This window comes from Caballeronia sp. ATUFL_F2_KS9A (assembly GCF_023630765.1).
Taxonomy (GTDB): domain Bacteria; phylum Pseudomonadota; class Gammaproteobacteria; order Burkholderiales; family Burkholderiaceae; genus Caballeronia; species Caballeronia zhejiangensis.
On the sequence record NZ_JALQEK010000047.1, the window covers coordinates 1 to 54,441 of the forward strand.

Annotated in this window: 47 protein-coding genes and 4 pseudogenes; 25 read left to right on the forward strand and 26 right to left on the reverse strand. The window is 63.1% G+C overall.

The window, feature by feature from the left end; genetic code table 11:
• Positions 1-297 (reverse strand): annotated as a pseudogene (locus NCS67_RS27460) (hypothetical protein); the annotation flags it as partial.
• A gap of 7 nt (positions 298-304) precedes the next feature.
• Here NCS67_RS27460 and NCS67_RS27465 point away from each other — a divergent pair.
• Entirely contained in the window at positions 305-1,201 is an 897-nt protein-coding gene (locus NCS67_RS27465; protein ID WP_008345920.1) for a LysR family transcriptional regulator, read from the forward strand.
• Between the two features lie 112 nt (positions 1,202-1,313).
• Complete coding sequence (locus NCS67_RS27470; RefSeq protein WP_250437462.1) at positions 1,314-2,063, forward strand: carbonic anhydrase family protein; 750 nt, start codon at positions 1,314-1,316, stop codon at positions 2,061-2,063.
• On the opposite strand, the gene NCS67_RS27475 is transcribed toward NCS67_RS27470, so the two are convergent.
• On the reverse strand, positions 2,060-3,643 hold the full coding sequence (locus tag NCS67_RS27475; RefSeq protein WP_175981901.1) for an alanine/glycine:cation symporter family protein: 1,584 nt from the start codon (positions 3,641-3,643) through the stop codon (positions 2,060-2,062). The two genes, NCS67_RS27470 and NCS67_RS27475, sit on opposite strands and share 4 nt — an antisense overlap.
• Positions 3,644-3,908: 265 nt before the next feature.
• Between NCS67_RS27475 and NCS67_RS27480 the strand changes: the two genes are divergently transcribed.
• Positions 3,909-4,397 (forward strand): DUF2165 family protein, encoded by a 489-nt coding sequence (locus NCS67_RS27480; RefSeq protein ID WP_033536907.1) that lies wholly within the window; start codon positions 3,909-3,911, stop codon positions 4,395-4,397.
• Between the two features lie 7 nt (positions 4,398-4,404).
• On the opposite strand, the gene NCS67_RS27485 is transcribed toward NCS67_RS27480, so the two are convergent.
• From NCS67_RS27485 to NCS67_RS27505, 5 genes are all read right to left on the reverse strand, one after another.
• On the reverse strand, positions 4,405-5,352 hold the full coding sequence (locus NCS67_RS27485) for a TauD/TfdA dioxygenase family protein (RefSeq protein ID WP_175981903.1): 948 nt from the start codon (positions 5,350-5,352) through the stop codon (positions 4,405-4,407).
• A gap of 38 nt (positions 5,353-5,390) precedes the next feature.
• Positions 5,391-6,407: an ABC transporter substrate-binding protein gene (locus NCS67_RS27490; protein WP_250437463.1), complete on the reverse strand. Its 1,017-nt coding sequence runs from the start codon at positions 6,405-6,407 to the stop codon at positions 5,391-5,393.
• A gap of 169 nt (positions 6,408-6,576) precedes the next feature.
• Positions 6,577-8,772 (reverse strand): TonB-dependent siderophore receptor, encoded by a 2,196-nt coding sequence (locus NCS67_RS27495; protein ID WP_239295451.1) that lies wholly within the window; start codon positions 8,770-8,772, stop codon positions 6,577-6,579.
• A gap of 228 nt (positions 8,773-9,000) precedes the next feature.
• Entirely contained in the window at positions 9,001-9,384 is a 384-nt protein-coding gene (locus NCS67_RS27500) for a DUF1801 domain-containing protein (RefSeq protein ID WP_239295450.1), read from the reverse strand.
• Positions 9,385-9,415: 31 nt separating this feature from the next.
• Positions 9,416-9,955, reverse strand: a complete 540-nt coding sequence (locus NCS67_RS27505) for a DUF4142 domain-containing protein (protein ID WP_250437464.1) — start codon at positions 9,953-9,955, stop codon at positions 9,416-9,418.
• Positions 9,956-10,253: 298 nt separating this feature from the next.
• Between NCS67_RS27505 and NCS67_RS27510 the strand changes: the two genes are divergently transcribed.
• Positions 10,254-11,909, forward strand: a complete 1,656-nt coding sequence (locus NCS67_RS27510; protein WP_250437465.1) for an ATP-binding protein — start codon at positions 10,254-10,256, stop codon at positions 11,907-11,909.
• A 3-nt stretch (positions 11,910-11,912) separates the two neighbouring features.
• On the opposite strand, the gene NCS67_RS27515 is transcribed toward NCS67_RS27510, so the two are convergent.
• Positions 11,913-12,821: a LysR family transcriptional regulator gene (locus NCS67_RS27515; RefSeq protein ID WP_250437488.1), complete on the reverse strand. Its 909-nt coding sequence runs from the start codon at positions 12,819-12,821 to the stop codon at positions 11,913-11,915.
• Between the two features lie 114 nt (positions 12,822-12,935).
• On the opposite strand from NCS67_RS27515, the gene metE reads away from it, so the two are divergent.
• The 3 genes from metE to NCS67_RS27530 all read left to right on the forward strand — a co-directional run bounded on the left by metE (position 12,936) and on the right by NCS67_RS27530 (position 16,360).
• Positions 12,936-15,227, forward strand: a complete 2,292-nt coding sequence (gene metE, locus NCS67_RS27520) for a 5-methyltetrahydropteroyltriglutamate--homocysteine S-methyltransferase (protein ID WP_250437466.1) — start codon at positions 12,936-12,938, stop codon at positions 15,225-15,227.
• 131 nt (positions 15,228-15,358) lie between these two features.
• Positions 15,359-15,943, forward strand: a complete 585-nt coding sequence (locus tag NCS67_RS27525; RefSeq protein WP_008345933.1) for a glutathione binding-like protein — start codon at positions 15,359-15,361, stop codon at positions 15,941-15,943.
• 81 nt (positions 15,944-16,024) lie between these two features.
• Entirely contained in the window at positions 16,025-16,360 is a 336-nt protein-coding gene (locus NCS67_RS27530) for a hypothetical protein (protein WP_051078958.1), read from the forward strand.
• A gap of 4 nt (positions 16,361-16,364) precedes the next feature.
• On the opposite strand, the gene NCS67_RS27535 is transcribed toward NCS67_RS27530, so the two are convergent.
• The gene (locus tag NCS67_RS27535; RefSeq protein ID WP_008345934.1) at positions 16,365-16,742 is read right to left on the reverse strand and encodes a DUF3022 domain-containing protein; all 378 of its coding nucleotides are present in this window, start codon (positions 16,740-16,742) and stop codon (positions 16,365-16,367) included.
• A 139-nt stretch (positions 16,743-16,881) separates the two neighbouring features.
• Between NCS67_RS27535 and NCS67_RS27540 the strand changes: the two genes are divergently transcribed.
• Positions 16,882-17,061 carry a hypothetical protein gene (locus tag NCS67_RS27540; protein WP_250437467.1) on the forward strand — a complete coding sequence of 60 codons (180 nt, stop codon included), beginning with the start codon at positions 16,882-16,884 and terminating at the stop codon, positions 17,059-17,061.
• A gap of 39 nt (positions 17,062-17,100) precedes the next feature.
• Positions 17,101-17,322: a hypothetical protein gene (locus NCS67_RS27545; protein WP_008345935.1), complete on the forward strand. Its 222-nt coding sequence runs from the start codon at positions 17,101-17,103 to the stop codon at positions 17,320-17,322.
• 217 nt (positions 17,323-17,539) lie between these two features.
• Here NCS67_RS27545 and NCS67_RS27550 read toward each other — a convergent pair whose 3' ends face one another.
• The gene (locus NCS67_RS27550; RefSeq protein ID WP_250437469.1) at positions 17,540-18,811 is read right to left on the reverse strand and encodes an MFS transporter; all 1,272 of its coding nucleotides are present in this window, start codon (positions 18,809-18,811) and stop codon (positions 17,540-17,542) included.
• Positions 18,812-19,158: 347 nt separating this feature from the next.
• Here NCS67_RS27550 and NCS67_RS27555 point away from each other — a divergent pair, with 347 nt between their 5' ends.
• Together NCS67_RS27555 and NCS67_RS27560 are read left to right on the forward strand one after the other, a co-directional pair.
• Positions 19,159-21,153: a protein-L-isoaspartate(D-aspartate) O-methyltransferase gene (locus tag NCS67_RS27555; RefSeq protein WP_250437470.1), complete on the forward strand. Its 1,995-nt coding sequence runs from the start codon at positions 19,159-19,161 to the stop codon at positions 21,151-21,153.
• 132 nt (positions 21,154-21,285) lie between these two features.
• Positions 21,286-21,708 (forward strand): RcnB family protein, encoded by a 423-nt coding sequence (locus NCS67_RS27560; protein ID WP_008345939.1) that lies wholly within the window; start codon positions 21,286-21,288, stop codon positions 21,706-21,708.
• 480 nt (positions 21,709-22,188) lie between these two features.
• Here NCS67_RS27560 and NCS67_RS27565 read toward each other — a convergent pair whose 3' ends face one another.
• Positions 22,189-22,893, reverse strand: coding sequence for an MgtC/SapB family protein (locus NCS67_RS27565; protein WP_008345940.1), 705 nt, complete (start codon positions 22,891-22,893; stop codon positions 22,189-22,191).
• 178 nt (positions 22,894-23,071) lie between these two features.
• Here NCS67_RS27565 and NCS67_RS27570 point away from each other — a divergent pair.
• The 3 genes and pseudogenes from NCS67_RS27570 (at position 23,072) to NCS67_RS27580 (ending at position 25,999) form a co-directional block, all read left to right on the forward strand.
• Positions 23,072-24,866 (forward strand): annotated as a pseudogene (locus NCS67_RS27570) (thiamine pyrophosphate-requiring protein).
• A gap of 9 nt (positions 24,867-24,875) precedes the next feature.
• Positions 24,876-25,010 (forward strand): annotated as a pseudogene (locus tag NCS67_RS27575) (GMC oxidoreductase); the annotation flags it as partial.
• Complete coding sequence (locus NCS67_RS27580; protein WP_250437471.1) at positions 25,007-25,999, forward strand: SDR family oxidoreductase; 993 nt, start codon at positions 25,007-25,009, stop codon at positions 25,997-25,999. The pseudogene NCS67_RS27575 and the gene NCS67_RS27580, both read left to right, overlap by 4 nt.
• Before the next feature lie 21 nt (positions 26,000-26,020).
• Here the strand turns inward: NCS67_RS27580 and NCS67_RS27585 are convergent, their stop codons facing one another.
• The 3 genes from NCS67_RS27585 to NCS67_RS27595 are packed head-to-tail and all read right to left on the reverse strand — an operon-like array spanning position 26,021 to position 29,510.
• Positions 26,021-27,412, reverse strand: coding sequence for a hypothetical protein (locus NCS67_RS27585; protein ID WP_250437473.1), 1,392 nt, complete (start codon positions 27,410-27,412; stop codon positions 26,021-26,023).
• Positions 27,409-28,335: an alpha/beta fold hydrolase gene (locus NCS67_RS27590; RefSeq protein WP_250437474.1), complete on the reverse strand. Its 927-nt coding sequence runs from the start codon at positions 28,333-28,335 to the stop codon at positions 27,409-27,411. The genes NCS67_RS27585 and NCS67_RS27590 overlap by 4 nt, the downstream gene beginning before the upstream one ends.
• Positions 28,302-29,510, reverse strand: a complete 1,209-nt coding sequence (locus NCS67_RS27595; RefSeq protein WP_034470047.1) for a zinc-dependent alcohol dehydrogenase — start codon at positions 29,508-29,510, stop codon at positions 28,302-28,304. Before NCS67_RS27595 ends, NCS67_RS27590 begins: the two co-directional genes overlap by 34 nt.
• Positions 29,511-29,665: 155 nt before the next feature.
• Between NCS67_RS27595 and NCS67_RS27600 the strand changes: the two genes are divergently transcribed.
• Positions 29,666-30,250, forward strand: coding sequence for a ParB-like protein (locus NCS67_RS27600; protein ID WP_250437476.1), 585 nt, complete (start codon positions 29,666-29,668; stop codon positions 30,248-30,250).
• A gap of 3 nt (positions 30,251-30,253) precedes the next feature.
• On the opposite strand, the gene NCS67_RS27605 is transcribed toward NCS67_RS27600, so the two are convergent.
• Positions 30,254-31,507, reverse strand: a complete 1,254-nt coding sequence (locus tag NCS67_RS27605; RefSeq protein ID WP_250437477.1) for a hypothetical protein — start codon at positions 31,505-31,507, stop codon at positions 30,254-30,256.
• 608 nt (positions 31,508-32,115) lie between these two features.
• On the opposite strand from NCS67_RS27605, the gene coxB reads away from it, so the two are divergent.
• From coxB to NCS67_RS27640, 7 genes are all read left to right on the forward strand, one after another.
• Positions 32,116-33,093, forward strand: a complete 978-nt coding sequence (coxB, locus tag NCS67_RS27610; protein WP_250437479.1) for a cytochrome c oxidase subunit II — start codon at positions 32,116-32,118, stop codon at positions 33,091-33,093.
• Positions 33,090-35,075 carry a cytochrome c oxidase subunit I gene (gene ctaD, locus NCS67_RS27615; RefSeq protein WP_250437480.1) on the forward strand — a complete coding sequence of 662 codons (1,986 nt, stop codon included), beginning with the start codon at positions 33,090-33,092 and terminating at the stop codon, positions 35,073-35,075. Before coxB ends, ctaD begins: the two co-directional genes overlap by 4 nt.
• Positions 35,072-35,686, forward strand: a complete 615-nt coding sequence (locus NCS67_RS27620; protein ID WP_008345952.1) for a cytochrome c oxidase subunit 3 — start codon at positions 35,072-35,074, stop codon at positions 35,684-35,686. The genes ctaD and NCS67_RS27620 overlap by 4 nt, the downstream gene beginning before the upstream one ends.
• A 1-nt stretch (position 35,687) precedes the next feature.
• The gene (locus NCS67_RS27625) at positions 35,688-36,125 is read left to right on the forward strand and encodes a hypothetical protein (protein WP_008345953.1); all 438 of its coding nucleotides are present in this window, start codon (positions 35,688-35,690) and stop codon (positions 36,123-36,125) included.
• Positions 36,110-37,432 (forward strand): c-type cytochrome, encoded by a 1,323-nt coding sequence (locus tag NCS67_RS27630; protein WP_502801878.1) that lies wholly within the window; start codon positions 36,110-36,112, stop codon positions 37,430-37,432. The genes NCS67_RS27625 and NCS67_RS27630 overlap by 16 nt, the downstream gene beginning before the upstream one ends.
• 104 nt (positions 37,433-37,536) lie before the next feature.
• Positions 37,537-37,761 (forward strand): hypothetical protein, encoded by a 225-nt coding sequence (locus NCS67_RS27635; protein ID WP_008345955.1) that lies wholly within the window; start codon positions 37,537-37,539, stop codon positions 37,759-37,761.
• Positions 37,762-38,001: 240 nt separating this feature from the next.
• Positions 38,002-38,877, forward strand: a complete 876-nt coding sequence (locus NCS67_RS27640) for a glucose 1-dehydrogenase (RefSeq protein WP_175981939.1) — start codon at positions 38,002-38,004, stop codon at positions 38,875-38,877.
• A 385-nt stretch (positions 38,878-39,262) separates the two neighbouring features.
• On the opposite strand, the gene NCS67_RS27645 is transcribed toward NCS67_RS27640, so the two are convergent.
• The 6 genes and pseudogenes from NCS67_RS27645 to NCS67_RS27670 all read right to left on the reverse strand — a co-directional run bounded on the left by NCS67_RS27645 (position 39,263) and on the right by NCS67_RS27670 (position 46,509).
• Positions 39,263-39,499, reverse strand: coding sequence for a hypothetical protein (locus tag NCS67_RS27645; protein WP_250437482.1), 237 nt, complete (start codon positions 39,497-39,499; stop codon positions 39,263-39,265).
• Between the two features lie 26 nt (positions 39,500-39,525).
• Positions 39,526-40,532: pseudogene (locus tag NCS67_RS32125) on the reverse strand (chemotaxis protein CheB).
• Between the two features lie 50 nt (positions 40,533-40,582).
• Positions 40,583-44,746 carry a CheR family methyltransferase gene (locus NCS67_RS27655; RefSeq protein ID WP_250437483.1) on the reverse strand — a complete coding sequence of 1,388 codons (4,164 nt, stop codon included), beginning with the start codon at positions 44,744-44,746 and terminating at the stop codon, positions 40,583-40,585.
• 276 nt (positions 44,747-45,022) lie between these two features.
• On the reverse strand, positions 45,023-45,682 hold the full coding sequence (locus NCS67_RS27660; RefSeq protein ID WP_051078960.1) for a recombinase family protein: 660 nt from the start codon (positions 45,680-45,682) through the stop codon (positions 45,023-45,025).
• A 189-nt stretch (positions 45,683-45,871) separates the two neighbouring features.
• A complete protein-coding gene (locus NCS67_RS27665; RefSeq protein ID WP_250437484.1) occupies positions 45,872-46,099 on the reverse strand; it encodes a hypothetical protein in 228 nt (75 codons plus the stop codon).
• A 167-nt stretch (positions 46,100-46,266) separates the two neighbouring features.
• A complete protein-coding gene (locus NCS67_RS27670; RefSeq protein ID WP_033536913.1) occupies positions 46,267-46,509 on the reverse strand; it encodes a DUF6723 family protein in 243 nt (80 codons plus the stop codon).
• Positions 46,510-46,777: 268 nt separating this feature from the next.
• On the opposite strand from NCS67_RS27670, the gene NCS67_RS27675 reads away from it, so the two are divergent.
• Positions 46,778-47,032, forward strand: coding sequence for a hypothetical protein (locus NCS67_RS27675; protein WP_144403779.1), 255 nt, complete (start codon positions 46,778-46,780; stop codon positions 47,030-47,032).
• Between the two features lie 5 nt (positions 47,033-47,037).
• On the opposite strand, the gene NCS67_RS27680 is transcribed toward NCS67_RS27675, so the two are convergent.
• Both NCS67_RS27680 and NCS67_RS27685 read right to left on the reverse strand, forming a co-directional pair.
• Positions 47,038-47,670 carry a LysE family translocator gene (locus NCS67_RS27680; protein WP_239295444.1) on the reverse strand — a complete coding sequence of 211 codons (633 nt, stop codon included), beginning with the start codon at positions 47,668-47,670 and terminating at the stop codon, positions 47,038-47,040.
• A gap of 98 nt (positions 47,671-47,768) precedes the next feature.
• Positions 47,769-48,515, reverse strand: coding sequence for a glucose 1-dehydrogenase (locus NCS67_RS27685; protein ID WP_008345970.1), 747 nt, complete (start codon positions 48,513-48,515; stop codon positions 47,769-47,771).
• 160 nt (positions 48,516-48,675) lie between these two features.
• Here NCS67_RS27685 and NCS67_RS27690 point away from each other — a divergent pair, with 160 nt between their 5' ends.
• A complete protein-coding gene (locus tag NCS67_RS27690) occupies positions 48,676-49,500 on the forward strand; it encodes a class I SAM-dependent methyltransferase (protein WP_008345972.1) in 825 nt (274 codons plus the stop codon).
• Here NCS67_RS27690 and NCS67_RS27695 read toward each other — a convergent pair.
• The 3 genes from NCS67_RS27695 to NCS67_RS27705 form a co-directional block, all read right to left on the reverse strand.
• Positions 49,497-51,110: an FAD-dependent monooxygenase gene (locus NCS67_RS27695; RefSeq protein WP_250437485.1), complete on the reverse strand. Its 1,614-nt coding sequence runs from the start codon at positions 51,108-51,110 to the stop codon at positions 49,497-49,499. The genes NCS67_RS27690 and NCS67_RS27695 overlap by 4 nt on opposite strands.
• Before the next feature lie 89 nt (positions 51,111-51,199).
• On the reverse strand, positions 51,200-51,487 hold the full coding sequence (locus tag NCS67_RS27700) for a DUF1634 domain-containing protein (RefSeq protein WP_250437486.1): 288 nt from the start codon (positions 51,485-51,487) through the stop codon (positions 51,200-51,202).
• Positions 51,484-52,338: a sulfite exporter TauE/SafE family protein gene (locus tag NCS67_RS27705; protein ID WP_250437487.1), complete on the reverse strand. Its 855-nt coding sequence runs from the start codon at positions 52,336-52,338 to the stop codon at positions 51,484-51,486. The genes NCS67_RS27700 and NCS67_RS27705 overlap by 4 nt, the downstream gene beginning before the upstream one ends.
• Positions 52,339-52,461: 123 nt before the next feature.
• Here NCS67_RS27705 and NCS67_RS27710 point away from each other — a divergent pair, with 123 nt between their 5' ends.
• Positions 52,462-53,352, forward strand: coding sequence for an IclR family transcriptional regulator (locus NCS67_RS27710; protein WP_008345979.1), 891 nt, complete (start codon positions 52,462-52,464; stop codon positions 53,350-53,352).
• The last annotated feature ends 1,089 nt before the right edge of the window (positions 53,353-54,441 follow it).

The window sequence follows — 54,441 nt, forward strand, 5'->3', positions numbered from 1 at the left end:
CTTGCCCGCCAGCGGCAAGCGATACTTCGCGATCTGACCGATCCCGATGTTCCGGTATTCCGGCCTTGGTTTTTTTAATGCTTCAGCCACATTAGACCCCTTCCCAAACTGATTGACGATTCGCGCGCCGTCGACGATCGACACGGGCGCGACCCGCCCTGCCGATTCGCTTTGACGAGCAACCGGCAACGTATTCGGGGATAGTTCTAGCCCGCGCACTGCGCGATAGCGGTATTTTGTCGCGCGATTGATATACTGTCCAATATCTATCTCGTCTTTCTGAAATAGCTTTTTCATATATCGCATGGAATTGCGACATCTCCGCTACTTTCTGGCCGTCGCCGAGGAACGCAATGTGACGCGCGCGGCCGAGCGGCTCGGCATCGGACAGCCGCCGCTCAGTCAGCAGATTCACGCGCTCGAAGACGAACTCGGCGTGCGGCTCTTTCGCCGCACGGGGCACGGCGTCGTGCTGACGGAAGCCGGCGAGGCGTTCGCCGCCGACGCGAAGCGTCTCGTCGACGACGCGCGTCTCGCCGTCGAGAAAGCGCAGAGCGCGGGGCGCGGCGAGATCGGGCAGCTCAATATCGGCTTCACGGGATCGGCGGCGTTCAATCCGGTCGTGTCGAAGCTCATACGGTCGTATCGGCAGGCTTATCCGAACGTCATGCTGACGCTGACCGAGGGCAATACCGCGCAACTGCTCGCGCATCTCGACGCCGGCCGCGTCGATGTCGCGTTCGTCCGTCTCGGCAGCCAGTCGCCCGCGGGCGTGCAGATCAATCACATCGCGATCGAGCCGATGAAAATCGTGCTGCCCGCCACGCACAAGCTCGCGAAAAAGCGCAAGGTGCCGTTGGCGACGCTGGCGGAGGATCCTTTCGTGATGCTTCCGCGCGAGGCAAGTCCGACATTGCACGACGTCATCATCGGTGCGTGCCGTGAAGCGGGATTCGAGCCGGTCGCCGGCCAGCAGGCGCCGCAGCTATCATCGGTCGTCAATCTGGTCGCGGCGGAATTCGGCGTGTCGCTGGTGCCGGCGTCGGTGTGCCAGATTCAGGTCGATGGCGTCGCCTACACCGATGCGCTCGGCAGCGCGATCACGATTCGTCTGGCGCTTGCATCGCGCATCGATGCGACAGCCGCCAAGACCGCCAACTTTCTCGATATCGCGCGGCAGATCGTTACGTCATCGACCTGACATTGTCATCAGAACAAGCGTGCATTGCATTCGACGATTTTTCGTCCAACACTTCATGTCGCAAGAAGAGCGTTGAAGAAGGCCGATTCCCGTCAGGTCGAGGAGCAAGGTCATGCGCGAAGATCTGAAGCATCCGCTGCAATGCACGCCCGCGTGCCGCCGGAGCTTTCTCAAATCAGTTGCGTCTGCAACTATCGCCGGGCTCGCGGTTCCGCCGCTCCTCATGACATCCGCTCACGCCGACGCGTTGACGCACGCGCAGCGCGACGCGATGTCGCCCGAGCAGATTCTCGATGCGATGAAGCGCGGCAACGAGCGTTTCCGCAGAGGCGAACGCAAGGCGCGCAACTACCTTGCCGAACAAAAGACGAGCGCAAAGGGACAATATCCCGCGGCCGTGCTGCTCAGTTGCATCGATTCGCGAGCGCCCGCCGAGGTAATCATGGATCTGGGCATCGGCGATATCTTCAACTGCCGCGTCGCGGGGAACATCGAAAACGACGACATTCTCGGCAGCATGGAATTCGCGTGCAAGCTGATGGGCGCGAAAGTCGTGCTGGTGATGGGACATACGTCTTGCGGCGCGATCAAAGGCGCGATCGCCAATGCCGAACTAGGTCATCTCACGGCGTTGCTCGCGCGCATCAAACCCGCCGTGGAAGCCACGAAGTACGACGGCGAGCGCACGGCGACCAATTACACGTTCGTCGACATGGTGGCGCGCAAGAACGTCGAGTCGACCATCGCGCAGATTCGCCAGGAAAGCGCCGTGCTGAGCGACATGGAGAAGCAGCACGCCATCAAGATAGCCGGCGCGATGTACAACCTCGGCACCGGCGCGGTGGACTTCTTCGGCTCTTAACTTTCGACGCGCTCGCGAAGTTCTTCCGTTTGCCTGACGACACCGCGCTTCGCGGACCAATACTCGGTTCGCACGCCGATGTCCTCCGACACGAACGGTCCGCCGCGCGTCGAGCGGTAGTGCGCGAGCGCCTTGTACACGAGACGTTGCCCGATCAGCAGAATCGGCACGTTGAGCAGCACCATCACGATGTTCATCAGATCGGAAAGCGCCCACAGGTTAGGCAATTCGAGTCCCGCAAGCACGGTGAGCGCGCCGAACGGCACGAACACGAGCGAGCCGACGACGCGAATGCCGATGATGAAACCTCTGCTTCGTGAAATGAAGTTGGCCGAGATTTCGGCGAACGAAATCATGCCGAGCAACGTCGTGAACGCAAAGAGGCCGTAGCACACGCACATCACGATCTTGACGACATGCGCGACCGAAACCGGCACGAGCGTTTCGACCGATGCGAGATAGACCGTGATCTTCGATGCCCTGACCGACTCCCACGCCTGACCGTCCACCGTGCCGGTCCATACGTGCGCCATCACGACGATGAAGCCGGTCATCGTGCAGATGACCATCGTGTCGAAGAACACGCCGAGGCTCTGCACGAAGCCCTGTTCGCAAGGGTGATCGTTGTCGGCGATCGCCGCGGCCATCGTGATGGTGCCCTGCCCCGCTTCGTTCGACATCAGCCCGCGCTTGACGCCTTGAGCGAGCGCCGTGCCGATCGCGCCGCCGAAGAGCGCATGCGGCGCGAATGCACCGACGATCACCTCATGAAAGAAGTAGGGAATCAGCGGCAGATTGATGACGATGATGACGAGCGACATCAGACAGAAGAGCGTCGCCTTGATCGGCACGAGCACATCGGTATAAGCGGTCACGCGGCGAATGCCGCCCATGATGATGAACGAGCACGCTGCGATGAGCACCGCCGCGATGACGTAATACACCGTCGACTGACGCCCGAGATGCGTGCCGGTCACCGTATCGGCGATGGTGCCGATCGCGGTGAACACGTTGAACGTTTGCGGCGGCACATTGAAAAGCGCATAGACGATGAATACGAGCGACAGCAACGTGCCGACGAAGCGCTTGTCGCCGAGAATGCGCCGCCCATAGAACGGCAAGCCGCCGACGAACTCGTCGTGCTTTTTCTCCTTGAAGAGCTGCGCGAGCGTCGATTCCATGAACGCGGTCGCCATGCCGAAGAACGCGGCCACCCACATCCAGAACAACGCGCCCGGTCCGCCGACGGAAATCGCGCCCGTAATGCCGACGATATTGCCGGGCCCGGCACGCATCGCGAGCCCGAGCATGAACGACGCAAGCGCGCTGACGCCGGTTTTCGACGACTGCCTGCGCAGCATCATGCGAACGATCTTGCCGACGTTCATCGTCTGGATGAAGCGCGTGCGGATCGTGAAGTGAATGCCCACGCCGACAAGCAAAAGGATCGCGAACGAAAACTGCCCGAGCACGGGGATTTGTGAATAAGCCTTGAAATTCGTGGGGAAATCCCACAAGAAATCCGAGACGGGCGCAATGCAGGCAAACAATGCATTCACGGATTGGAAGAGACTTTCCACGCTTGGGCGTTCCTTTCTTGCTTCGGCCTGTCTGAGACAGGGGTTCGGGATGTTGATAAACGAGTCGTCGCGCGTGCCGCAATGGACGCGCAAACGTGTGCGAGGCCGCGATTATACGGGTCGGCGTCGTACATTCATCCGACGATCGTTTCGTGCAGAAAGGCGCTGGCGCAACGAGACAGTTAGTTGCAGCGAGAAATCAAGCTCATCTCATTCTTCTCTTGCACAATCACGTTCCCAACGCTGCTGGAGAATGAAGATGAAGATGACCGAACGCCTCGCGAAACTTCTCGTCGTGGCTTCGATGGCCCTGCTCGCGTCGCTCGTCAGCTTTGGCAATCTGACGGACTACGGCAGCAACTTGCAGTTCGTCGAGCACGTCATGCGAATGGACACGACGTTTCCCGGCAACGCGAACATGTATCGCGCGATCACGTCGCCGGTGCTTCAGCATCTCGGCTATGACGCGATCATTTTTCTCGAAACGCTCACCGCGCTTCTTTGCTGGACAGGCGTCATCGCGATGGCCCGCGCACTGCGCCAGGAGAGCGCGGCCTTCGCGCGAGCCAAACGCTGGGCGATCGCGGGCCTCACGCTCGGCTATCTCACCTGGCAAGTCTGCTTCATGTCGATCGGCGGCGAATGGTTCGGCATGTGGCAATCGCAGCAATGGAACGGCACCGAAAGCGCGTTTCGCTTCTTCATCACGTTTCTTCTGATATTGATCTTCGTGACGCGTAGCGAATCAGGTTGAACGCCGATCAGTTCAACGCGACCGCAGCCGCCGCGCCAACGGGCGTGCCTTCGATCGCCACCGACTTCTGCCCGTCCGGCCCCACGGGCACATCGCCGACGAGCGTCGTGCGATACAACTGGCGATCGAAGTCGAGATCGAAGATATCCGTCGGCGCGAGATGCGCGGTCGTGCGGTTGTCCCAGAACGCGATGCTGCCCGGCTCCCACTTGAATCTCACCGTGAATTCCGGCCGCGTCACATGCTCCCATAGCAGTTCGAGCAACACCTGACTTTCGCGCGGCGCGAGCCCCGCGATGTGCTTGAGAAAGCCCGGACTGACATACAGCGCGCGTTCGCCGGTCTCCGGATGCACGCGCACCAATGGATGCTCGGCGACGAGCGTGTGATCCGTCACGGCCTTCGTGAACGCATCGGTGCCGCTTGCGCCTTGCGGCGGCGCGAAACGATGCACGCCGCGCAGACCATCGACGAACGCGCGCAGCGGCGCCGACAGCTTCTCGTATGCGATCACGAGATTGGTCCATTGCGTATCGCCGCCATAGGGCGGAATCGTGACGCCGCGCAGGATCGATGCGAACGGCGGATTCACCGCGGCAGTCACATCCGTATGCCAGCCCGTCCACGGACGCAGCACCGATTGCCCTTCGAAGCGCGTGGCCTTGCGAAACTTCGAAATCGAGTAAATCTCCGGATGCCCGTCGACGTGGCCGAACACCGGATGCCCCACCGTGAGCTCGCCGAAGTGCGCCGAGAACGCGATGTGTTGTTCGTGGCTCAGAAACTGCTCGCGGAAGAAGACCACGCGCCATTTGAGCAACGCGGCGCGAATTGCTTCGACCTGTGCGGAAGACAAGGGACGCGTGAGGTCGACGCCGCCGATCTCCGCGCCGATATGCGCCGACAGCGGGCTGACAGTCACTTCCGTTTCATTCCCGATGGCCACTGCATTCATTTCGGATTCCTTTGGATGATGGATAAATGAAAGACGTGTCAACTGCCTTGCGCGCTCGAATCGTCAGCGAAGAAATAGTCGCGCCATGATTTCGGCTCGTGACGAATCACGCCGACCTTATGCAGGAATGTGCCCAGTTGGAGCGTGTTTTGCGGCGTCGTCGCGAAGCTCGCTTCCTTGTCGCTGAGAATGCGCTCGACGAACGCAGGCGAGAGCTTCGACCCGTCCTGACGAATATAGATGGCCGCCGCTTCAGCCTTGTCCTTCTCGACGAGCTTCGCCGCATCGTCGAGCGCCGCGCGCACGGCGGCGTAGGTCTTCGGATTGTCCTTGCGCCATTTGTCGGAAGTCACGACAACACTGCCCGTCGACGGTCCGCCGAGGATTTCGGTGGAACTCGTGACCTTGTGGATCTTCGGATCTTCGAGTTCCTGATACTGATAGGGCGCGTTGGAGAAATGCAGATTGACGACCGAGTTGCCCGATAACATCGCGGTCGTCGCATCGGCGTGCGGCATGTTGACTTCGAAACGGTCGAGCCGCGCATACTCGGCATCGCCGAACGCCCTGGCCGACGCCATTTGCAGCAGACGTCCCTGCTGCGACACTGCGACGGACACCACCGCGATGCGATCCTTCTCGCCGATATCCCTGATGCTGCGAATGCGCGGATCGTTCGTCACGAGATACACCGGCACCGCGCTTTGCGCCGCAATGGCCCGAAAATCCTGATGCCCGCGCGTGCGATCCCAGATCGTCATCAACGGCCCGATGCCGATAGTCGCGATATCCGCCGCGCCCGAGAGCAGCGCTTCGTTCACGGCCGCGCCGCCGGAAAGCGTGTTCCACTGCACGTCGATATCGAGGCCCGCGCGCGCGCCGGCCTTCTCGATGAGCTTCTGGTCCTTCGCGACCTTGAGCAGCAACGAGCCGATGCCATATTGATCGACGATCTTCACCTTGCCTTCGGCGTGCGCGCGATGCATCGGTAAAGCACATGCCGCCATCACCGCGAGCATGGCGAAGAGGCGATGCAATGAAGTCGTCGGGATCATGCGGGGATATCGTGGATGAGCGGCGAGCGATCAATGTACTAGCCGCTTCCTCACACGCGAACGAAGAAATCCCGATACGGATAGCTTCGTTCGCGATAAGCGCCAGGGCGGCGCTCACGACGATTCGATGCACTGCGCCGTTCGAAAGACGCAGTGCGGTGCAACATGCTTACCAGTGATAGTTCATGCCGGCGAACACCTGACGTCCGTAACCGAACGCACACCAGCTGCCGTAGTAGCACGACGCGACGTATTCCTTGTTGAACAGGTTCTGCGCGTTCACATACAGCTCGACGCCCTTGAACTGCGGCATGGCGCGGCCGAGATCGTAGTTCAGCGTGGCATCGACGAGGAAGAAGCTCGACACCTTGAAGCTGTTGTCGCTGCTATACGTCGTGCCGGTGTAGCGTCCGCCCGCGCCCATCGAGAGACCGGCGAGCGGTCCGCGATTGACCGTGTAATACGCCCACAACGAAGCCTGATTCTGCGGAATCGCGGGCAGGAACTTGCCTTCGAGACCGCTGTTGTCCTTCGTGTACTTCGTGCTTAGATACGTGTAGCTCGCCGTGACGTTCAACGAATCCGTGAGGCTCGCCTTCGCTTCGAGTTCGACGCCGAGCGAGCGCGCTTCGCCGACCGCCGACTGGAAGTTCGGGTTGTCCGCATTGACCGTCAGCAGATTCTTGCGCGTCAGGTCGAACAGCGCGGCCGAGAAGAACGCGTTGTAGCCCTTCGGCTGGAACTTCACGCCGACTTCATACTGACGTCCCTTCTCCGGCGAGAACTGCTGACCGTTGATGTCCGTGCCCGCTTGCGGCGTGAACGATTCGGTGTAGCTGACATACGGCGCGATGCCGTTATCGAACACATACGTGAGGCCCGCGCGCCCCGTGAACGCGCGATCGAACTGATGCGACACGACGCCGTACGTCGTGTTGTTCGAATCGCTGCTCGCCCAGTCCTCGCGTCCGCCGAGCGTGAGAATCACGTTGCCCCAGCGCGCCTGATCCTGCGCATACACGCCGTATTGCGTGCCGCTCAGGATCTGGTGATAGCGGTCCGGCGGCGTGATCGCCTGGTTGTAGTTCGGCGCGAACATGTCGAGCGACGGCGCGGTGCCGAAGCCCGCATCGAAGTTGCTCGCATAGTGCTGGTAATCGAAGCCGAACAGCAGCGTATGGTCGATCGGGCCGGTCGAGACGTTGCCTTCGAGCTGATTGTCGAGCTGAATCGTGTTCAGGTTGTCCTTCGATGCAGCCGTGCCGCGATCGAGCGTGCGCAAGTCGTCTTCGAGCGCGCTCGCATAGACGCTCTTGTAGTCCTGCGCGAGATGCAGCAGACGTCCGTTCGAGCGGAACGACCACGCGTTGTTGAGCTTGCGGTCGAACTTGTAGCCGATCGATTCCTGCACGCGATTGAAGCTCTCGAAGTTGTGATCGCCGTCGTAGAAGTCGCTCGGCAGCTTGCCGTTCGGGTTGTAGAGCACCGTGCCTTGCGGCGGCACGCTGCCGTAGGACGTGCTGTCCGGATCGTGCTGATAGAGGCCGTACAGCGTGAGCGAAGTCTTGTTGTCCGGACGCCACGTGAACGACGGCGCGATCGCGATGCGCTTGTTGTACGTCGATTGCACTTGCCCGTCTTCCGAACGCGCGATGCCGGTGATGCGGTACAGATAGCGATCGTCGCCCGCGATCGGCCCGGAGAAATCGAACTTGGCCGACTTGTGCGCGTAGTTGCCGAACTCGATGCCCACTTCATGCAGCGGCACGACCGTCGGCATCTTGCTTTCCTGATCCAGCAGGCCGCCCGCCGCCGCCTGACCGTACAGCACCGAGACCGGGCCCTTCAGCACTTCGACGCGCTCCATCAAATACGGATCGATCTGCGGCACCGCGTACCAGCCGTTGTCGAGCAGCTTGAGACCGTTCCAGTACTTGTCGGCGTCGAAGCCGCGCACTTTGAGCATGTCGTAACGCGTCGCGATGCCGCCGCGCGTTTCGGGCGTCACACCCGACACATAGCGCACGGCCGCATTGAGCGTCTGCGCGTTCTGCTGATCCATCTGCTCGCGCGTGACGACCGAGACGGACTGCGGCGTCTCGAGGAGCGACGTGCCCGTCTTGAGCGCCGTCGATTCTTTCGCGACGTAGCCTTTCGTCGGACCATACGGTTCATCGACGTTCTGCGCCGTGACCTTCACCGCGGGCAGCGTGCTTTCGGCCGGCGCGTTCGACGCCGCAGCCGCCGATGCACCCGACGGCGCATCCGCGGACTGTGCGTGGGCGAGCGGCGCTGCCGCGAACAGCAGCAAGGCGGCCAGTTTCAAAGGCCGCATCGCGACCGGGCTCGTCGTTCCTGTCTTCATGCTCATTTCTTTTGGAGGTCCATTGCGTGTGAATGCGAATCGTTATTATTTGCGTCCGCATTGTGACAAGATGTTTTGTCTTTGTAAAGAATCGATTGGAAATCTTTAGTCCAAAAACGACAGTCTCGATCTGCCCGAGCCGCGCCAGGCACGCATGGCCTGGACTGGATTCGTTAATGCGGATGCGGTCGACATCGCCGCATTCATCGGCGCATGGACGCGCGCAGCTCAACGAGCCGCTTTCTTCTTCGCTTTCGTCTGATTCAACGAGATCGCCGCACGCACGAGATTCTTAAGCGCGTGTGCATCGATCTTGTCGCCTTCGAAAAAATCGATTGCACGCCGCGCATTGCCTTCGAGGCTCGCGTTGAAGAGTTTGTCGGGGTCCGGCAGGCTCGCCCCGTGCGCGAAGGTGAGCTTCACTTTGTCCTTGTGCGCGTTGCCCACCGCGATCATGCCGTCGCGATACCAGACCGGGCTGCCCATGTACTTCCACTCCTCGACGATCCCTTCGTCCGCTGCGAGGATGATCTTGCGCACATTGGCGAAGGTCTCGCCGCGCCAATCCGCGATGCCCGCGATCAGTTCGTCGATACGTTCCGATGCATTCATGCATTTCTCCTGTTTTTATTCGTGAGCGACATCAGCGGATGAGGCCCGGACTGCCTATGGTGATTTGCAGCCTTTGCGCCTGATCGAGATGAAAGATGAATGAAGGACGCGAGCGGATCAGCAAGGTTCGCGCGTCCGCGCTGCGCGCCGTGCGGATATAGCCTTCGACGGTACGCACCAGCTTCTGCAACGAGACGACCTCGTGTTCGAGATACGCTTCGTCGAAATCGTAGGTGCTGGTTTCATCGAGCTCGGCGATCTCGCTGTTGCTTTGCTTCGTCAATGCGTCGCTCGTCGCGCTGCGTTGCGGCTCCGTGCCGAAGCGCTGCGTCAGCGTCATGATCTCCTGATTGACCTGCGCGTGTTCCGACACGATCCGTTTCGCGTAGACCTGCAGGCTGTTGGAGCGCGTCTTGCGCAACGCGAGATTGGCCGCCGCGATCTCGGCCTGATTGGCGACGAAGACGACGCCGAGCATCTGTTCATCCGTAAGCGAAGGCTCTTGCGCGTACACACGAGCCGTCCAAAAGAGCAACACGAGCAACGCCGCGACGATGCGCTTGCCGTTCATGCGCGCCTCCCGATCATGTCGACGGCGATGACTTTACCTTGAAACATGTGCTTCACCTGTCCGAAACGGTGGCCTTTCGTGTTCGATATGCGAGCCTTCAGGTCGCCCACTCCTCGCAAAGCAGCGTCCAGTATGGAGTGCAGGCCGATGCGTGGACTAAGATGTAGCCTTTGATCCAAGACAAGCTCCTGCCGCTTTTTTACGAAGACGGCGGCACATCAACTTTCCCTTCAACTCTATGAACGCCGAAACGGTTTGGCCCGAGCAATCCTTCGACTGTGAAGGCTGGCGCGGCGAGATGGCTTCGCGCATCGCCAGCTTCGACTGGTCGGACACGGCCATGGGCCCGATCGGTCGATGGTCGAAGAGTCTGCGGGCAGCCGTGCAACTTCTGCTTGCTTCGCCTGTGCCGCTCGTCATGCTCTGGGGCCGGCGCGGCACGATGATCTACAACGACGCCTATGCGGGCTTCGCCGGTGGACGTCATCCGTTTCTGCTCGGCAAGCCTGTCGAAGACGGCTGGCCCGAGATCGCCGCGTTCAATCGCAATGTCGTGGACACCTGTTTGTCCGGCGCAACGCTGTCCTACGCCGACAAGCGTCTCACGCTGCATCGCAATGGCCGGCCCGAAGACGTGTGGATGGATCTGCACTACAGTCCTGTCGCAGAAGACGACGGTCATCCGGCAGGCGTGATTGCCGTCGTCGTCGAAACGACTCGCAAGGTACTTGCCGAAGATAAGCTGCTCAAGCTCATGCAGACGCTGGAAGAACGCGTCGCGGAAGCGGTCACGGCGCGCGTCGAGGCCGAGGAGCGGTTTCGTCAGGTGCAGAAGCTGGAAGCCATCGGCAATCTGACGGGCGGCGTCGCGCACGACTTCAACAACGTCTTGCAGATCATCTCCGCGAACCTGCAGTTGATCGAACTCGCGACGCGCGACAAACCCGATCTCACACGCAGGCTGCGCGTGATGAGCGAAGCCGTCGCGCGCGGCGGCAAGCTCGCCTCGCAGATGCTCGCCTTCGCGCGACGTCAGCCGCTCAATCCCGCCGTCGTCGATCCGGCGAAGCTCGTCGCGGACATGTGCGAGTTCCTGCAACGCGCGCTGCCCGAATCGATCAAGCTGAAGACCACGGTATCGTGCGATGCCTGGAACCTCTTCGTCGATCGCCATCAACTGGAAAACGCGCTGCTCAATCTCGTCATCAATTCGCGGGACGCGATTCATGAAGGCGGCAACATTCAGCTCGAAGTCTCGAACGCGACCCTCGGCGATCAGATGACGACCGGTCTCGCGTTGCCCGCGGGCGATTACGTGAAGCTCGTTGTTACCGACGACGGCGACGGCATGCCCGACAGCGTAAAAGCACGCATGTTCGAGCCTTTCTATTCGACGAAAGCCGAAGGCCAAGGCACCGGCCTCGGCCTGAGCATGGTGTTCGGCTTCGTGTCGCAAAGCGCGGGCTGCGTGGATGTCGAAACGCAGGTGGGCGAAGGCACATCCGTCGCGTTGTACTTCCCACGCTCCACGCAAGTCGAATCGACGAATGCGCACGGCGCGCGCCCGCGTGCATCGAGCGGCGGCGAAGTGGTGCTCGTCGTCGAGGACGATGCCGACGTGCGCCTCGCGACCATCGACATGGTTGCGCAGCTCGGCTACAAGGTGCTGTCGGCGCCGAGCGCGGAATCGGCGCTTGCCGTCCTGCAGAAGCATGGCCACGTCGATCTTCTTTTCAGCGATGTCGTGATGCCCGGCACGCTGCGCGCGAACGAGCTCGCGAAGATCGCGAGCGCGCCGCCGTATAACGCGACCGTGGTGTTCGCATCGGGCTATACGCGCGACATCATCTTTCACGAAGGGCGGCTCGACAAAGGCGTCGTGCTGCTGAAAAAGCCCTTCACGTTCGATGACCTCGCACGCACGATCCGCCATGCGCTCGATGCGCGGCGCTGAACGTCAACGCGACACGCGCGCCTTCGCCCAGTCGGCCTTCTTCGCAAGCGCGATGAACGCCGCGAGATATTCGACGCTGACATCGGCTTCGCGCGTGCCGAGATAAATCTTCTTCGCAATGCCCTTCCTCCCTAGCTTGAGCACGGCGAGCGGCATGCGGTCCGCGTATTCTTCCGCGAGCCAGCGTGGCAGCGCCGCGACGCCACGCGCACTCGCGACCATCTGCATCATGATGTCGGTCGTCTCGATCGTCTTGTGCCTTCTCGGCACGACATTCGCGGGCGTGAGGAACTGGGTGTAGATATCGAGGCGATCGGTTTCGACCGGATACGTGATCAGCACTTCCTGCGCGACCTGCTCCGGCGTGACATGAGCGGCATCGGCGAGCGTGTGCGCTTCGGGAACGACGAGCACCTGCTCGTAATCGAAGACGGGCGTGAAGCGCAAGCCCGGTTTCTTCAGCGGATCGGGTGTCACGAGCACGTCGATGTCGTAACCGAACAGCGCGCCGATGCCGCCGAACTGAAAGCGCTGCTTCACGTCTACATCGACATCGGGCCAGCGCGCGAGATACGGCGACACGACCTTGAGCAGCCACTGATAGCACGGATGACACTCCATGCCGATGCGCAAGGTGCCGCGCTCGCCTTCGGCATATTGCCTCATGCGCGCTTCGGCGAGTTCGAACTGCGGCAGCATGCGATTGGCGAGGCCAAGCAGATACTGGCCCGCCTGCGTGAGCCGCATGCTGCGCCCTTCGCGCGTCCACACCGCCGTGCCCAACTGCTGCTCCAGCTTCTTCACCGTATGGCTCAGCGCGGATTGCGTGAGGTTGAGCAGGGCGGCGGCGGCGGTCAGCGAGCCTTGGCGCTCGACTTCTCGCACGACCATCAGATGCGCGCGTTCGAGCATAGGCGTCTCCATGAACGAATTTAATCGATGCATGAAATTAAACCATTTTTATTCATGCGTAGGAAATTCTATCATCGTCGCCATTCACTCTCTTTCCGACGAGAACACGCAACGATGGCCACGACACACAACCTCGGTTTCCCGCGCATCGGCGCAAACCGCGAGCTGAAGTTCGCGCTCGAAAAGTACTGGAAAAAAGGGTCATCGCGCGACGAGTTGAAGGCGGTCGGCGCTCACTTGCGCGAGCGCCACTGGAAGCATCAGTCGCGTCTCGATCTCGTGCCGGCCGGCGATTTCGCGTTCTACGATCAGGTGCTCGACATGAGCTTCACGCTCGGCAATCTGCCCGAACGCGTGCGCGGCTTTCACGGCGATGCGCTCGACAACGCCTTCCGCGTCGCTCGCGGACGCTCTTCCGAAAGCGCTGAGGAACATGCAGCGTGCTGCGAGGGCGTGGCTGCGGGTGAGATGACGAAATGGTTCGATACCAACTATCACTACATCGTCCCCGAGTTCGATGCGGCGACGCAGTTCACGCTCGATACGTCGCGTCTCGTCGAGCAGCTCGGCGAAGCGCGCGCGCTCGGCGTGAACGCGAAGCCCGTCATCATCGGGCCGGTGACGTATCTCTGGCTCGGCAAGGCGAAGGACGACTCCGACAAGCTCGCGCTTCTCCCGCGCCTGCTGCCCGTCTATGCAGCGCTGCTCGATCACTTCGCGGCGCTCGGTATCGAATGGGTGCAGATCGATGAACCCGCGCTCGTCACCGAACTCGATACGCAATGGCGCGACGCTTTCGTCACCGCTTACGATGCGCTCTCACAACGACGCGTGCGCCTTCTGCTTGCGACCTACTTCGGCCAGTTGCAGGAGAATCTCGATCTCGCGTGCAAGCTGCCGATCGACGGCCTGCATATCGATGCGATCAACGCGCGCGATGACGTCGGCGCCGCTGCAAAGCTGTTGCCGGATTCGTCGGTGCTATCGGTCGGCGCGATCAATGGCCGCAACATCTGGAAAACCGATCTGAACGCCACGCTCGACTGGCTCGAACCGCTGCATGCATCGCTCGGCGACAGGCTGTGGATCGCGCCATCGTGCTCGCTGTTGCATACGCCCGTCGATCTTGCGAGCGAAATGAAGCTCGATGCCGAAATCAGATCGTGGCTCGCATTCGCGCTACAAAAGCTCGATGAACTCGATGTGCTCGCACGCGCCTTGAACGACGGTCGCGCAAGCGTCGCCGATGCGCTCGCGTGCAACGCGGCCGCGATCGCGAGCCGCCGCGCATCATCGCGCGTGCATAACCCGGCGGTGAAAGAAGCGCTCACAAAGATCGACGCGACGCTCGGCCAGCGCGCGAGCGCATACGAAACGCGCGCGCAGAAGCAGGCCGCGATGCTCGCGCTGCCCGCCTATCCGACGACGACCATCGGCTCGTTTCCGCAAACGAACGAAATCCGTCATGCGCGTCGTCAGTTCAGGAGCGGACAGCTCGATGCAGCCACCTATCGCGCCGCGATGGAACGCGAAATCACGCGCGCCGTGAAGGAACAGGAGGCGCTCGGGCTCGACGTGCTCGTGCACGGCGAAGCCGAACGCAACGACATGGTCGAATACTTCGGCGAGCGGCTCGACGGCTATGCGTTCAGCGAGTTCGGCTGGGTGCAGTCGTATGGATCGCGCTGCGTGAAGCCGCCGATTCTGTTCGGCGATATCAGCCGTCCGAAGCCGATGACCGTCGAATGGACCCGCTATGCGCAAGCGCAAACCCGGAAGCCGATGAAAGGCATGCTGACCGGTCCCGTCACAATCCTGAACTGGTCGTTCGTGCGCGACGATCAACCGCGTTCCGAATCGTGCCGGCAACTCGCGCTCGCGATCCGCGCTGAAGTGCTCGATCTGGAGGAGGCCGGCGTTCGCGTGATCCAGATCGATGAGGCCGCGTTGCGCGAAGGCCTGCCGCTGCGCCGCGCGCAATGGGATGGCTATCTGCGCTGGGCGGTGGAAGCGTTTCGCATCGCCGCGAACGGCGTGCGCGACGAAACGCAGATACACACGCACATGTGCTATTCGGAGTTCAACGACATCATCGCATCGATCGCCGTTATGGATGCCGATGTCATCACCATCGAAACGTCGCGCTCCAACATGGAACTGCTCGAAGCCTTCGACCATTTCAAGTATCCGAATCAGATCGGGCCGGGCGTGTACGACATCCACTCGCCGAATATCCCGAGCGAAGCGCAAATCGTCGCGTTGATGACGAAGGCAGCGGAGCGGATTCCGCGCGAGCGTCTGTGGGTGAATCCCGACTGCGGACTCAAGACGCGTCAATGGGACGAAGTGATTCCCGCGCTGCGCAACATGGTCGCGGCCGCGCATACGCTGCGTGCATCGGCGTAAATCGCTTCCTACGGTCAGCATGTTGCGGCCTGCGAGCTTCGTACGGTATAGCGCGACGTCCGCATGGCGGCATTGCGGCATGGCCCTTGCTCGCCGAATACACATATCCTCGTCCAAAGGAGACGCGCATCATGAAGCTCTATTACGCGCCCGGCGCATGCAGTCTCGCCGATCACATCGCGATGCACGAAGCCGGCCTGACCTTCGACCGCGTGAAGGTCGATCTGAAGACCAAGGTGACGGAAGACGGCACGCCCTTCGGCGAAATCAACCCGAAGAGTTATGTGCCCGTCGTCGAGTTCGACGATGGCAAGCGTCTCACCGAAAACGTCGCGATTCTTTCGTGGGTCGCGCAAAAAGCGCCATCGCTCGCGCCTTCCGGCGACGACGGCCATCTGCGTCTGCTGGAAATGCTTGCGTTCATTTCGACCGAGATCCACAAGCAGTTCGGACGCGTGTTCCGGCCGACATCCGATGCGGAAGCGTCGGCGGCGCGCGAGAAAATCGGCCAGCGCTTTGCGTATGTCGCGAAGACGATGCGCGGCGATTATCTCTTCGGCAACGATGTAAGCGTCGCGGATGCCTATCTCTTCACGATGCTGACGTGGGCGCAGAAAATGGGCGTCGATATGCCCGCCGAGCTCCAGGCGTTCTACAAGCGCATGCGCGAGCGCCCCGCAGTGAAACTTGCGTTCGAGCACGAAGGGCTTGAATGAGGGAAACGCGTTGCTGGCCGCAAAGCCCGGAACGCGCCTTGCGCCATGCTTCGTACCAACATCGACTGATGGAGGCAGGTCATGCAAGCGAACAGAACCATCGCGATTTCGGCTTTACTGATGGCGCTCTCGGGCGGCGCATTCGCCGCAGCCGATCAGACGCAGCCGGGCGCAAGCCACGGACCGTCGAGCGCGAAGAACGCGCAGGATGCGGCCGGCATCACCCCGAACTCCGGCCACAGCAGCGGGCCGTCGACGGGGCCGTCCGGCGTGGGCGGCTCATCGAATGGAACGAGCGGCGCCGGTGCGGGCACACGCCAAGGATCGGGCGGCATGCAGCCGCGTCTGAACGGCAGCGGCGGCACGAACGGCCAGACGAGCCCGTCGACGACCGGCGGCGGCGCGCAAGGCTGGTAATGCGTCAGGGCGTGTCGGGTGTGTCGAACCAGTCGTCGGCGGCGCGAAGTTCGAGCGAGCATTCGTTCGCGTTCGCCTGACCCGAGCGCGACTGGTCGAACGCACTCCGCACGTGCGCGATCACGCGATCCTGCACGATGAGGCGCTGCGCGGTATCCATCGCGCCATATCGCTCGAACTGACGCGCCGCGATGCGCAACACGACGCTGCAACGCGCATCGAGCGTCGTGTCGCGGCCCGTCTCGATGGCCCACGATACGTTGATGACGATGTCGTAGCCTTCGTCCACCACGCCTACGAACGGCGTCTTCCGCGCATCGAACGCACGCGACAACGCCACCTGCAATTCCTCCACGCGCTGATCCTGATCGGTGTATTTCATTCCTCGCTCTCCTGGATGCCTGTTCGATAATCGCCCAGCAAGCCGCGCTCCTGTCTGTAACGCGAACGGGTCCGTTGCTTGCTGCGCCCGATACGAAGGCGCGCGCCGCGTGCCGCATCACGATTCCGGGAGGCCCATCATGACGCCAGACAAGCCCGTGCCGCATGCCACCGCCGACGATATGGACGAACCCGTAGGCGAAGACACGAAGCAGCGTCAACTCGACGAACGCGAAAAGCGCACGCACGAAGCATCGGAAAACGAATTGCCGTCGACGCAGGAAAAGAATCCCGTTCCGCCGGATTCCAACGCAACGTAGCCGATGCATCGCGCAGGTCATTCAACGAGGGATCAAATCATGTCTACCGAGACTTACGTTCGCAACGGACATCGCGTCGAGATCACGATCGATCACGATCCAACGGGTCAATGCACCTGGTCCTACACGATCGATGCGGACGGCTTCACTGAAATGCGCGATCGGCCGTTGGAAAGCGCGGACGCCGCGAGGGAAGCGGCCACGACGCACGCGAACGCCAAGGCCGACGCACTGCCCCCCGGCGACGAGGCCGGGGCCTAAGCGCTCCGGCGGTCTTTGATTCGGCGGATCGCCGATGGGATGCGGCGCGCCATCGGGCGGCACGGGATCGTCATCCGGTACGGAAGGATCGGGATCGACGTCGGGCGGCGGGATTTGCATGCGTTGGTCGGCGTCTGCGGGAAAGCGCGGTGAGTTCATCCTCATCTCCGGTTTGTCGGTCAGATGAACTTCCGCATTCCCCATGCCGCGGCCCTTGTCATGGCAACAACGTCGATGAATCCAGATCGGCGAGCTTGCCGAGTTCTTCGCGCCGCGTATCGCATGCATCGCGCACGCGCTGCCCAAAGCCGATCCAGATCGCGAACGCGACGACAGACAAACTTCCAAGCGTGATGAACGCCGCCGGATAGCCATAGTGATGCGCGATCCAGCCGCCGAGCATCGGGCTCAGGCACGCGCCCGCCGCCTGGACGCCAAGCACCGCGCCCTGCCCCAGATTCACTCGTCCGCTTCCGTGCAGCAGATGCACGACGAGCGCGGGCACCGCGACGGTCTGCAAGCCCGCGCCGATGCCATCGAGCACCTGCACCGGCACGATGCCCCATGAAGGCGCGATCCACGCGGCCGTCATCGCGCGCAGCGGGAGCGTCGCGAGCGTGACGAGGATGATCCACCAGAAGCCCCATCGGCGAATCAGGCGGCTCGCATAGGCCGCCGCGACGAGCATCACGATCTGCGAGATCACGATATTGGCGGCCGTCACATGGCTGGGATCGGCAGTATGCGCCGACGCGACCGCGAGACTGTAGAGCGGCAGCATCGCGGAATTGCCGAGGTTGAACGCCGCGAGCGCGGCCGCCAGCACGAGCAGCGAGCGGTTGCGCAGCAGAACCTGTATGGCATCGGCGCGCGTGTCGGAGGGATCGTCGTTGTCGTCCTTTGCAATGCCGCGCGCGAAATGCCGATGCACCGAGCGCGGCGGAATCCACAGCGCCGCGAAGATGCAGCCCGCACCGAACGCCGCGCTCAACGCGAAGATGTACGGCATGCCGAGCCACGCGCCGAGCCAGCCCGAAAGCGCCGCGGCCGCAATATTGCCCGCGTGATTCGCCACCTGATTGCGTCCGAACTGGCGATCGAAATTCTGCCGTCCGACGATGCCGAGCGTGAGGCCCGCGAGCGCGGGGCCCATCGTCGCGCCTGCGATCGCCGTGGCCACTTGCGACAGCGTGACGGGCCAGAAGCCTTGCCACATCCAGATGATGATCGCCGCGACGATGGACAGCGCGCTCGCGACCGCGACGATGGCGCGCCGGTGCGGCGTGGCATCGACGAGCGCGCCGGCGGGCGTCGTCACGAGCATGCCGACGATGCCGCCGATGGTCAGCACCGTGCCGATGCGGTCCGGCGTCCAGCCGTGCGCTTGCAGATAGATACCAAGAAACGGGCCGACGCCCGCCTGGACGTCCGCCGCGAAGAAGCTCACGGCGATGAGCGGACGGGTTGGCTTCACATTGTGTATTGGCATGTTTTGGATTCAGAGCACGATCTGCACGCTAAGTTCGACGACACCTTCGCTTCGAAGTCCGTAGTATTTCGCGCTCGATGCCGAATGGGTCTTAGCGCGCAGCATGAGGCCCGTTAACGCTTGCTTCGGCGCTGGCGTCGATCGACGATCGCTGCCGTCATCGCGCGCGGGGCGCAAGGCCCGATGCTCGCGGGCATCGTTCGATGTGAGTGTCATCCGAGGTATGCGCCTCCTTTATGCCGTGCCGAACGCACAGCAAATCGCATTCCGCGTGCTCGCGAGCAGTGGCGAACTGGGACTGTCGCTTGCTGCCTTTTCAACGTTCTGACCTTTTTCGGGAAATGTTCATGAACACCTTTGAAGAAGCGCGGGAACGCATGGTCGAACGTCAGTTGAAGGGGCGCGGCATCAGGAACGCGCGCGTGCTCGAATGCATGAGCGTCATCGCCCGCGATGCCTTCGTTCCCCCAGCCCTTGCCGAATTCGCCTACGAGGACAGCCCGTTGCCGATCGCCGCGGGTCAGACCATCTCGCAACCGTACATCGTCGCGCTGATGCTCGAAGCCGCCGACCTGCAACCTGGCGATCATGTCCTCGACATCGGCACCGGCTCGGGTTATGCGGCGGCGATCGCGGCGTGTATCGCGGCGCGCGTCGATACCATCGAACGGCATCGCGAACTCGCCGACGATGCCGCCGCCTTGCTCAAGGCGCTCGGGCTCACGAACGTCAGCGTGCATCATGCGGACGGCACGCTCGGCATGCCGCAGCACGCGCCCTTCGACGCGATCATCGCGGCGGCGGGCGGTCCATCCGTGCCCGACGCATGGCGCGCGCAACTCAAGATTGGCGGACGGCTCGTGATGCCCGTCGGCGACGCGCGCGAATCCCAGCGTCTGATGAAATACACGCGCACGGACGACGATGTGTGGCGCGACGAAGACCTCGGCGGCGTGATGTTCGTGCCGTTGATCGGCGCGCAAGGCTGGAGCGACGAACCCGACATTCGCACGGACAAACCCACGCTCGAGGAGTCCGTTGCGCGCACGTTGCCCGATCTGATCCGCGCATCGGCGGTGCGTCTGCCCGCGCTCGATGCGCCCGACTTCGCACATGCGTTCGATCGTTTCGCGGACAAGCGCGTCGTGTTGCTCGGCGAAGCGAGCCACGGCACCGCCGAGTTCTATGTAGCGCGCGCCGCCATCACGCGGCGTCTCATCGAACGGCACGGCTTCAGTTTCGTCGCGGTGGAAGCGGACTGGCCCGATGCCGCGATCATCGACGAGCACGTTCGCGGCCGTCCGCGCGCGCGACCCGAAGCACGACCGTTCACGCGTTTCCCTACGTGGATGTGGCGCAATACCGAGTTCGCCGCGTTCGTCGCGTGGCTGCGGCAGCACAACGCCGCGTTGCCCGACGAGCGCCGCGCCGCGTTCTATGGACTCGACCTGTATAGCCTTTCCGAATCCATCGCCGCCGTGCTCGCGTATCTCGACGCACAGGACCCGGGCGCGGCGCGCATTGCCCGCGTGCGCTATGGATGCCTCACGCCCTGGCAGAAAAACCCCGCTGTCTATGGACGCGCCGGGTGGCAGGCGGGCTTCGGCACATGCGAGGAAGCCGTCGTCGCGCAATTGCGCGATCTGCTGGACAGACGGCTCGCCACGTCCGCGAGCGATCACGGACTGCTCGACGCGACGCATAACGCGCGGCTCGTCGCATCGGCGGAGCAGTACTATCGCGCGATGTACGGGGCATCGGCGGAAAGCTGGAATCTGCGCGACACGCACATGTTCGACACGCTCGACAGCCTGCTCGATGCATGGGGACCGGACGCGCGCGCGGTCGTATGGGCGCACAACTCGCATCTCGGTGATGCATCCGCGACCGAGATGGGCCGCATGCGCGACGAGTTGAACGTCGGTCAGCTATGCCGCGAGCGCTTCGGCGACGACGCCGCGCTCATCGGCTTCGGCACGCACGCGGGCACGGTCGCGGCGGCATCGGACTGGGAGGAGCCGATGCAGATCATGCAGGTGCGGCCATCGCGCGCCGATAGTTACGAGCATCAGTTTCATCTTGCGGGCGCGAGCCCGTGCCTCGTCGATCTTCGTGCGGGCGTGAACGATGCACTGCGCGACGCATTGGGCGAGGAGCGGCTCGAACGCTTCATCGGCGTGGTCTATCGGCCCGATACCGAGTTGTACAGCCATTACGCGCAAGCCGAGCTGTCGGCGCAATTCGATGCGTTCGTGTGGTTCGATACGACGCGCGCGGTCAGCGCGATCGAGCCTTCACAAGTCACGCACGAGACGCCAGAAACCTTTCCGTTCGGCGTCTGACGCGCGTTTGCGCGTAATGGAGCGCGTAATGGAACGTAAGCGTTGCTTACACATGCTCACGTCATTTTCGTTGCCCATTGCGTACAGTCCGGGCATCCAGAACATCCCTTTGCCACTTCGAGAGGAACGAACATGAAGAAGAGTCGAATCGTCGCCGCACTGGTTTGCGCGAGCATCGGACTGACGACGGGCGCCGTTTTCGCACAGCCCGCACCCGGCGGTCCGGACGGCTATCACGATGCGCATCGCGCACCGGGCGGTCCGGGCGGTCCCACTGCCAAGGGCGGTCCCGGCGCGCCGGGTCATGGTCCGGAGATGAATGGCCGCGACGCGCCCCGCCCGCCGCAGCATGCCAACGATGAGCCGCGTCGCGACTGGCGCAAGGGCGAGCGTCTTGATAACGATTACCGAAGCCGTCAGTACGTCGTCGACGACTGGCGCGGACAAGGCCTGCGTCAGCCGCCGCGCGGTTATCAGTGGGTCGGCGTCGGTGCGGACTATCTGCTGGTTGCGGTCGCGTCGGGCGTCATCGCGCAGGTCGTGTTGTCGCATTGATCTGCGTTGAATGCGCATAAAGAAAAGCCCGCCTGTCGAGGCGGGCAAGATGCGCTTAAACGAGAGGGGGTCGAAGCGCACATCCAACGCGGTACGTTACGAATCGATTCGTGCGACTACAGCTTCCTGCGAATCGTGCCGGGCGAATCGGCGCTTTCCGTGGTCCTTGCCGGCGGGTCCGGCACAGCGACCGTCTGATCGAAAACGAAGCCCATTGCGATGTGCTCGGTGTTCGTGGATCCACATGCGGGGCACGTATCGTCTTCGAGAGCATCGTCTGAATATATGAGCTTGTTGCATGCTGCACAGCGTATAAGCATCTGTACTCCCGAAGTTCCAAGAAGATCGTCTCTCATTTATATGTCAAAACGAACGCACAGCCAATTGTTCTTTATGGGTGCCTTATGGGTCGCCTGTCGGGTCCCCTCTTGGGTCGCCTCGAGCACGCTTTAACCACCACGTTAATTCGCTGTACACCGTTCAGCGGATGATGCTCCACTCGGACTCGATCGCGCCCGCAGCCATCGCGCACTCGCTGAACGGCGGCACCGGCTGCGCATCGGGCGCGCCGTGCCAGCGTACTTCGAAGCGCTCTTCCATCCGTTCCGGTCCCTTCGCCGCGCCCGCAATCGAGGCGAGCCTGCAACCCGCGGCCTGCATCGATTCAGCCAGCGTGTCCCGCGAAAAGACGCCTCTTTCATAAGTTATCCGGAGCTCCGCATGATTCTCGCGCGGTATGCGTCTTTCGACCTCCTTCAGAAACCAGAGCACGACGATCCCGAGCCCGAGTCCCGCCGCGCCGAGTCCGAGCTGACCGCCGCCGAAGCACAGTCCGACCACGGTCACGAACCATAACGTCGCCGCTGTCGTCACGCCTTTGACGAGGCCATCCTTGCGAAGAATCGCACCCGCGCCGATGAAGCCCACGCCCGACAGTATCCCGAGCGGCAGGCGCATCAGATCGATCTGCACGAACGAACCGGGCGTCTTGCCCGCCTGAGCAAGCAACGCGTTGACTTGCAGCATCGCGAGACACGCCGCGAGGCATACGAGCAGCGTGGTTCTCAATCCGGCGACCTTGCCCGATTCGCCGCGATTCAATCCGATGAGAATGCCGGCAAGCACAGCCAGCGATATTCGAATGCAGACATCCGGCCATTCGAGGGTGAGAGGCATGAGCGCCATCGTATGTGTCCTGAAGCAATCGTCCGCGTAAAGCGCTCTAGCAATCATCACGCCCGCGTGGGTTCATCGCACCTTGCAGCGATTGAAAGACAGCGGCATGGCCATTGCGCGCAAGCCAAACAAGGCGTGCATGCAATGCGGCGCATTCTTTCGATCGTGTTTTCCGGAGACTTCAATCATGGCTATTACCGTCGGCGATTCTGGTCGATCGCCTGCATGCATGGGGCGTGCGCCGCATTTACGGTTATCCCGGCGACGGCATCAACGGCGTATTCGGCGCGCTCAGTCGCGCGAAAGGCAAGATCGAATTCATTCAGGCGCGTCATGAAGAGATGGCTGCGTTCATGGCATCGGCACATGCGAAGTTCACCGGCGAGTTGGGCGTATGCATCGCGACATCCGGTCCGGGCGCGGCGCATCTCCTCACCGGTCTCTACGATGCGCGCCTCGATCACATGCCCGTTCTCGCCATTGCGGGCCAGCAGGCACGCGCCGCATTGGGCGGACACTATCAGCAGGAAGTCGATCTGCCCGCGATGTTCAAGGACGTCGCCGGCGCCTTCGTTCAACAGGCGAGCGTGCCCTCGCAGATTCGTCATCTCGTCGATCGCGCGGTGCGTATTGCGCTATCGGAGCGCAAGGTGACGGCGCTCGTGCTGCCCAACGATCTGCAGGATCTGGAATACGAGCCGCCGGGCCGCAAGCACGGCACACTGCATTCGGGCGTGGGCTATCGCGCACCGAAGACGGTGCCTTATGCCGACGATCTGCAACGCGCCGCCGATGTGCTCAACGCCGGCAAGAAGGTCGCGATTCTCGTCGGCGCGGGCGCGCTGGAAGCCACGGACGAAGTCATCGCTGTCGCGGACAAACTCGGCGCGGGCGTCGCGAAGGCGCTGCTCGGCAAGGCCGCATTGCCGGACGATCTGCCCTACGTCACCGGATCGATCGGCCTGCTCGGCACCGAGCCGAGCTACAAGCTGATGACCGAATGCGACACGCTCTTGATGATCGGCTCGGGCTTTCCCTACGCCGAGTTCCTGCCGAAGGAAGGCGAGGCGCGCGGCGTGCAGATCGACCTCAAGGCGGACATGCTTTCGATCCGCTATCCGATGGAAGTGAATCTCGTCGGCGACAGTGCCGAGACCTTGCGCGCGTTGCTGCCGCTTCTGGAACAGAAGACGGATGGCGCGTGGCGCAAGGACATCGAAGGCTGGATGGACGACTGGTGGAAGAAACTCGAAAAGCGCGCGATAGAGCCTGCGAAAGCCGGCGTGAATCCGCAGCGCACGATCTGGGAGCTGTCGCCGCGCGTGCCGGCGAACGCCATCGTCACGAGCGATTCCGGTTCGGTCGCGAACTGGTACGCGCGCGATCTCAAAGTCAAGCGCGGCATGAAGTGCTCGCTCTCGGGCGGTCTCGCCTCGATGGGCGCGGCCGTGCCCTACGCGATCGCGGCGAAATTCGCGTATCCGGAGCGTCCGGTGATCGCGCTCGTCGGCGATGGCGCGATGCAGATGAACAACATGGCCGAGCTCATCACGGTCGCGAAGTACTGGAAGCAATGGTCGGATCCGCGCTGGATCTGCATGGTGCTCAACAACGAAGACTTGAATCAGGTGACGTGGGAACAGCGCGTGATGGAAGGCGATCCGAAGTTCGAGGCATCGCAGGACATTCCTTCGGTGCCTTATCACAAGTTCGCGGAATTGATCGGGCTGAAGGGCTTTTATGTCGACGATGCCGAGCGCATGGCCGCCGTGTGGGACGAAGCGCTCGCGGCGGATCGTCCCGTCGTGATCGAAGTGAAGGCCGATCCGAACGTGCCGCCGCTGCCGCCGCACATCACGATCGCGCAGGCGAAGGCTTTCGCGACCACGCTCATGAAGGGCGATCCGAACCAGAGCCATGTGATCGTCGATACGGCGAAGCAAGTGCTGGGCGCAGTGCTGCCGGGCCACAAGGACAAGTGATCGTCCATGCATCTGAGGATTCACGACGGCTCGGCATATCCGACCGTCGGCGGCGTGAATCCTTCTCTCACCATTCAGGCGATCGCGCGTTGCACGGCGGACGAAATCGAAGCGCTTGCCGCACGCGGGGAGTTATCGCGATGAGAAAGCCTCGGGTCGTGGTCATCACCGGAGCGAGCGCGGGCGTGGGCCGCGCGACGGCGCTCGAATTCGCCCGACGCGGCGTGGACGTCGCGATGATCGCGCGCGATCCGCAAGCGCTCGAAGACGCCGCCGCCGACGTGCGCGCGCTCGGCGTGCGTGCGCTGAGCATCGCGCTCGACGTGAGCGAAAGCGGCGCGCTCGACAGTGCCGCCGCGCGCGTCGAAGCCGAGCTCGGCCCCATCGACGTATGGGTCAACAACGCGATGCTGACCTCGTTCGCGCGCTTCGCCGATATGCCCGAACGCGATTTCAGGCGCATCACGGACGTCACGTATCTCGGCTTCGTGTGGGGCACGATGGCCGCGTTGAAACGCATGACGCCGCGCAATCGCGGCGTCATCGTGCAGGTCGGTTCGGCGCTCGCGTATCGATCGATTCCGCTGCAATCGGCCTATTGCGGCGCGAAGCATGCGATACGCGGGTTCACCGATTCGCTGCGTTGCGAGTTGCATCATGCCAAGAGCCGCATCCATCTGACGATGGTGCAGATGCCCGCGCTCAACACGCCGCAATTCGACTGGGCCAGGAGCGCGATCCCGCACGCGCCGCGTCCCGTCGCGCCGATCTACGAACCCGAAGTCGCAGCGCGCGCGATATGGTGGGCGGCCACGCATCGGCGGCGCGAGCTGTGGGTCGGCATGTCGTCGGTCAAGGCGATAGTTGCGAATGCAATCATCCCCGGTTTGCTCGATGTCTATCTCGGACGCACGGGCTTTCGCGCGCAGCAGGACCCCGCTCTCTCCAGCGGCGAACGTCCGGGCAATCTCTCGCAACCGGTCACTGAACTGCATCGGGTGCATGGGCGCTTCACGGACGAGGCGAAGCGCGCGAGCGCGTCGTTTTGGGTGGACACGCATCGCGGCCTGGTGCTTTGCGCGGGGCTCGGGCTGGGCGCCATCATCGCGCGCTTGATGCGTCGGCGCGCGTAACGACGATGACCGGCATTCGCTTCATGCGTTGTGATCGTGCGCGGTGATGCCATGACGCGCGCCATGCTTGCGCAGCGCGTCCTCGAAGAACGCGGGCGGCATTGGCTCCGGCAAGCCGTATTGCGGCTTCAGTTCGGCAAGCGCACGATCGAAGCGCACGAAGGTCGCGAAGTCGCGCGGATAACGCCGTGCATCGACACCGAGAAAGCGCCCTTCGCGTTTCGCCTCGGCGGTCAACGCGCGCCATTCGTCGATGCTCGTCACGCCGACGCCTTCGGTGCCATGCGAGAACAGCATCATGTCGATCTCGTCGAAGGACTCGCGTTCGAGAAAGCGGCGCAGCGTCTCTGCCGAAGGGTCGGTGCAGAAGACGAGCCAGAATGGGATCGCGCGCAATCGCAGCGTCGTGTACGGGTCCATCAGAAGAAATGAATCGACGACGAGCCGCTTCGACTCGATCCCCATCTCGCGATACCACGCGCGATACAACTCGGCCGTCGCGAAGCTGAACGCTTCCGGCTCTTCGAAGCGCCATTCGACGACGCGCCAGTTCTTCTGCTTCGCCAGCGCGACGATGGATTCGGTGAGCGCCACGTCATAGCCCCATTCGGCTTCGGGCGCGCGCAGGGTCGGCGCGGGCGCGTCCCATCGCGTGCGCTTCACGCCATAACGCGCGAGATAGCGCGCGACACGCGGCCCGCCTTCGAAGTACTCGCGCTCGGTCGCGCCGCCCAGCGCGCCGAACTGATAGAACGATCGGTCGCCGGTGCGCGTAACGGGCCAGTCGCGCGTGCATCGGACGATATGAAGCGTCGCGTCCGGCGCGAGACTGCGCAGCAGAAACTCGCGATACGCCAGCGGCAGCGCGCGCAGCTTCAACCGGAAGTAGCTCATCGCGGAGAGCATCAGCCGGTCCTGATTCGGATCCTGCATATGATGAACTGCGATGCGCGGATCGGCGCGAAGCAACGCATCGACGGCGGCGAGGCCGTCATCGAAGCCGCTTTGCGCATCGTCGGGATCGCTGAAGGGCGCGCGCACCGAGCACAGAAACGTCTGCGGCAGCCAGGGCACGCCGAGCGCCGCCGCAACGTGCATGAGCGCGCCATTCGACGAACCGATGAACGCGGCATCGTAGGTGCGCTGCGGGTAAAGCCCCGCGATCCATTCGCCGATGCCTTCCACATCGAGACGCCGCGCCTGCCGCGCCGTGATGCCCTCCGACATGCCGCCCACGGTGTACACCCATTCGCGGGCGCGCTTCGGCAGCAGGTTGATCGGCGGCATCAGGCTATCGAGCAGCGGCGACTGGCTCGGGCTGCTGAAGCGTTCGCCATGCAGACACGCGGCGAGCGCCTGCACCATGCCCGCGGCCGAATCGAAGCGGGCAATGCCGCGCGGTGGCTTCGTCATCTCGATGCGCCGCCCTGGAGAAGAAACGCGCGGATCGCGAGCGCGAAGCTATGCGGATAGACATAGTTGAGCGTGTGCGTGCCGCCGTCTATCGTCAGCAACGCGCCGTTCGGCACGCGCGCCGCCACTTCGCTCGCCCACGCGAGCGGCGCGACGGGATCGCGCGATCCGGCGACGACGAGCGTCGGCGCAACGATGCGCGACAGCTTGCGCTCGATGCGATCGCGCATGAGTTCGCGCATCGTCGCGAGCGCGCGCAACACGCCCGCTTTCGCATAGTCGATGCGCCCGATCGGCGCCGACGATCTCGCCTGTTCGAGCCGTCCATTGCGCCAGTCGCGACAAACTTGCGTGAAGAGCGAGCGCGCATCGCGATCGACGGTCGGTCCTTGCAGCACGAGCCGGTCGACCGACTCGGGATAGCGCGCGGCGAAATCCGCGAGAATCTGGCAGCCGAAGGAATTGCCGATGAACATCGCCCGCTCGATGCCGCGCGCGCCGAGCCAGAGGCGCAACGCATCGGCGAGTTCGGGCACCGACAGCGCGCCGCCGCGCAGTTTGCTTTCGCCGAAGCCGGGCAGATCGGGCGCGTACACGTCGAAGTCGCTGCGCAACGCGAGCGCGAGCGGCTCCATGTAGCGGCTCGATATCACGAGACCATGCACGAGCACCACGGGCAGGCGCTTCGCGTGGCCACCTTCGCATGCCGCGTGACGCGAGAACATGCGATACGGTCCGGCCTGCGTGTAGCGCGCCGTGATGCCCTTGCGGGCGCTTTCATCGGAAAGGGCGGGCGTGCGCTTGAGGCGCGTCCATTCGATCGCCGCCCAGGCCGCGAACGCGCACGCGCCGACGCCCGCGACGATGCGCCATGATGGCCGCGCGGCCGTCACGCGGCGGGATCGAGCGCGACCTTGATCCATCCCGGTTGCCTTTGATCGAATGCCTTGTATGCGTCGATGACGTTCATCATCGGCTCGCGTGTCGACAGCACGCGCAGCGGATCGAACGATCCGTTCCTCACGCGCTCGACGAGTCCGGGCGTCACCGCGCGATGATTGCAGTTGCCCATCTTGATGGTGAGATTCTTGTTCATCGCCACACCGAGCGGAAAGAAGCGGTCGTTCGGCGGATACACGCCGATCACGCCGAGCGTGCCCGCCTTCGCCAATGCAGCCACGCCCCAGTCGAGCGCCTGCGTGGGCGCATCGCCGGGAATCCAGTTGCCGTCGTGTTCGTTGCGCTGCGCCGTGACGGTCCTGCTTTCCGCTTCGCCCTGCTTGACGGCATCCTGCGATGCAGCCGGCCCGCCCTGCGCGTGCACTGCATCGACGCCCACGGCATCGATCACACGATCCACGCCGATGCCGCCCGTCAACGCGAGAATCGTTGCGACGGGATCCTCCTCGTCGAAGTTCACCGCTTCCGCGCCTTGCGCGCGCGCCATCGCGAGACGATCCGTCAGGCGATCCACGACGATCACGCGTCCCGCGCCGAGCATGAACGCACTCGCGACGGCGAACTGGCCGACCGGTCCCGCGCCGAACACCGCGACGGTATCGCCGTCACGCACCTCGGCAAGTTGCGCCCCGAAAAAGCCCGTCGGAAAGATATCGGACAGCAGGATCGCGCGTTCGTCGTCGATATTCTCCGGCAATTTGATGAGGCTCGCATGGGCTAGCGGCGTGCGCGCGTATTCGGCCTGCAATCCGTCGATCGGCCCCGTCGACTTCGGTCCGCCAAAGAACGCCGTGCCCGCGGCCGCGCCATTGGGATTCGCCGAGTCGCACTGCGCCGTGTAGCCCGTGCGGCAATACGAACAGCAGCCACACGAAATCGTCGATGGAATCAGCACGCGGTCTCCCGGCTTCAGGTTGCGCACGCCGCGACCGACCTGCTCGATCACGCCGACGCCCTCGTGGCCGAGTATCGTGCCCGGCACCATCCCTGGCAGCGTGCCGCGCACCATGTGCAGATCGGTGCCGCAGATCGCGCTCGCGGTCAGGCGCACGATCGCGTCCTGATCGTGACGAATCGAAGGGTCGGGCACGTTATCGAGCGATATATCGCCTATTCCATGAAACACAACCGCTTTCATTGCACACTCCTTGAATGGCCGGGTCCGTGTGCGATTTCAGCAATGGATGCGCCCGCGCACCGCATTAGGGACTTTCGTTTCAGCGAGAAGCAACAGCGGGTCCCGACCGGGTACGGCGCTTGCCCGCATGTTCGACACACATCGAGGAATGCGCCATGAATACGCTGCGCATCGACGATCTGCATCCGACGCAGGCGACGCACGGAGAACGGCAGGTCCGCCGCAAAGCCGAGGAATATCGCGCGCTGAACGCACATGAACTGGCAATGTCGATAGCCGCGAAGCCGATTGCCGTCGTGCTCGGGCCGGGCGGCGAGCCGTATGTCATCGACCATCATCATGTGGCTTGCGCGCTGGCCCGCATCGGCGTGCAGGACGTGCCGTTCGTGCTGGTGCGGGACTTGTCGTCGTTATCGCGCGCGGCGTTCTGGCTGACGATGGAGAACGAGGCGTGGGCGCATCCCTACGACGCGGACGGCCGCCGCATCGCTTTCAAGGACATGCCGGTGCATATGCGGGACGCCATCGACGACGATTTTCGCAGCCTTGCGGCCTTCGTGCGCAGCGCGGGCGGCTACGAAAAAACCGACGTGCCGCTTGCCGATTTTCGCTGGGCGGACTTCTTTCGCGCGCACTTCCCGCGACCGCGCGACGATGCGCAATTCGACGCGCTGCTCGAACGCGCCGCCGGTCTGGCCCGCAGCGACGCGGCCCTCGGCCTTCCCGGTTTCATCGGATGATCTTCACCGCGGATTCGCCGCGATGAAATTCTTGAGCGCGGTATAGACGGGTTTCTTCGTCACGCCGTCGTTGAGCATGATGCCGTAAGGGCCCTGACCGGTGGGCGGATCGTCGTAAAGCTCGTAGACCTGTATCGACTGAATGTTGTATTGCGGCGCGATTGCGAGAAGCCTGCCCATCATGTCGTTGGCCATGTAAGTGGCCGCCTGATCGACGGTGCCGGGAAAGTCCGGACGCATGCCCACTTCGTTGATCCAGATCGGCTTGCCGAACGACAGCAGCGTGCCGACTACGTTGTAGCAACGGATTCCGCATGCGTGCGTGATATCGCCCTGCTCCGAGTACCAGTGCCACGCGGTGATGTCCCACGTCACGATGGGATGTCCGCTCGTGCCGTCGGGTTGCGTGCCGTTGGCGAGCATCGTATCGAGGCCGAGGTGCATCCACGTATTGCCGCCGATGATGATCTTGCCGACAGCATCCACCGACTTGATGCCCGCGATCAATCCGCGAATCACGCCGCGCGCGATCCGATAACAATCGTTGTGGTAATCGGCCGGATTTACGCCATCGACCGCACCGACGAGACATGTCGGCGCAAGTTCGTTGGTGACTTCGTAATAGGCATATTGCTGCACGCTGACGATTTGCTGAGCGAGCGTGAAGCTCGCCTGATAAGCCGAATTCTCATCGGCGAAGTTGAGGTCTTGCAGGATCACCGGATAAACCATCACGCCGGATTGCGCCATGATCTTCGCGAACTTCGCGAGATTTTTCGCGCCGGCTACGTTGGAAATGTCGTTGCGGTACATCGTCATGTTGAGGTCTTTCAGTTGCGCGGCTTGTTGCTCCGGCGTCGACGTCTGATATGGACCGACCCAGTTGGCATGACCGTTCATGCCATAAAACACGCTGCCCGCAGGCGCAATCACAGGCTTTGCGGTGCTGCTCGTGCCGCCGGGGCTGCTCGCCGCCGACGGCGCCGATGCAACCGCTGGCGCCGATGCAACCGCAGGCGCCGACGCTCCGCCGTCCGAAGGGCTCGACGCCGCTATGGGACTCGATGCACCCGAAGGACTCGATTGCGCGCCACCGGTCGTGCTCGCGCCGCCAGTTTCACCGCCGCCACCGCCGCCGCATGCGGCCAACAGAAGCGCGATCGCGAAACCCGGCCATATCGAAAGCCGCCCCGCTGAAATAATGCGCCGCGATTTGAAGATATGAGCAACGGATCGAATGAAAGTAATGGCTTTCATGGCGCGTTCGGAATATTCAAAATGAATATCGAGCGGCCGGTTCATTGCCGGAATTGAAACGCCCGCGTCGCGCGGCGAAATGCGAGCGCGAACAGGCACAGCCGCGTTCGACGAATGACGAACGCGGCCCCGCTTCGATACGAGAGATAAGACGACGCCCCACTGACCGATGCGCGCAAACGCGATGGCGCGAGCGTGGCAATCGCCGGACGCAACAAAGGGCCTTCGCGCTGCGTTTCAATCGAGCGCGCGAAGGAGAATCGGAAACCATCGAAAGACACGAACATGCATGGACATGCATGTCGCAAATACGTTAGTACATCATAACGTCGGTGCGCGCTTATTCAAGCATTGCGAGTGAATCGGCGAAGAATACTTATCGAATCGATAAGATCCATTGGACTGATGAAAACGCTTCGCGAAATAAAGCGCATTACATGCGTTGCGCCGTAAGGCTATCGTTGGGATCGTGGATTGCTCGGGGAACGAAGCCCCGCGCGCCCGTCTGGCGTGCCGGAACCTCACTGCGAGCCAATCTTTCAAGGAGATACATGCGGATGCCTGCTACGCACAAAGCGATCCATTGTGCCAGCCGGAGCACCCGCGCCATGATCGCTTTTCTCGCCGCATTCGTTTGTCACGCGAGCGCGCGCGCCGACGCGCCGCTCAATTACTTCCTCCGCGCCGACGGTCCCGCCGCCACGCCGACGATGCGTCTCGGCTGGGCGCTCGCGGCACTGGCCGTCGCCGTCGCGCTGATCGTGAGCGTATTGCTCGTCGGCGCGATCATCCGCAAGCGTCCGCCGCCCACGAAGCGCGATGCATCGCACGTGCAGGGCGAAGGCGGCGGCATGCGCTGGGTCTGGATCGGCACGGGCATCTCGTCGGTCGCGCTTTTCGTCGCGCTCGCCTATGTGCTCGTGACGCTCGAATCGGTCGCGTCGCCGAGAAAGGAGCCCGCGCTGACCATCGCGGTCACGGCCTACGACTGGTGGTGGAAGATCGACTATGCGGGCGTGACCACGGCCAACGAGATTCACATACCGGTCGGCGAGCCTGTGAAAATCGAATTGCGCAGCGCCGATGTCATTCATGCGTTCTGGGTGCCGCGTCTCGCGGGCAAGACGCAGACGATACCGGGCGTCGTCAACGAGCAATGGATTCAGGCGGATCGCGCGGGCGTGTATCGCGGGCAATGCTCGCAGTTTTGCGGCGCGCAACACGCGCATATGGCCTTCGAAGTGATCGCGGAACCGCGTGCCCAATTCGATGCGTGGTACGCGGCGCAAGCGCGCCCGCATGCCGCCGACGCCACCGCGAGCGCCGGGCAGCGACTCTTTCTCGATCGCTGCGCGGGCTGTCACGCCGTGCGCGGCAGCGATGCGAACGGCACGCAAGCGCCCGATCTCACGCATCTGAATTCGCGCAGGCTCATCGCCGCCGGCACGTTGCCGAACACCGAATCGAATCAACTCGACTGGATACGCCATGCACAGCGCATCAAACCGGATTCGCTGATGCCATCGATCGCGCTCACAGCGGCCGAAGCCGCCGCGCTCTCCGCTTATCTTCGGACACTGCAATGACCGAACACGCCACGTCCCCGCCGCCGCTGCAACGCACGCTGGCGATCGGCCGCATCGAACCCGGCAGCGCCGAAGAACGCAAGCTGCGCGAGACATGGGAAACGCCACCGGGATGGCGCGGCTGGCTTTCGACCGTCGATCATAAAAGCATCGGCTTGCGCTATCTCCTCACCGCGTTTGCGTTTCTGATCGCGGGCGGCATCGAGGCGCTCATCATGCGCGTGCAGCTTGCGCGCCCGGACTCGACGCTGCTCACGCCCGAGCAATACAACCAGCTCTTCACGATGCACGGCGTGACGATGATCTTCCTTTACGCGTTGCCCGTGCTCTCCGGCTTCTCCAACTATCTGTGGCCGCTGATACTCGGCGCGCGCGACATGGCGTTTCCGCGCCTGAATGCGCTGTCGTACTGGATCTTTCTTTTCGCCGGACTCTTTCTGTATGCGAGCTTTCCGTTCGGCGAAGCGCCCAACGCCGGCTGGTTCAACTATGCGCCGCTTGCCGGTCTCACTTACAACACCGGTCCCGACATCGATGTCTATGCGCTCGGCATGGTGCTGCTCGGCATCTCGACGACAGTCGGCTCGATGAACTTCGTGGTCACGTTCCTGCGCATGCGCGCGCCGGGCATGTCGCTCGATCGCGTGCCGGTGCTCGTGTGGGGCACGCTCACCGCATCGGGCGGCAACCTGCTTGCAGTGCCATCGGTGAGTCTCGCGTTCTTTCTGTTGTGGCTCGACCGGCGCATCGGCACGCATTTCTTCGACGTCGTCAACGGCGGCCGCGCGCTGCTCTGGCAGCATCTCTTCTGGATCTTCGCGCATCCGTGGGTGTATGCCGTGGTGCTGCCCGCGATGGGCATCGTCTCCGATGCGCTCCCGGTCTTCTGCCGCAGGCCGCTGGTCGGCTATCTGCCGGTCGCGCTGTCGACTGTCGCGACGATGGTCATCGGCTTCGTCGTATGGATCCATCACATGTTCGCGACGGGCATTCCCGCGCTCGCGCTGTCGTTCTTCGGCGCGGCGAGCATGGTGATCGCGATACCGAGCGCGGTCGCGACGTTCGCATGGATCGCGACGATTTGGACGGGACGTCCCGTGTTTCGCGTGCCTTTTCTGTATTTCGCGGGCTTCGTGTTTCTCTTCGTGATCGGCGGATTGTCGGGCGTGCTCACCGCAGCGGTGCCTTTCGACTGGCAACTCACGGATACCTATTTCGTCGTCGCGCATCTGCATTACGTGCTGCTCGGCATCAACGTGTTTCCCGTTATCGGCGGCATCTACTTCTGGTTCCCGAAATTCACCGGGCGCATGATGAGCGAGAGGATCGGGCGCATCGGCTTCTGGATTCTGTTCACGGGCTTCAACATCGCGTTCTTTCCGATGCATATCGCGGGCTTGCTCGGCATGCCGCGACGCATCTATACCTACGCGCCCGACATGGGCTGGAACACGGTCAACATGATTACGTCGATCGGCGCGTTCCTGTTCGCGTTCGGCGTGCTGATCTTCATGTGGGACTTCGTGTACAGCCTGCGGCGCGGTCCCGTTGCGGGTGATAACCCCTGGGATGCGCCCACGCTCGAATGGGCGACTTCATCGCCGCCGCCGCCGTATAACTTCGCGATCGCGCCGCGCATCGCGAGCCGTCATCCGCTATGGGAGGAACGCATTTCCGGCAAGATGCGTTCGCGGCTCGACGAAGGCTACATCCTCGACAAGGGACGCGAGGCGCTCGGCACCACCGCGCTCGACGGCGATCCCGACGTGATTCTCAAGATGCCGGAAGACTCGTATGCGCCTTTCTGGCTCGGCGTCGCGTCGCTGGTGTTCTTCTCGGGCCTCGCATTGACCGCATGGTGGCTCGCGGCGCTCGGGTTGATCGGATGCGGCGCGGCCATCGTCGTATGGTTGTGGCCGCGCCGCGAACTCGGCCAGCGCGACGATACGCCCGAGCCGCACGAAACCGGAGCGACACCATGAGCGATTTCGCGGAAGCGTTGCCCGAACGCGCGCGTCTGCCCATCGGCAGTCCGGGCGAACGGTCGGGCGGATGGTGGGGATGTCTCACGCTCGTCGCGACCGAAGCGGCGCTCTTCGGCTATCTGATCTTCTCGTATCTGTATCTCGCTTCGCAGACGACACAACACTGGCCGCCCGAAGGCATGCCGAAGCTCGGCCTCGGCATCGCGAACACCTGCATTCTGTTGTCGAGCAGCGTGTTCGTATGGGCAAGCGAGCGCTTCGTGCGGCGCGGAAAACGCGGCATGGGCGTGCTGATGCTCGCTATCGCGCTTGCGCTCGGGGCGATCTTCGTCGGCATACAACTCAAGGAATGGGCCGATCATCCCTACGGCCTGACGACGCATCTCTACGGCTCGCTCTACTTCACGATCACCGGCTTTCACATGATGCATGTGCTCGTCGGCCTCGTCGTGCTCGCGTTCCTGCTGCTATGGACCGCGCTCGGCTACTTCGACCGGGCGCGTTCGGCGGCGCTGACCATCGGCGGCTTGTATTGGCATTTCGTCGATGTCGTATGGCTCTTCATCTTCGCGACGCTGTATCTGTCGCCCTACGTGCTGGCGAAATGAAATGAACGATGCATCGCCCATCGACGAAAAGCGGCATCCCGTGCGTCCGGGCGGCATGGCGCTCGCGATCGGTCTCCTGCTCGCACCCGCCGCGTGGATGACGCAGACGACGCTCGCGCAGACCATCGCCGCGTGGGGCTGCTTCCCGCATGAGCGTCCGGTGAACGCGCCCGCGATGCCTTGGCTCGAGCACGGCATCGTGCTGCTGGCGCTGGTCGCGTTGCTGCTGGGCGTCGCGGGCGGCGTCGTCGCGTGGCGCAACTGGCGGCGTACGGGCGAGCTTGCATCGACGCTGAAAGAGCATGGAACGATCGACAGACATGCGGCCCGCGATGCGTTCATCGCGCGGGCGGGGGCGCTCGCGAGCGCGCTCTTCGTGTTCGCGCTGATCGCGACGGATCTCGCGTGGCTGCTCGTGTCGCCATGTGGAGGACGCTGATCGTGACGACGTTCGGACGCCGCGCGCTCTTCTGCGCTTTCACGCTGATCGCATCGATGCCGCTCGCTCGCGGACAGACGCCCGATCTCGTCACGCGCGGCGCGTATCTCGCGAAGGCCGCCGATTGCGCCGGCTGTCATACCGCGCCGCCCGCGCCCGGCAAACCGCAGCCGCATCCGTTCGCGGGCGGCCTGCCGATGGGCTCGCCCTTCGGCACGATCTGGTCGAGCAACATCACGCCGGACCCGCAACATGGCATCGGGCGTTATAGCTACGAGGACTTCGCGCGCGCGTTGCGTGAAGGCGTCGCGCCGGGCGGCAAGCATCTTTATCCGGCGATGCCTTATCCATCGTTCTCGAAGGTCAGCGACGGCGACATGCGCGCGCTCTATGCGTATTTCATGCACGGCGTGGAACCCGTCGCGCAATCCGCGCCCGAAACGCATCTGCCGTTTCCGTTCAGCCAGCGCTGGGCGCTCGTCTTCTGGAATCTCGCCTTCAGGCCGACGGAACCGTTCACGCCCGATCCGAAGCGCGAAGCGCAATGGAATCGCGGCGCCTATCTCGTGCAATCGCTCGGGCACTGCGGCGCGTGCCATACGCCGCGCGGACCTGCCTATAACGAACGCGGCTATACCGAATCGTCGCGGACGTATCTCACGGGCGGCACCAACGATCACTGGTACGCGCCGAACCTGACCGGCGTATCGGGCGCGGGACTGGGCCGCATTGCACCCGACGACATCGCCGCGTTTCTCAAGACGGGGCACGGCGCGGGTCTCGCCACCTTCGGCAGCATGGTGCAGGTGGTCGAAGACAGCACGCAATATCTCGACGATCAGGATCTGCTCGCGATCGCGTCGTATCTGAAGAGCCTGCCGGCGAACGGAAACGGCGGCACCTACGATGCGCGCTCGCGCGCGGCGCAACAGAGCGTGGCCGCATTGCGCACCGGCGACGACGAGCGTCCCGGCGCGGGTCTCTATCAAAGCGCATGCGCGCGCTGTCACAAGAGCGACGGCGCGGGTGAAGCGTTCAAGTATCCGCGGCTTGCGGGCAATCCGGCCGTGCTGTCGGAGAAGCCCGATTCGCTCGTGCGGATGGTGCTGCAGGGCGGCAACGCGCCATCCACGGAACATGGGCCGCAGCCGAAGAAGATGCCCGCGTTCGCCGACAAGCTCACCGATACGGAAATCGCCCGCGTGCTGACCTTCGTTCGCTCGGCATGGGGCAACGATGCTTCGCCTGTCACGACGCGCGACGTGCGCAGCATGCGCGATGCGGTCTCGAAGCGCGCGCAACCTTGAATTGACGAAGCGAAAGTGACCGATTCACTGCGCCGCATCGGCGATTCGCGGCGCGTTGTACCATGGTTGACTGGACAAAATTTCCTACTACGCGAACGTCCGCCATGGCCAACACCAAAGCTTTAGAGGAACTCGCACGTCTTGACCTGCATATCGAGAATTGCGGGCGGCGCATCGTCGAGCAGACGGAACGCCTCGAATCGCTCCGACAGTGCGGATGGAACACCGACGACTCGGAAAGCCTGTTGCGCAATCTCATCACCAGCCTGCGCGCGCTCGATCAGCTTCGCAAGACCGTGGTCAAGGAAGTCGACGAAGCGGACCACTGATCGCCATTACCGCTCTTCGCGCGTCGTAAGGCGCGGATTCCGCACGCCGTGTTTCGATTCCTGGAACGCTCGATGCTGACACGACCGCATGACCGCGCATGCGGTCGTCTTTCTAACCAGCACCGGAGTCGTGAATGAAAACACTCGTCAATGAAAGAGCGCGCAGCGCCGCTCGTACAGGCGCCCTCAGGGAAAGCCGGGCCACGGTCGTTCTTGAAGCGGCAGCGTAAGGAGCACGACATGAGCAATACCACCGATAGCGGATACCCACGCCCGCCGATGCCGGCGCAACAGCAGGACAATCGCCCGGGACTCACCGGCCCGATGGACCCGCCGCCCGATCACGGCGAATCGAGCTACAAGGGCAGCAACCGGCTCGCCGGCAAAGTCGCGCTCATCACGGGCGCGGACAGCGGCATCGGCCGCGCGGTGGCGATCGCCTATGCGCGCGAAGGCGCGGACGTCGCCATCTCCTATCTCAACGAGCATGACGACGCCGAGGAAACGAAGCGCTGGGTCGAGAAAGCCGGACGCCGCGCGCTGCTTCTGCCCGGCGATATCACGGATCGCGAGCATTGCAAGCAGATCGTCGCGAAGACGGCCGAAACGTTCGGGCGCATCGACGTGCTCGTGAACAACGCGGCGTATCAGGCGACTTACGACAAGCTCGAAGACATCAGCGACGACGAATGGGACAAGACCTATTCGACGAATATCGGCGCGATGTTCCGCATCACGAAGGCCGCGCTCGCGCATATGAAAGAAGGCAGTTCGATCGTCAACACGACGTCCGTCAATGCCGATGCGCCGAATCCCGGACTGATCGCGTATGCGAGCACGAAGGGCGCGATCCAGAACTTCACGGGCGGGCTTGCGCAACTGCTGGCCGAGCGCGGCATACGCGCGAACTGCGTGGCGCCGGGGCCGATCTGGACGCCGCTGATTCCATCGACGATGCCGCCTTCGAGCGTCGAGAACTTCGGCAAGCAGGTGCCGATGAAGCGCCCCGGACAGCCTGCGGAACTCGCGGCGCCTTATGTGATGCTGGCATCGGACGAGGCGAGCTACATATCAGGCGCGACCATCGCGGTAACGGGCGGCAAGCCGATTATTTAGCGCGGCCGGGGCACAGCGAATGCTGCATTGAAAGCATGAAAGGCTTCGCGCGAAGCCAACGACAAGAGCGGGCGATGAGCCCGAACAATCATGCAATCCGACATGTTGAAGCTGGCCCGTGAATCCGGAATGACCGTTCTGCTCGACGGCAGGATCGGACAGCAGGCGTACATGAGCGTCAGCGGATCGGCGGATGCGCTGCAAAAATTCGCTCACGACGTGCACGCTTCGCTATCCAGGGAGCCGCGACGCAAGGCACGCGCGGCACGCTCGCCCAGCCTCAATTCGCTCGTCATGGCGCGTATGCGCGAGTGCATCGCCGCACGCGCGTGTCGCGGCGTCGGCACGCTGCATCGCCGCCGGCAGACCCCGCGCGGCGCACGTCCTACGTTAAGATCCCGCTCTTCCACTGCGCGATGCGAGCCACAATGAGCGAGCGATGCTGCATCATGGCCGCCAGCGTGTCTTCGAGCGTGCTGAGCAGCCTGACCGCATCCGTCGTGTCGTGTCCGCCGGAGCGCAGTTGCTCGATGATCTTGCGCTGACGCTCGATGCGTTCCTTGCCTTCGTTGATATCGCGATCAGCCTGGACAAGCGCCAGGCTCTCCGCTTCGAGATCCATTCGATCCTCCGTTTCCCGTCAGTTCGTCAGTTCGCGGATGAAGATGCTGTCTGCACCGCTTCGCGCAACAATTCGACGAGACGTTCCGCTTCGTCGATGCGCGCCTGCTCGATTTTTATCTGATCTTCATTGCCCGACCGCTCCGCCCAGCGCTGCCGCTCTTTCGCGAAGATGACGCGCTCGTGCACCGCGCGCATGGCCGACCAGATCGCCGTCTCCGAACGCGCTTCGATGCCCTCCTCCAGCGACAGCCCGGTGAACGCGTGTCCGGTATGGCAGCGATAGCGCATCGGATGATCGTCCTTGATGCGCCACAGCGCGCCGCCGCAATCGGGACATGTCAGCGCCGACCGCTCGCCGACTTCGTCGAGCGAATCGATATCCGACAGGCGGCTGGCTGCGAGGCGAGCCTCTTTCTCGAACACGTTCTTGTTCATCTGCGCTCCCTCGGAAGCTTCGTCGGACGACATCCCGTGCACCGCCGCCTGAATGCACCGCGAGAGTTCGCGCTCGACACACAGCATGTCGGCGCCGCACGATTCGAGTGCGGCACGCGGCATGCTCGGCGCTTCGCAATCGTCCGGATTCTGCACGATGGCGAAACCGCGTTGGGCGCGGATGTTGGCGAGACCGGCGGCGCCATCGTCGAGATCGCCGCGCTCATCACGACGCCGACGACACGCGCCCCGTATTCCATCGCGGCACTGCGAAACAGCGGATCGGCGGCGGGCCGCGAGAAGTTTTCCTTCGCACCCTCGCTGAGCCACACGCGCCCTTTCGACAACACGAGATGCCGGTCCGGCGGCGCTACGCGGATGGTTCCATGTTCGACCTTTTCGCCATGCGTTGCATAACGCGCGATCAACCGTCCCCAACTCGTGAGCAGGTCCGGCAGCATGCTGGCGTGACGGCCGATATGCAGCACGACGAACACCGCAGCCGGAAGATCGGCGGGAAGCGCGCTAACGAGCGCCCTGAGTCCCTGAAAACCGCCTCTCGATGCACCGATCACCACGATGTCCCGTTCAGCCATAGCGCCTCCTGTCTGATCTGGGAAGCAATCGGCGGACCGGCGCCGGTGCTTCAGCCGCCGCGCTCCTTCTCGCGCCCCGGCTCGAGCAATACATCGAGTGTATGAAGCAGCTCCGAAAAATCAACCGGCTTGGTCAGATGCGCGTCGAAGCCCGCCTGACGCGCCGCGCGTTTATCCTCGTCGCGGCCGAACCCCGTCAGTGCGATCGCCTTCACATCCGCGAGCGTCGTGTCTGCGCGCACGCGCCTGATGAACGTGTAGCCGTCGATGCCGGGCAACTGGATATCCGATATCACCGCATCCACGGAACCCTTGCCGAGCAGTTCGAGACCCTGCTCGGCGCTCGATGCGATCTGCACCGACGCCTGCTCGAGCTCGAGCAGCGCGGCGAACGATGCGGTCGCTTCGACATCGTTGTCGACGAGCAAAAGGCGCGCGCCGCTGACGGGCCGCGCGCGGTCCTCGCTGCGCGGCGGCACGGCCTGTTGCGTCGCGGCGGCGGGCAGCCAGACCGAGACCGTCGTGCCGCGGCCGAGGCCATCGGAACGCGCCTCGATGCGCCCGCCGTGCATGTCGACGAGCTGCTTCGCGAGTGCAAGGCCGATGCCGAGCCCGGACGATGTCGGATTGCGCCCGCCTTGCCGGTACATGTCGAAGATATGCGGCAGAGCGGACGCCTCGATGCCCTGCCCGGTATCCACGACATCGATACGCACCATGCCGCCGTCGCGCGCGATCCGCAGATCGACGGAACCGCCGCGATCCGTGAATTTCAGCGCATTGGAAACGAGGTTCCAGAGAATCTGCTCGCAACGCACAGAATCGGCGAATGCGTAGATCGGCTCCGCGCGATTGCTCGCGAGCAGCGCGATTCCACGTTGCACGGCTTCCGTTTCGGCGACATCCGCGATGCGCGCGAGTACGCCCGCGACATCCACCGGCGCGATGCTCAGCGCGAGCTTGCCGGTGCGAACGCGCGAAAGATCCAGCAGATCGTCGATGATCTGCGCCTGCCCGCGCACCGCGCGGCGGATCGAATCGGCGGTTTCCTGCACCACTTCGATACCGCGCGTTTCCGGCAGGCGCGGCAGGATTTCCGCCTTCATGCCGATGAGATTCAGCGGATGCTTGAGTTCGTGCGACAGCATCGCGATGAAGTCGTCCTTCAACTGGTTCGACAGCGACGCCTTCTCGCGCTCGGCGTGCTCGTGCGCGAGCGCTTCGCGGTTGGCGTCCTCGCGCATTTTGCGCTCGGTCAGATCGCGCGCGATCTTCGCGTAACCCGTGAACGACGGATCGGAGATCGGCGTCACCACGCCGCTGCAATACACGCGGCGTTCGTCGCGCGTGATGTGCCAGCGTTCGTCGTCGGCGCGTCCGTCGCGTTCCGCGAGTTCGCGCTCGTTCGCCGGCACGTTCGCCGCGCGGTCTTCGGGCGAGTAGATGAGCGAGATGTTCCTCCCGACGACTTCCTTCTCCGAGAAGCCGAAGATGCGCTCCGCGCCCGCGTTCCAGGTGACGATCGTGCCGTTCGGATCCTGCACGATGATCGCGTAGTCGGCGGTCGATTGCGCGACGAGCCGCAGACGCTCTTCGCCGATGCGCGCCGTCTCTTCGGCCACATGCCGCGCCGTGACGTCGATGAGCGTGAGCACCGCGCCGTCGATGCGGTCATCGGCCGTGCGGTACGGCAAGAGGCGCATCAGATACCATTTGCCGTCGTGGCTCTCGACTTCGCGCTCGATGAGCTTGAGCGTATCGAAAGCCTGCTTCACGTCGTCCGCGAGCGAGGAATAGCGCAGCGAATGCGTGATGTCGAAGAGCGAGCGGCCGATATCGACGTCGATCAGCTTGAACACGCGCGTCGCGCTCGTCGTAAAGCGCTTGACGCGAATCTGCTTGTCGACGAACACCGTGGCGATTTCCGTCGCCGCGATGATGTTCTGCAGGTCGTCGTTCGCCTTCGCCGTGTCCTCGACGCGCGCCTGCAATTCGGCGTTGACCGTGGTCAGTTCCTCGTTCACCGATTGCAGTTCTTCCTTGCTGCTTTCGAGCTCTTCGGTCGCCGAGCGCAGCTCTTCGTTGATCGCCTGCAATTCCTCGTTCGACGCCTTCAGTTCCTCGACGGTCGTCTCATGCTGCTCGATCGTCGTCGCGAGTTGCTCGCGCGTGTGCTGCAGTTCGCGTTCCAGTTGCAACAAGAGCGGATCCTGGCCGCGTTGCTCGGGCAGTCCTTCGTCGGCCATGTGCTCTTGCACCTCGTCGAACAATACGAGGAAAAAGTCGGCGTTCACGCCGGTGTCATGAAATGGACGCACCGTCATGTTGACCCAGACGGCGCGGCCGTCCTGAGTCAGCTTGACGCGCCGCGCCTCGACGCTGCCGCCCGTCTGATGCGCGCGAAAGAGCGTCGTGCGCAGGTCGAGCCGCAACTCGGGCAGCACGAGCGCCATGATGTTTGAGGACAATTCGCCGCCGCCGTGCCGCAGGAATCGCCCGGCCGTCGTGGACAGATGCACGATGTTCGAATCGCGATCGACAACGACGCTAGGCGGCGCATATTCTTCCAGCACGCGCTGATGCAGCGCCGCGAAGGAGAAGCTGCGGCGCTCCGGCGTTTCGGGCCCGGCGGCCATGCTCACCGGCGCGGCGGTCGTCATCAGCTCTTCGCGCGGCCCGATGTTCGTGGGGCCGAGCGAAGGAAACGAGACCGGCGGCTTCACGCGGTTCAGCACGGTGCGCGCGCGATAGATGCGGCTCTTCTTGTCCACGATGGTGAAAAGATCGTCGGCGGTATCGGCGGATTCGGCCGTGCCGAGAAAGAGATAACCGCCCGCCCGCAGCGCGAAGTGAAAGAGCTCGAGCACTTGCCGCTGCACCGCGCGATCGAGATAGATCAGCACGTTGCGGCAGGAGATCAGATCGAGATGCGAAAACGGCGGATCGCGCAGCAGGCTGTGCGCGGCGAACAGAATGCGCTCGCGCACCGATTTGACGATCTGGTAGCGTCCGCCTTCGTGCTTGAAATAGCGGCGCAAAAGCTCAGACGGGATATCGGTCGCGATCGAGCCGAGATAGGAGCCGCTGCGCGCCTGCGCGATGGCGGGCTCGTCGATATCGGTGGCGAAGATCTGATAGGTCGCCTCGAAACCGGCGGTTTCGCGCGCCTGCGCGAGCATGATCGCGAGCGAATAGGCTTCCTCGCCGGTCGAGCAGCCGGGCACCCACACGCGTATCTGCGACTCGCCCTTGGTCGCGTCGAGCAACTGCGGCACGACATCGCGCCGCAGCGCGTCGAACGCCTCGCGATCGCGAAAGAACTGCGTCACGCCGATCAGCATGTCGGCGAGCAGCGACGTGGTCTCGTCCGGATTCGAGCGCAGATGATCGCGGTATGCGCCGATATCGCGCAGCCCGTTCACCTGCATGCGCCGCTCGATGCGCCGCAGGATGGTCGCGCGCTTGTAATGACGGAAATCGTGTCCGGTGCGAACGCGCAGCTGCATGAGGATATCGCCCAGCGCGCGCTCGGCGCTGCCCGCCGTGGGCGGCGTTTCCTTCTCGGCCGCTTCGTTGGCCTCGGCGATCGGCAGGTGGATTTTCTTGGCGTTGTTCCAGAGATCCAGCAGCTTCTCGGGCATCTCCGCCGCCGGCAGGATGAAATCGACCTGGCGCGTGGTGATCGCGTGTTGCGGCATTTCGGCGAAATGCGCGTCTTCCGGTTTCTGCGCGACGGTGATGCCGCCCATCTCCTTGATGCGCGAGAGTCCCGCCGCGCCATCGGAGCCCGAGCCGGACATCACGATGCCGATCGAACGCGTGCCGTGCGCCGACGCGAGCGTGGCGAAGAAGTGGTCGATGGTCGTGGGCGCGCCGTTGGCCGCGCGATCCACCGCACGAAGATGACCCTCCGACATTTCCAGATGCTTGTCGGGCGCGTTGATATAGATATGATTCTTCTCGATGGCCGTGGTCGCGGAGACCTGCATGACCGGCATGTCCGTCACGCGTTGCAGGACTTCATCGGCGCGGCTCAGGCGATCCGCCGGCAAATGCACGATGACCACGAACGCCATGTCCATTTCGGCCGGCGCGTTATCGAAGAAATTGAGCAATGCTTCGATGCCGCCCGCGGACGCGCCCATGCCGACTACGGCGAAAGGCAAGGGTTCGAAGTTCTCGGATGCCGCCGCCTTCGATCGACTGCTGGTCATGTCTCCGAATCCTCCGGGTTCATCCCTTGTTTCCGATCACCGCGCATATTGTTTGAGTTCACTCGTGAGCCATGTCGTTGTAATGAAAACCCGGCGCGGGACGCGCGTCGCGCCTCTTGAGGCATCGATTGTAGTGTACGCAACGCGACCATTCGGCGCGCGGGTTTCAATTCGACGCGTTTGGCACGCGTCGTCAGACATGGAAGCATAAAACCGGCCGCTGCGTCAGGACACGCAGGGAGAGAAACGTCGCCCGGAGACGAACCGTGCGTCGCGCTACTTCGCGTCGTTGGCGGCGAGCGGCTCGGGTCCGTCCGGAGCCTCGATGACCGCGTGCACCGCGCGCTCTTGCGGCGGAGCGGCGTGCGCGTTGCGCAAGCGCATGATGGTCTGCCGCGACGTGTTGAGCGAGCGGGCGATCTCGGTCACGGTGAGGCCGGCGTCGAGACCGAGCATCGCCTGACGTTGCTGCGCTTCAGAAAGCGAACTCGGGCGGCCCTGCGCGACGCCACGCTCCTTGGCGGCGCTCGCCGCCTCGCGCGCGCGGCTGCGGCGCGTGACGCGTTCGAGCTCTTCCGCGAGCCGCAGCGTCTCGACGAACGCGAGACCTTCCTTCGAGCACAGATCGCTCTTGCCGTACGCGAGACAGATCGTGGCGATGCCGCGCCGCTCCAGCAGGCCGATCGTCGCGACGACGTCCTGCACGCTGTTGCCGAGACACCAGAGTCTCGTCGTGATCATCGTGTCGCCCGCCTGCAGCCGTCGCAACGCGCGCTGGAACGCGGGGCGCGCAGCCGCGGCGATCGTGCAACTGCAGCGCTCGACGAAGACCGCGCTCATATCGACGAGAAAACCCGCGGAGTCTATCTCCAGCAAGTCGCGCTCGTGGGTCGGTACACCTCTGCTTTCCTCGAAAACGTATACGACGGTTGCCATCGGTTCGGCCTTTTTCCGGTGCAAAGATCGTGCGCGAGCCATAACGGACAGACGCACGGATGCCTGCAGTATGACAGTCCGAAACGCGCGTTCAAGGTACGAAACCCGTTATTTTCGGACTTTCGGACGCAGTCGAAGGAACGAGCGGGATCCCGCTCGACTTGTTTCGAAACGATGCGAACGATCGTTTCAGGCGGCGGCTGCCGAATGCCACAGACGGCGGTCCACCTCGTCCTTGCCCGCGACGAGCGCAAACGCGCGGGCTTCCTCGACGGACGCGAAATGTCCAAGCACGCCCGTCGCGCGCTGGAGCCCCCCGGTGTCGGAGATGATCGTCATCGCGGCGTAGAGACCGCCGTCGAATGCGGCCATCGGCATGATGACGAAGCCGCGATAGGTGACCTGAGACTGGTTCATGGCGTGCCCTCTCTCTTTATCTAATGACCGTCCCTTGCTCTTTCGGGCAGTGTGAATGCCCGTAGGCTGTGCGCAGATTGTCCATCAGAAGAATGAGCCGACGATCAGGGGAAACCATAATCAAATATCGTACGAAAGTAATCCCTTTAGGCGGCACGACCGTACGTTCACAACTCCGGGCGCGCCAGGTCGGCCTTCACGAGCTCGTCGCCTCGGTCGAGCGCGGCGGCGACCGCGGCCGCCTTCGACGGAAACGGACCGATGCTGTCGGCGCCGTCGAATGGAAACAGCAGCTTGCCGTCGGTTTTGCGCACGACCTTGAGCGTGCCGAAAAAACCGCTTGCGCTGCTGCCCCGGTACGAGGCGTAAATTTGAAAGTCGTCCTCGCTGGTTCCGGGCGTAGGCGTCATCGTGCGCGTCGGATACAGGACCAGCTTAGGGCGTCGGCCGCTCGATTGATTCACTGGAATCACCGCTTCTCATGTCGATGATTCATTGTGGGACACCGCACATGCGCTCATCGTGTACTTAACGCATCCCTTCGCGCCGCTGTTGCAAAGGGGGTCGACGGCATGTCCATTGCTGCATGCCAAGACCCGAAAACCGGGCGACTTGCGCATAAACCGCGCGAAGTCCCAATGCCCGAGACCGATAACAAGAACGATGAAGGAAGCGCAAATGCGGGCCACCATCCTCTCCCACGAAGTACCGTCGGAAGTATCGTCCGTGGAGGTGCATCGGTTCAGCTTCAGGATCGACGACGAGCCGTCGCGACCCATGACCGAATTCATATCGCTGCGCACGGCGCGCGTGCTCGTGCAGCACTTCGAGGATGGCAACGCGTTCATCCGGATGCTGCGGGCGATCGTCGCCGCGCGTCGCGACGAATACGACGACCTGCTCGGACGCGTGTATACGGATCATCCCGGCTGAAAGGATCAGCGGCGCGCTTCGGTCGCCATTCTCAACGCGAGGCCGGCGAGCACCGTGCCCATCAGCCAGCGTTGGATCAGCAGCCATGCGGGCTTGCGCGCGAGAAAGAGCGCGATGGTTCCGGCGGTCATCGCGACGATCGAATTGACGGTGATGCTGAGGATGATCTGCACGACGCCGAGCACGAGCGACTGGCCGAGCACGCCGCCGTGCGAAGGATCGATGAACTGCGGCAACAGCGACAGATACAGCACCGCGATCTTCGGATTCAGCAGGTTGGTGACGAAGCCCATCGTGAAGAGCTTGCGCGGGCTGTCGATCGGCAGATCGCGCACCTGAAACGGCGAGCGTCCGCCGGGCTTCACGGCCTGCCACGCGAGATAGAGCAGATAGAGCGCGCCGCCGAAGCGCAACGCGTCATAGGCGAACGGGATTGCGATGAGGAGCGCGGTGATGCCGAACGCCGCGAATAGCATGTAGACCACGAAGCCGAGCGCGACGCCGCCGAGCGAGATGAGTCCTGCGCTGCGGCCCTGACAGATCGAGCGCGAGATCAGATAGACCATGTTCGGCCCTGGCGTGAGCGCCATGCCGAGCGCGACCAGGGCGAAAGCGAACAGTTGCGGCGTATGAGGCATCGACGGACTCCGGCGGAAATAATGTCGATGCATTCTGCCGCGCGGTTTTCCACGACGCCAGATACGGAACCGGCGTCGCCCGTCGATACACTTCGTGTTTAACGCATGCCGCCGCTTGCAATGAGACTTTCGCCGGTCATCCAGCGCGCGTCGTCGGATGCGAGGAACACCGCGATCGATGCGATATCGTCCGGCTGACCGAGACGTCCGAGCGGCGTTTGCGCGAGCGCGGCCTTGTCGAAGTCGGAATCGATGATGCCCGCGCTATGCGTGCCTTCGGTCACGACGACACCCGGATTGATCGAGTTCACGCGAATCTTGCGCGCGCCCAGCTCGCGTGCGAGCACGCCCGTGATCGCATCGACGGCGCCTTTGGTGCCGCTGTAGACCGCGCTCGTCGGCGGCGTGATACGCGTCACGACCGAACTCACGTTGATGATGCTCGCGCCTTCGCCGAGGTGTTTCGCGGCGGCTTGCGTCGTCAGCAGCGTGCCGAGCACGTTGATGTTGAACTGTCTATGAAAGTGCTCTTCGGTGATCTCTTCGAGCGCGGCGAATTCATAGACGCCCGAGTTGTTCACGAGGATATCGAGGCGTCCGTAGGTCTCGATCGCCGCATTCACGATGCCCTGCGCATCGGCCGCTTTCGACACGTCGCCGCCCACGGCGATCGCCTTGCCGTTCGATGCCGTGATCTCCGCGACGACTGCATCCGCGCCCGCCTTGCTGCTCGCATAATTGACGACGACCGACGCGCCTTCTGCCGCGAGCGCCTTTGCAATCCCGGCTCCGATACCTTTCGATGCGCCCGTGACGACCGCGACCTTGCCTGCGAGTTTGCTCATGATGGAATCCTTGAAGAGGTTATTTAATGCCCGGATGCGCCGTTGCGTTTTGCAAGAGCGGCGCGACAGGATGAAATGTAGCCATCTCCGCCAAGGCGATAAAGCAGCGTAGAGTGAAAAGACTTGAGGCCTCACGCGAATAATCGATCGGAGACGGCGCATGAATACGACTATGCCTCGCACGGACGTTCAGTTCGCCGGTCAGATTCCCGAGCTTTACGAGCGGCTTCTCGTGCCGATGCTCTTTGCGCCCTACGCCGAAGATCTTGCAGCGCGCGCGGCGGCGCTCGCTCCATCGCGCGTGCTGGAAACGGCAGCGGGCACCGGCGCCGTCACGCGCGCGATGGCGCTTGCATTGCCCGCTCATGTCGATATCGTCGCGACCGATTTGAATCAGGCGATGCTCGATCGCGCCGCGACGACGCCCATCGGACGCACCGTGACATGGCGGCAGGCGAACGCGTTGCAGTTGCCTTTCGACGATGCAAGCTTCGATATCGTCGTCTGTCAGTTCGGCGCGATGTTCTTTCCCGACAAGCCCGCGGCTTTCGCAGAAGCGCGTCGCGTGCTGCGGCCGGGCGGCGCGCTGCTCTTTAACATATGGGATCGCATCGAAGAGAACGCGTTTGCCAATACGATCACCGATGCACTCGGCCATCTCTTTCCCGATGATCCGCCGCTTTTCATGAAGCGCACGCCGCACGGCTACTTCGATCGCGGAGCGATCTCACGCGATCTCGCATCGGCGGGCTTCGACGCGATGCCGCGTTTCGAAACCGTCACGCGACGCAGCCGCGCATCGTCGGCGCAAGAGGTCGCGCTCGCCTATTGCCAGGGCACACCGTTGCGCAACGAGATCGAATCGCGTGCGGGCGCGAGTCTGGACGAAGCGACATCGATATGCGCGCAAGCCATCGCCGCGCGCTTCGGCTCCGACTATCCGGACGGGAAGATTCAGGCGCACGTCATCGAAATCCGGCGCTAACCGAGCACGCGTCCGAGCCATGCAATCAACGCATCCGGCGAGCAACGCGCGCTTCTATAACCGATATGTCCGTCCGGCCGCACGACCCACGCCATGCCGTTCTTCGCGCCGACGGCATCGGCGAATTCGCGCGCTTCGTCGCTCAACGTCCGATACGCTTCACACGCAGGCACGAACGACGCCGCCTTCGCAACGTCCGGCGACACGATCAGCACCGCGCTCGCCGCCGTGCCGAGTGCGGCGCGCCACGCATCGACCGTTGCAGCGAACGCGGCGACGCGTGCGCCATCGGCATCGTCATCGATATAGCCGATGAGCGTGTGACGTCCGCGTCCGAGATGATCGTGCAAGCGCTGCGCATGACCGATGAACGCCTCCACGAGACCGCCGGCTTGCGGTGCACGATCCCCGGGCGCGGGCAATTCGGGCGTCATGTCGATGGTTTCGTCTGCAACTATCGAGCTGCTGCCGCGATAACTCACCAGCAATTGCGTCTCGCGCATCGCGGGCTTGATCTCGCCGTGCGCGAGAACCGTGTTCAGCGCGCGGCTCGTCGATTCGACGACATCGAGCCCGACTGGCCGCCGCTCCGCTTCGTAACTGTCGAGCAGCGTCTGACTCGCGAGACCGCGCGACGCGAGCGTGAGTTTCCACGCGAGATTGTGGACGTCCTGCAAGCCCGTGTTCATGCCCTGCCCGCCGACGGGCGGATGAATATGCGCCGCATCGCCTGCGAGAAACACGCGGCCGCGCGAATACTGCTGCGCGATCCGGTGACTCACGCGATACACCGACGACCAGCGCATCGACGAAAGCCGCGTGCCCTTCGGCAGGACCGGCAGCATGATGCGCTCGATCTCATCGAAAGCGGGCGTGGCGTTCGGCGCGTGTCTGGCGGCATCGTCGGGAAGCAGGACCATCGACAGACGATAGCGACGCACCGAACCGCGCACCGGCAACGCGGCGAGCGTCGTCGATGCGGCCCTGTCCTCACCCGACACATTGAAGCGATACATCCTTCCGCGCGGCAGATTCCAGTCGACATCGACATCGGCGAGCATGAAGGTCTGCGGATACTGATCTCCTTCGAACGCGACGTTCAGATGACGACGCACCGTGCTGCGCGCGCCGTCGCAGCCGACGAGCCAGCGGCATCGAACCGTGCGGCTCTCGCCACATGCGTCCTGTACGCATGCGTCGATGGCATCGGCCGATTCGGTGAAATCGATGAGCGTCGCCCCGTATTCGACGTGCCCGCCGTTGCGCGCGAGCGCCGCTTCGAGAATGCGTTCCGTCTCGAACTGCGCGAGCGAGAGCGCGCCGTACGGCAGCCCGGCGCGCGGCACTTCGGCGCTGAACGCGGGCGCGCCGTCCTGATACGTGTCGGCGCCGGTCAGCCACACGCCCGCATCGATCGCGTCGCGCGCGATGCCGATATCCTCGAAAATCTCAAGCGTGCGCGCCGTGACGCCCAGCGCCTTCACGAAAAACGCGCGCTCGTCGTGTGCATCGATGATGCGCACGTTCACGCCATCGCGGCGCAGTTCGGCAGCCAGCATGAGGCCGACGGGCCCCGCACCGGCGATCAGCACATCGGTCGAATCGAACATGATGCGTGTTTCTCCTGAGGAAACCGGCGAATGTCATCGACTGCCGTCAGGGAGAATAACCGCTGGATGCGCGCTCGTGGCGATGTGCATCAACCGGCGAGCGGCCCGAGACGCATGCCGATCGCGCAGCCCGCCGCGATCACGAGAAGCACGGTCGCGGCGATCGTCGCGTAGAGGAAATCGCGTTGCCGCGCGAACACGGCGAGCATCAGCACGACGCGCAGCGCCGGCAGCAAGATGAAGAGCGCGACGCCCGCCGTCAGAAGTTTCGTGCCGGCGAAGAGACCCGCGCCGATCAGCGCGCACGCGGCCCACGTGCCGCACTGTAGAAAACCGGCGAGCAGGCGATCGAGCGTTTTCGGCGTGAGGTCTTTCATCGCAGCAGATCGATACCGATGCCTTGCATGAACATCTGACAGGCGACGAGCAGCAGCATCGACAGAAACAGCAGGCGCAGGCGCTCGCCGCGCACTTTCATCAGCACGCGCGCGCCCGCGATCGCGCCGATCACCGAGCCGAGCGCGACCGGTCCCGCGATCGCGCTCACGATCTCCCCGCGCAGAAAATACGCGCTCGCGCTCGCGGCGGCCGTGACGCCGATCATGAAGTTCGACGTCGCCGTCGATACCTTGATCGGCAGACGCAATGCGTTGTCCATCGCCGGAATCTTCAGGATGCCGCTGCCGATGCCGAGCAGCGCGGAAACGAGTCCTGCCGCGTACATCAACGTGAGGCCGACGGGCACGCGGCGCACTTCGTAAGGGATGTCGCGACGCGAGGTTCTGTCGGGGTAGCTGGAATGAAGGCCGAGCGCGGCGGCGAGTCCGTTCGATGGAATCGGCCTCGACGTGCCCGCCGGATCTTCGCGGCGGATGAACATCTGCCACGCCGACACCAGCAGCACGCCCGCGAAGAGGAAATCGAGCGCGGCCACCGGTACGACGCCCGCGACGAACACGCCCGTCAGCGCGCCGAGCGTCGTGCCGGTTTCGAGTACGACGGCGAGCCGCACGTTCGTCAGACCGCCGCGCAGAAACGCGGCTGCGCCGCCGCAGGAACACGCGATCACCGACACGATGCTCGTGCCGATGGCGGCGTGCATGTCGATATGGAAGAACATCGTCAGGATGGGCACGATGAACAGGCCGCTCGCCATGCCCAGCATGCCGCCCGCCGCGCTCGCGCCCAGGCCCGTGCAAAAGAGCCAGAATGTGGCTTCGAAGCTCATCGTCAAAGCATCGGTGAGGTATCGCCAAGGAATCAATATAACATGTTATAACGAGCGGCAAAAGCCGACGATGCATGGTCTCGCGCTATGATTGCCCATTGCACGACGACAACGACAGCCAACATGGCCCGACGAAGCAAACAGGAAGACATTCAGGCGGAGACTCTCGACACGACGGATGAGGACGCGTCATCTGGCGGCGGTTCCAGCTATCTCGTGCCGGGCCTCGAACGCGGCTTGCGCATCCTCGCCGAATTCTCGGCGCGCGAGCCGGTGCTGGCCGCGCCGGAGCTCTCGCGGCGCATCGGCATTCCGCGCACGACGACGTTCCGTCTGCTGCAAACGCTCGAAGCGCTGGGCTTTCTCGAACGCGTGAACGGCGATCGTAGTTTCCGGCTCGGCGTCGCCGTGCTGCGGCTTGGGTTTGAGTACGTCAACTCGCTGGAGCTGACCGATTTCGGCACGCCGATTCTCGAACGTCTGCGCGATGCGACCGGGCTTTCGACACATCTGCTGATCCGCGATCAGCGCGATGTCGTGTTCGTCGCGAAAGCGCAGAGTCATGAGCCGCTGTTCAGCTCGGTGAAGGTGCATGTCGGTACGCGTCTTCCTGCTCATGCGACCGTGCATGGTCATGTGCTGATGGGCGATTTGTCGATGGCCGCGCTGAAGGCGCTTTATCCCGAGGCTCAACTGGAGAAGTATACGGAGCGGACGCCCGCGACTATCGAGGAGCTTTACGAACGCGTGGAAGAATGTGCTTCGCTCGGGTATGGGCTCAGTGAAGCATCGTTCGAGCGGGGGATTTCGGTCGTTACTGCGCCCGTACGGGATCATTCCGGCGCGATCGTCGCGGCGGTGGCGGCGACCGTGCCGCGGTCGGATATCGGCGCCGATGATGAGAAAGCGCGGCTTGTCGCGAAGGTATGTGGCGCTGCGGTCGAGCTTTCCATGCGGCTGAATTATCGGCCTTCTGAGGGGGATCGTACCGTGGGGCGCGCTGCGAGTGCTTGAGGTTTTCTCTCGCCGGATCCCGTTTTCTTTTTGGTCTATTAGCACTGCCCCTGTGCGGGGCGGCGGTCACTTTCTTTGCTGCAAAGAAAGTAAGTTTTCTTGTCTACGAGTTTAATATCAAAAGAATTTCTCGACCGTCGAATACCGCGAGCGTACACATTGCTAGACACTAGGAGTGTCGAGCAAAGACGCCGCATCGACGCTTTCGCGCATTCCGCCAAGTTCGGTCCTGAGACAAGCCGCGCTTGTTACGTCGCGCATTTCATAGACGCTGTCTTCATGGTTGCGCATTATGTCGACGGTTCTTTGAAGCGTGCGAAATAGCAGTCGCATGGCAGCGATACGTGGATCGAGTGTAGAAGGCTCGGAATACGCTGAGGAAGGTTGTCGCCGTGAGGATGCGTGTGAGACTGCCGATTGTTTTTGATGTAGCACCGGTCTAGCTCCTGTTTTGGACAAACCCGGAGCCGCCCCCTGTCTCCCAGTTGGGGGCGGGCGGGAACAATGACAGGGTTGGAAGACCGGGACGCTACACCATTGCCAACAACCCTCGCGGGTTCTCTGCCACGTCCCGCTCTTAGGCCCGACAAAGCATCGAGCGCCGTTGGTCAGATGGCGCACGTGGTCTAGCTGCGCTCCATGTCGAAAGAGCGCGACGAACGCCAGCCGGCATTGCGCGGGCTCACGGGTGCAGAGTGTCTTCAAAACCGCCGAGTCCTGGCTGGCGCTACCACGCGCCAGCGATGTAATTATGCGTCGCACCTGCGCGAAATCATTTTAAGAGAAATCCGACCTTGTATTGCTGCTTCTTGGCAGTGTCTTTGGCCTAAGGGTTTTTTTTGCTTCCTCTCGAAATAATTCCCGCCTACGTTTCGCCGGTCGTGCGCTGAATCCGTATGCGCCCGATTAGATAGGAATGTTTATCAGGCCATGGCCTGACAGCATCTCGATGCAGGGAATCCGAATGGAAGCACAAACAAAGCGATCCACCGCACTCGCGCGCTGGATCACTGGCAGGCAGAACTACTATCTCAAGGTGCGAGGCGCACCGCCGAGCGATGGCCTCTCGATCATCTCCGTCAAGGCGAT

Coding starts and splice junctions, on each gene's coding strand:
- NCS67_RS27690 (WP_008345972.1), top strand. CDS start 48,676: ATGAATACGACTATGCCTCGCACGGACGTTCAGTTCGCCGGTCAGATT.
- NCS67_RS27540 (WP_250437467.1), top strand. CDS start 16,882: ATGACGCCAGACAAGCCCGTGCCGCATGCCACCGCCGACGATATGGAC.
- NCS67_RS27680 (WP_239295444.1), bottom strand. CDS start 47,670: ATGCCTCATACGCCGCAACTGTTCGCTTTCGCCCTGGTCGCGCTCGGC.
- NCS67_RS27465 (WP_008345920.1), top strand. CDS start 305: ATGGAATTGCGACATCTCCGCTACTTTCTGGCCGTCGCCGAGGAACGC.
- NCS67_RS27630 (WP_502801878.1), top strand. CDS start 36,110: ATGTGGAGGACGCTGATCGTGACGACGTTCGGACGCCGCGCGCTCTTC.
- NCS67_RS27625 (WP_008345953.1), top strand. CDS start 35,688: ATGAACGATGCATCGCCCATCGACGAAAAGCGGCATCCCGTGCGTCCG.
- NCS67_RS27565 (WP_008345940.1), bottom strand. CDS start 22,893: ATGGCGCTCATGCCTCTCACCCTCGAATGGCCGGATGTCTGCATTCGA.
- NCS67_RS27510 (WP_250437465.1), top strand. CDS start 10,254: ATGGCTTCGCGCATCGCCAGCTTCGACTGGTCGGACACGGCCATGGGC.
- NCS67_RS27695 (WP_250437485.1), bottom strand. CDS start 51,110: ATGTTCGATTCGACCGATGTGCTGATCGCCGGTGCGGGGCCCGTCGGC.
- NCS67_RS27635 (WP_008345955.1), top strand. CDS start 37,537: ATGGCCAACACCAAAGCTTTAGAGGAACTCGCACGTCTTGACCTGCAT.
- NCS67_RS27490 (WP_250437463.1), bottom strand. CDS start 6,407: ATGATCCCGACGACTTCATTGCATCGCCTCTTCGCCATGCTCGCGGTG.
- NCS67_RS27480 (WP_033536907.1), top strand. CDS start 3,909: ATGACCGAACGCCTCGCGAAACTTCTCGTCGTGGCTTCGATGGCCCTG.
- NCS67_RS27655 (WP_250437483.1), bottom strand. CDS start 44,746: ATGACCAGCAGTCGATCGAAGGCGGCGGCATCCGAGAACTTCGAACCC.
- NCS67_RS27705 (WP_250437487.1), bottom strand. CDS start 52,338: ATGAGCTTCGAAGCCACATTCTGGCTCTTTTGCACGGGCCTGGGCGCG.
- NCS67_RS27470 (WP_250437462.1), top strand. CDS start 1,314: ATGCGCGAAGATCTGAAGCATCCGCTGCAATGCACGCCCGCGTGCCGC.
- NCS67_RS27675 (WP_144403779.1), top strand. CDS start 46,778: ATGCGGGCCACCATCCTCTCCCACGAAGTACCGTCGGAAGTATCGTCC.
- NCS67_RS27600 (WP_250437476.1), top strand. CDS start 29,666: ATGAATACGCTGCGCATCGACGATCTGCATCCGACGCAGGCGACGCAC.
- NCS67_RS27645 (WP_250437482.1), bottom strand. CDS start 39,499: ATGGATCTCGAAGCGGAGAGCCTGGCGCTTGTCCAGGCTGATCGCGAT.
- NCS67_RS27605 (WP_250437477.1), bottom strand. CDS start 31,507: ATGAAAGCCATTACTTTCATTCGATCCGTTGCTCATATCTTCAAATCG.
- NCS67_RS27545 (WP_008345935.1), top strand. CDS start 17,101: ATGTCTACCGAGACTTACGTTCGCAACGGACATCGCGTCGAGATCACG.
- NCS67_RS27550 (WP_250437469.1), bottom strand. CDS start 18,811: ATGCCAATACACAATGTGAAGCCAACCCGTCCGCTCATCGCCGTGAGC.
- NCS67_RS27670 (WP_033536913.1), bottom strand. CDS start 46,509: ATGACGCCTACGCCCGGAACCAGCGAGGACGACTTTCAAATTTACGCC.
- NCS67_RS27515 (WP_250437488.1), bottom strand. CDS start 12,821: ATGCTCGAACGCGCGCATCTGATGGTCGTGCGAGAAGTCGAGCGCCAA.
- NCS67_RS27535 (WP_008345934.1), bottom strand. CDS start 16,742: ATGAAATACACCGATCAGGATCAGCGCGTGGAGGAATTGCAGGTGGCG.
- NCS67_RS27660 (WP_051078960.1), bottom strand. CDS start 45,682: ATGGCAACCGTCGTATACGTTTTCGAGGAAAGCAGAGGTGTACCGACC.
- NCS67_RS27590 (WP_250437474.1), bottom strand. CDS start 28,335: ATGGATCAAGGTCGCGCTCGATCCCGCCGCGTGACGGCCGCGCGGCCA.
- ctaD (WP_250437480.1), top strand. CDS start 33,090: ATGACCGAACACGCCACGTCCCCGCCGCCGCTGCAACGCACGCTGGCG.
- NCS67_RS27530 (WP_051078958.1), top strand. CDS start 16,025: ATGCAAGCGAACAGAACCATCGCGATTTCGGCTTTACTGATGGCGCTC.
- NCS67_RS27710 (WP_008345979.1), top strand. CDS start 52,462: ATGGCCCGACGAAGCAAACAGGAAGACATTCAGGCGGAGACTCTCGAC.
- NCS67_RS27500 (WP_239295450.1), bottom strand. CDS start 9,384: ATGAATGCATCGGAACGTATCGACGAACTGATCGCGGGCATCGCGGAT.
- NCS67_RS27560 (WP_008345939.1), top strand. CDS start 21,286: ATGAAGAAGAGTCGAATCGTCGCCGCACTGGTTTGCGCGAGCATCGGA.
- NCS67_RS27595 (WP_034470047.1), bottom strand. CDS start 29,510: ATGAAAGCGGTTGTGTTTCATGGAATAGGCGATATATCGCTCGATAAC.
- NCS67_RS27555 (WP_250437470.1), top strand. CDS start 19,159: ATGAACACCTTTGAAGAAGCGCGGGAACGCATGGTCGAACGTCAGTTG.
- NCS67_RS27485 (WP_175981903.1), bottom strand. CDS start 5,352: ATGAATGCAGTGGCCATCGGGAATGAAACGGAAGTGACTGTCAGCCCG.
- metE (WP_250437466.1), top strand. CDS start 12,936: ATGGCCACGACACACAACCTCGGTTTCCCGCGCATCGGCGCAAACCGC.
- NCS67_RS27640 (WP_175981939.1), top strand. CDS start 38,002: ATGAGCAATACCACCGATAGCGGATACCCACGCCCGCCGATGCCGGCG.
- NCS67_RS27620 (WP_008345952.1), top strand. CDS start 35,072: ATGAGCGATTTCGCGGAAGCGTTGCCCGAACGCGCGCGTCTGCCCATC.
- NCS67_RS27505 (WP_250437464.1), bottom strand. CDS start 9,955: ATGAACGGCAAGCGCATCGTCGCGGCGTTGCTCGTGTTGCTCTTTTGG.
- NCS67_RS27585 (WP_250437473.1), bottom strand. CDS start 27,412: ATGACGAAGCCACCGCGCGGCATTGCCCGCTTCGATTCGGCCGCGGGC.
- NCS67_RS27525 (WP_008345933.1), top strand. CDS start 15,359: ATGAAGCTCTATTACGCGCCCGGCGCATGCAGTCTCGCCGATCACATC.
- NCS67_RS27495 (WP_239295451.1), bottom strand. CDS start 8,772: ATGAAGACAGGAACGACGAGCCCGGTCGCGATGCGGCCTTTGAAACTG.
- coxB (WP_250437479.1), top strand. CDS start 32,116: ATGATCGCTTTTCTCGCCGCATTCGTTTGTCACGCGAGCGCGCGCGCC.
- NCS67_RS27665 (WP_250437484.1), bottom strand. CDS start 46,099: ATGAACCAGTCTCAGGTCACCTATCGCGGCTTCGTCATCATGCCGATG.
- NCS67_RS27700 (WP_250437486.1), bottom strand. CDS start 51,487: ATGAAAGACCTCACGCCGAAAACGCTCGATCGCCTGCTCGCCGGTTTT.
- NCS67_RS27685 (WP_008345970.1), bottom strand. CDS start 48,515: ATGAGCAAACTCGCAGGCAAGGTCGCGGTCGTCACGGGCGCATCGAAA.
- NCS67_RS27580 (WP_250437471.1), top strand. CDS start 25,007: ATGAGAAAGCCTCGGGTCGTGGTCATCACCGGAGCGAGCGCGGGCGTG.